This window comes from Collimonas sp. (genome assembly GCF_035566375.1).
GTDB lineage: Bacteria > Pseudomonadota > Gammaproteobacteria > Burkholderiales > Burkholderiaceae_D > Collimonas.
Genome location: NZ_DATMRK010000028.1, coordinates 173014 through 217889 on the forward strand (window position 1 = coordinate 173014; position 44876 = coordinate 217889).

General features: G+C 56.7%; 42 protein-coding genes (1 of these 42 running past the window's edge). 23 read left to right on the forward strand and 19 right to left on the reverse strand.

The window, feature by feature from the left end; genetic code table 11:
- Positions 1 to 2197 carry the 5' portion of an efflux RND transporter permease subunit gene (locus tag VNZ60_RS07930; RefSeq protein ID WP_325657873.1) on the reverse strand. 914 nt of this gene lie to the left of the window's left edge, so the window shows 2197 of its 3111 coding nt (coding positions 1-2197); its start codon is at positions 2195 to 2197; its stop codon lies beyond the left edge, outside the window.
- The gene (locus VNZ60_RS07935) at positions 2194 to 3390 is read right to left on the reverse strand and encodes an efflux RND transporter periplasmic adaptor subunit (protein ID WP_325657874.1); all 1197 of its coding nucleotides are present in this window, start codon (positions 3388 to 3390) and stop codon (positions 2194 to 2196) included. The genes VNZ60_RS07930 and VNZ60_RS07935 overlap by 4 nt, the downstream gene beginning before the upstream one ends.
- A 233-nt stretch (positions 3391 to 3623) precedes the next feature.
- Here VNZ60_RS07935 and hpnC point away from each other — a divergent pair, with 233 nt between their 5' ends.
- The 4 genes from hpnC (at position 3624) to VNZ60_RS07955 (ending at position 8106) form a co-directional block, all read left to right on the forward strand.
- Positions 3624 to 4433 (forward strand): squalene synthase HpnC, encoded by an 810-nt coding sequence (gene hpnC / locus VNZ60_RS07940; protein ID WP_325657875.1) that lies wholly within the window; start codon positions 3624 to 3626, stop codon positions 4431 to 4433.
- Positions 4434 to 4570: 137 nt separating this feature from the next.
- Positions 4571 to 5404, forward strand: a complete 834-nt coding sequence (gene hpnD, locus VNZ60_RS07945; RefSeq protein ID WP_325657876.1) for a presqualene diphosphate synthase HpnD — start codon at positions 4571 to 4573, stop codon at positions 5402 to 5404.
- Between the two features lie 47 nt (positions 5405 to 5451).
- On the forward strand, positions 5452 to 6822 hold the full coding sequence (gene hpnE, locus VNZ60_RS07950; protein ID WP_325657877.1) for a hydroxysqualene dehydroxylase HpnE: 1371 nt from the start codon (positions 5452 to 5454) through the stop codon (positions 6820 to 6822).
- A 153-nt stretch (positions 6823 to 6975) separates the two neighbouring features.
- The gene (locus VNZ60_RS07955; protein WP_325657878.1) at positions 6976 to 8106 is read left to right on the forward strand and encodes an alpha-hydroxy acid oxidase; all 1131 of its coding nucleotides are present in this window, start codon (positions 6976 to 6978) and stop codon (positions 8104 to 8106) included.
- A gap of 15 nt (positions 8107 to 8121) precedes the next feature.
- On the opposite strand, the gene VNZ60_RS07960 is transcribed toward VNZ60_RS07955, so the two are convergent.
- The 5 genes from VNZ60_RS07960 to VNZ60_RS07980 form a co-directional block, all read right to left on the reverse strand.
- Positions 8122 to 8823, reverse strand: a complete 702-nt coding sequence (locus tag VNZ60_RS07960; RefSeq protein WP_325657879.1) for an ankyrin repeat domain-containing protein — start codon at positions 8821 to 8823, stop codon at positions 8122 to 8124.
- Complete coding sequence (locus VNZ60_RS07965; protein WP_325657880.1) at positions 8816 to 9610, reverse strand: TatD family hydrolase; 795 nt, start codon at positions 9608 to 9610, stop codon at positions 8816 to 8818. The genes VNZ60_RS07960 and VNZ60_RS07965 overlap by 8 nt, the downstream gene beginning before the upstream one ends.
- A 115-nt stretch (positions 9611 to 9725) precedes the next feature.
- On the reverse strand, positions 9726 to 10460 hold the full coding sequence (rph, locus tag VNZ60_RS07970; protein ID WP_325657881.1) for a ribonuclease PH: 735 nt from the start codon (positions 10458 to 10460) through the stop codon (positions 9726 to 9728).
- 8 nt (positions 10461 to 10468) lie between these two features.
- The gene (locus VNZ60_RS07975; protein WP_325657882.1) at positions 10469 to 11383 is read right to left on the reverse strand and encodes a PP2C family protein-serine/threonine phosphatase; all 915 of its coding nucleotides are present in this window, start codon (positions 11381 to 11383) and stop codon (positions 10469 to 10471) included.
- A gap of 79 nt (positions 11384 to 11462) precedes the next feature.
- Positions 11463 to 12479, reverse strand: coding sequence for a serine/threonine protein kinase (locus VNZ60_RS07980; RefSeq protein WP_325657883.1), 1017 nt, complete (start codon positions 12477 to 12479; stop codon positions 11463 to 11465).
- 95 nt (positions 12480 to 12574) lie between these two features.
- Between VNZ60_RS07980 and VNZ60_RS07985 the strand changes: the two genes are divergently transcribed.
- Entirely contained in the window at positions 12575 to 13483 is a 909-nt protein-coding gene (locus tag VNZ60_RS07985; RefSeq protein WP_325657884.1) for a YicC/YloC family endoribonuclease, read from the forward strand.
- Positions 13484 to 13706: 223 nt separating this feature from the next.
- On the forward strand, positions 13707 to 15203 hold the full coding sequence (locus VNZ60_RS07990; RefSeq protein WP_325657885.1) for an OprD family outer membrane porin: 1497 nt from the start codon (positions 13707 to 13709) through the stop codon (positions 15201 to 15203).
- Between the two features lie 96 nt (positions 15204 to 15299).
- On the opposite strand, the gene VNZ60_RS07995 is transcribed toward VNZ60_RS07990, so the two are convergent.
- Together VNZ60_RS07995 and VNZ60_RS08000 are read right to left on the reverse strand one after the other, a co-directional pair.
- The gene (locus VNZ60_RS07995) at positions 15300 to 16610 is read right to left on the reverse strand and encodes a homoserine dehydrogenase (protein WP_325657886.1); all 1311 of its coding nucleotides are present in this window, start codon (positions 16608 to 16610) and stop codon (positions 15300 to 15302) included.
- Positions 16611 to 16712: 102 nt separating this feature from the next.
- On the reverse strand, positions 16713 to 17942 hold the full coding sequence (locus VNZ60_RS08000; protein ID WP_325657887.1) for a pyridoxal phosphate-dependent aminotransferase: 1230 nt from the start codon (positions 17940 to 17942) through the stop codon (positions 16713 to 16715).
- Between the two features lie 403 nt (positions 17943 to 18345).
- On the opposite strand from VNZ60_RS08000, the gene VNZ60_RS08005 reads away from it, so the two are divergent.
- The 11 genes from VNZ60_RS08005 to VNZ60_RS08055 all read left to right on the forward strand — a co-directional run bounded on the left by VNZ60_RS08005 (position 18346) and on the right by VNZ60_RS08055 (position 29511).
- On the forward strand, positions 18346 to 18744 hold the full coding sequence (locus VNZ60_RS08005) for an Mth938-like domain-containing protein (RefSeq protein WP_325657888.1): 399 nt from the start codon (positions 18346 to 18348) through the stop codon (positions 18742 to 18744).
- Complete coding sequence (locus VNZ60_RS08010; RefSeq protein WP_325657889.1) at positions 18737 to 20485, forward strand: glycosyltransferase family 39 protein; 1749 nt, start codon at positions 18737 to 18739, stop codon at positions 20483 to 20485. Before VNZ60_RS08005 ends, VNZ60_RS08010 begins: the two co-directional genes overlap by 8 nt.
- A gap of 12 nt (positions 20486 to 20497) precedes the next feature.
- Positions 20498 to 20869: an EamA family transporter gene (locus VNZ60_RS08015; protein ID WP_325657890.1), complete on the forward strand. Its 372-nt coding sequence runs from the start codon at positions 20498 to 20500 to the stop codon at positions 20867 to 20869.
- An 83-nt stretch (positions 20870 to 20952) separates the two neighbouring features.
- Positions 20953 to 22101, forward strand: a complete 1149-nt coding sequence (locus VNZ60_RS08020) for a DegT/DnrJ/EryC1/StrS family aminotransferase (RefSeq protein WP_325657891.1) — start codon at positions 20953 to 20955, stop codon at positions 22099 to 22101.
- A 14-nt stretch (positions 22102 to 22115) separates the two neighbouring features.
- On the forward strand, positions 22116 to 23072 hold the full coding sequence (locus VNZ60_RS08025) for a glycosyltransferase (RefSeq protein ID WP_325657892.1): 957 nt from the start codon (positions 22116 to 22118) through the stop codon (positions 23070 to 23072).
- A complete protein-coding gene (locus VNZ60_RS08030; RefSeq protein WP_325657893.1) occupies positions 23069 to 23977 on the forward strand; it encodes a formyltransferase in 909 nt (302 codons plus the stop codon). The genes VNZ60_RS08025 and VNZ60_RS08030 overlap by 4 nt, the downstream gene beginning before the upstream one ends.
- Positions 23978 to 24104: 127 nt before the next feature.
- Positions 24105 to 25160, forward strand: a complete 1056-nt coding sequence (locus VNZ60_RS08035) for a bifunctional UDP-4-keto-pentose/UDP-xylose synthase (protein WP_325657894.1) — start codon at positions 24105 to 24107, stop codon at positions 25158 to 25160.
- Between the two features lie 86 nt (positions 25161 to 25246).
- Complete coding sequence (locus tag VNZ60_RS08040; RefSeq protein ID WP_325657895.1) at positions 25247 to 26188, forward strand: polysaccharide deacetylase family protein; 942 nt, start codon at positions 25247 to 25249, stop codon at positions 26186 to 26188.
- Between the two features lie 66 nt (positions 26189 to 26254).
- Positions 26255 to 26725 carry a peroxiredoxin gene (locus VNZ60_RS08045; RefSeq protein WP_325657896.1) on the forward strand — a complete coding sequence of 157 codons (471 nt, stop codon included), beginning with the start codon at positions 26255 to 26257 and terminating at the stop codon, positions 26723 to 26725.
- Between the two features lie 221 nt (positions 26726 to 26946).
- Positions 26947 to 28635 carry a PhoH family protein gene (locus tag VNZ60_RS08050; protein WP_325657897.1) on the forward strand — a complete coding sequence of 563 codons (1689 nt, stop codon included), beginning with the start codon at positions 26947 to 26949 and terminating at the stop codon, positions 28633 to 28635.
- Between the two features lie 141 nt (positions 28636 to 28776).
- Entirely contained in the window at positions 28777 to 29511 is a 735-nt protein-coding gene (locus VNZ60_RS08055; protein WP_325657898.1) for a metallophosphoesterase family protein, read from the forward strand.
- Positions 29512 to 29586: 75 nt separating this feature from the next.
- On the opposite strand, the gene VNZ60_RS08060 is transcribed toward VNZ60_RS08055, so the two are convergent.
- The 3 genes from VNZ60_RS08060 to VNZ60_RS08070 form a co-directional block, all read right to left on the reverse strand.
- Positions 29587 to 30441, reverse strand: coding sequence for an ABC transporter permease (locus tag VNZ60_RS08060; protein WP_325657899.1), 855 nt, complete (start codon positions 30439 to 30441; stop codon positions 29587 to 29589).
- A 76-nt stretch (positions 30442 to 30517) separates the two neighbouring features.
- Complete coding sequence (locus VNZ60_RS08065; protein WP_325657900.1) at positions 30518 to 31354, reverse strand: ABC transporter ATP-binding protein; 837 nt, start codon at positions 31352 to 31354, stop codon at positions 30518 to 30520.
- A gap of 117 nt (positions 31355 to 31471) precedes the next feature.
- Positions 31472 to 32497, reverse strand: coding sequence for an ABC transporter substrate-binding protein (locus tag VNZ60_RS08070; RefSeq protein ID WP_325657901.1), 1026 nt, complete (start codon positions 32495 to 32497; stop codon positions 31472 to 31474).
- Between the two features lie 186 nt (positions 32498 to 32683).
- Here VNZ60_RS08070 and VNZ60_RS08075 point away from each other — a divergent pair, with 186 nt between their 5' ends.
- From VNZ60_RS08075 to VNZ60_RS08100, 6 genes are all read left to right on the forward strand, one after another.
- Positions 32684 to 33358: a response regulator transcription factor gene (locus tag VNZ60_RS08075; RefSeq protein ID WP_325657902.1), complete on the forward strand. Its 675-nt coding sequence runs from the start codon at positions 32684 to 32686 to the stop codon at positions 33356 to 33358.
- On the forward strand, positions 33355 to 34797 hold the full coding sequence (locus VNZ60_RS08080) for a sensor histidine kinase (RefSeq protein ID WP_325657903.1): 1443 nt from the start codon (positions 33355 to 33357) through the stop codon (positions 34795 to 34797). The genes VNZ60_RS08075 and VNZ60_RS08080 overlap by 4 nt, the downstream gene beginning before the upstream one ends.
- A 93-nt stretch (positions 34798 to 34890) precedes the next feature.
- Complete coding sequence (locus VNZ60_RS08085; protein WP_325657904.1) at positions 34891 to 35352, forward strand: MarR family winged helix-turn-helix transcriptional regulator; 462 nt, start codon at positions 34891 to 34893, stop codon at positions 35350 to 35352.
- Positions 35353 to 35463: 111 nt separating this feature from the next.
- Complete coding sequence (locus tag VNZ60_RS08090) at positions 35464 to 36981, forward strand: efflux transporter outer membrane subunit (RefSeq protein ID WP_325657905.1); 1518 nt, start codon at positions 35464 to 35466, stop codon at positions 36979 to 36981.
- A 40-nt stretch (positions 36982 to 37021) separates the two neighbouring features.
- Positions 37022 to 38239 carry an HlyD family secretion protein gene (locus VNZ60_RS08095; RefSeq protein WP_325657906.1) on the forward strand — a complete coding sequence of 406 codons (1218 nt, stop codon included), beginning with the start codon at positions 37022 to 37024 and terminating at the stop codon, positions 38237 to 38239.
- A 78-nt stretch (positions 38240 to 38317) separates the two neighbouring features.
- Positions 38318 to 39895, forward strand: coding sequence for a DHA2 family efflux MFS transporter permease subunit (locus tag VNZ60_RS08100; protein WP_325657907.1), 1578 nt, complete (start codon positions 38318 to 38320; stop codon positions 39893 to 39895).
- 140 nt (positions 39896 to 40035) lie between these two features.
- On the opposite strand, the gene VNZ60_RS08105 is transcribed toward VNZ60_RS08100, so the two are convergent.
- From VNZ60_RS08105 to rpsF, 7 genes are all read right to left on the reverse strand, one after another.
- Positions 40036 to 41046: an inorganic phosphate transporter gene (locus VNZ60_RS08105; protein ID WP_325657908.1), complete on the reverse strand. Its 1011-nt coding sequence runs from the start codon at positions 41044 to 41046 to the stop codon at positions 40036 to 40038.
- Between the two features lie 75 nt (positions 41047 to 41121).
- Positions 41122 to 41748: a DUF47 domain-containing protein gene (locus VNZ60_RS08110; RefSeq protein WP_014006461.1), complete on the reverse strand. Its 627-nt coding sequence runs from the start codon at positions 41746 to 41748 to the stop codon at positions 41122 to 41124.
- A gap of 175 nt (positions 41749 to 41923) precedes the next feature.
- Positions 41924 to 43324 (reverse strand): replicative DNA helicase, encoded by a 1401-nt coding sequence (locus VNZ60_RS08115; protein ID WP_325657909.1) that lies wholly within the window; start codon positions 43322 to 43324, stop codon positions 41924 to 41926.
- Positions 43325 to 43454: 130 nt separating this feature from the next.
- Positions 43455 to 43907 carry a 50S ribosomal protein L9 gene (rplI, locus tag VNZ60_RS08120; RefSeq protein ID WP_325657911.1) on the reverse strand — a complete coding sequence of 151 codons (453 nt, stop codon included), beginning with the start codon at positions 43905 to 43907 and terminating at the stop codon, positions 43455 to 43457.
- A gap of 26 nt (positions 43908 to 43933) precedes the next feature.
- Complete coding sequence (rpsR, locus tag VNZ60_RS08125) at positions 43934 to 44218, reverse strand: 30S ribosomal protein S18 (RefSeq protein WP_014006464.1); 285 nt, start codon at positions 44216 to 44218, stop codon at positions 43934 to 43936.
- A 35-nt stretch (positions 44219 to 44253) separates the two neighbouring features.
- On the reverse strand, positions 44254 to 44568 hold the full coding sequence (gene priB, locus VNZ60_RS08130) for a primosomal replication protein N (protein ID WP_325657916.1): 315 nt from the start codon (positions 44566 to 44568) through the stop codon (positions 44254 to 44256).
- 49 nt (positions 44569 to 44617) lie between these two features.
- The coding region (gene rpsF, locus VNZ60_RS08135) for a 30S ribosomal protein S6 (protein WP_325657918.1) at positions 44618 to 44876 on the reverse strand (259 nt) is incomplete at its 5' end.

Consider the following 44876-nt stretch of genomic DNA (forward strand, 5'->3'; position numbering starts at 1 on the left):
ACTTGTCCTGATCCAGATCTACCCGCAGTACCTTGACCGATTCGTTCCAGTTGTCATTGAGGCCGATAATATTCGGATTGCCGCTCATGACGCCCTTGACCTGATCGGCAATCGTCCTGACCTTGGCAGCATCGGTGCCGCTGACGCGGAACTGCACCGCATATGGTACCGGCGGGCCGCTAGGCAATAATTTGACACGACCTCTTACTTCCGGGAAGCCATGCTTGAACGCTTCGGTAATCCGCAAGCGCAAGGCGTCGCGCGACGCCAGGTCCTTGGTCAGCAACACCAGCTGCGCCACGTTGGTCTGCGGCAGGATCTGGTCCAGCGGCAGATAAAAACGCGGGCTGCCGCTGCCGACATAGGTGGTCATGCTTTCCAGTTCGGGCGCAGCGTGAATGTAGGCTTCGAATTTCTTGGCCTGGGCCTCGGTTGCAGCAAAAGAAGAACCCTCCGGCAACCATAGCTCGATCATCAACTCAGGCCGGCTGGAATCGGGGAAAAACTGCTCTTCGATAAATTTGAAACCGAATACACCCAAAGCAAACACCATCAGGGTCAAGGCGATGGTGGTCTTGCGCCACTCGACACACCAGTTGACGGCATTTCTGACCCGCGTATAGAAAGGCGTATTGAACAATTCATGACGACCGTCGGCGCCGGCTGCCGGTTTTACCTTCAGCAGCAGATAGCCGATGTACGGCGTGAACAAGACTGCCACCAGCCAGGAAATCAGCAAGGCCAGCGCATTCACCGAAAACATGGAAAAGGTATATTCGCCGGCCGCCGACTTTGCCAGGCCAATCGGCAAGAAGCCGGCGGCGGTAATCAGGGTTCCGGTCAGCATCGGCATCGCGGTAGAGGTATAGGCAAAGGTCGCCGCCTCCAGCCGCGACAAACCCTCCTCCATCTTGCGCACCATCATTTCCACCGCGATGATGGCGTCGTCCACCAGCAAACCCAGGGCGATGATCAGCGCGCCCAGCGATATCTTGTGCAAATCGATGCTAAAGATATACATGAACAAGAAAGTTACCGCCAGCACCAACGGAATCGTCAGCGCCACCACCAGGCCGGGCCGGACGTCGATGCGGAACGGCTTGGTATGAAAGCCCAGTGACAGAAAACTCACCGCCAGCACGATCAATACCGCTTCCATCAGGGTTTTCAAGAATTCGTTGACGGATTCGGCGACGATTTTCGGCTGGTTCGAGACCCGCTCCAGATCGATTCCGACCGGCAGTTTGGCCTTGATCTGGGCGGTCATATTTTCCATATCCTTGCCCAAAGCGATAATGTCGCCGCCCTTCGCCATCGAGACGCCAAGCCCGATCACTTCCTTGCGGTTAAAGCGCATCTTGGTTTGCGGCGGATCCTGGTATTCACGCTTGATGGTAGCGAAATCGCCCAACCTGAAAGTAGTGTTGTTAGCCCGCAACTGCAGGTTTTCCAGGTCTTTGGGCGAAGCCAGCGCCCCGCTCACGCGGATTTGCAGATTGTCGCTAGCAGTCGCCAGCACGCCGGTCGACTGCAGCGCATTCTGCGCACTCAACTGATTGACGATGTCTTGTACCGTAATCCCCAGTTGCGAGAATTTTTTCTGCGAAAATTCGATGAATATTTTTTCGTCCTGGACCCCGAACAAATCCACCTTGGCAACCGACGGCAAGGTCAGCAATTGCTGGCGCACAAAATCAGCGTAGTCCTTGACGTCGGCATAATTGAAGCCGTCGCCGGAGACAGCGAAAATCGAGCCGTAGGTTTCGCCGAACTCATCATTGAAGAACGGCCCCAGCACGCCTTGCGGCAGAGTCAGCTTGATGTCGCCGATCTTCTTGCGCACCTGGTACCAGGCGTCCACCGTTTCCTTGGGCGTGGCCGATTCCTGCAGTTGCAGGATGATCAGCGTTTCGCCCGGCTTGGAATAGCTGCGGATGGTGTCGACGTGCGGGGCTTCCTGCAGTTTCTTTTCCAGCTTGTCGGTTACCTGATCCGCCATTTGCAAGGCGGTGGCGCCCGGCCATTGCGCCGACACCACCATGGCGCGGAAGGTAAATGGCGGATCTTCATCCTGGCCCAGGCGGCCATAACTGAGAATGCCGCCGATCACCAGCACCACCATCAGGTAACGCGTCAGCGGTATATGCTCCAGCGCCCAGCGCGACAGATTGAAACCAGTCTTTTTTTCATCGCTCATCGGGCCGCTCCGCTCGCGGTGGCGGCAGCGGCATTAGACGCCAGCGGCGGACTGGCTGCGGATTTGGCGGCAGGCAGGCTGCCCTCCGGCGCATTCAGGATGCTGACCTTTTGCCCCGGCTTCAATTGGTTGACGCCAGCCGTAACTACCTGCTGGCCGCCACGCAAGGCGCCTTGAATCCATACTTCGTTGCCATGCTGCCCGGTAATCTGCACCGCCACCTGGCGCACCGCGCCGCCGTCGACCGCCCACACCGCGCTATGGTCCTGTACCCGCAACAGCGCGGTGAGCGGCACCTTGATTGCGTCGTCGCTGGTTTTGCTGGTGAAACTGGCGTACGCCGTCATGCCCAGCTTGACGTTAGGCGTATCGTCCGGGATGGCAATCTTGATGGCATAGGTGCGCGTCACCGGATCGGCAATCGGCGATACCTCGCGCACCGTGCCGTGGATCACTTGCTTGGGATCGGCCCATAAACGTACCTGCACGTCGCCGCTGCGGCGCAACGCATCGACTTGATTTTCTGGCGCGCCGACCACCACTTCCTTAGCGCCTTGACGCGCCACGCTAACCACCGGCGTGCCTGCCGCCACCACTTGCCCGGCCTCGGCGTTGATGGCGATGACGACGCCGTCCACATCCGACTCCAGCGTGGCGTAAGCGGTCTGGTTCAACTGCCCCTTGAATGCGGCCTCAGCCTGATCGTAAGTAGCTTGCGCGGCCTTGAACGCCGTATCTTTCGCTTCCAGCACCGCCTGGCTGACAAAATTCTTGTCGCGCAGCTCCTGATAGCGTTTCAGGTCAGCCTTGGCTGTATCCCGGTTGCTGGCAGCTGAGGTGACGGCGGCCACCGCCTGCGCTTGCGCCAGTTGCAAATCCTTCGGATCCAGCCGCATCAGCACCTGGCCACGTTTGACGACGGTACCTACATCGACCTGGCGCGCAATGATCTTGCCCCCTACCCGGAAACCAAGTTGCGATTCATAACGGGCTTGCACGGCGCCGGGAAACTCGGAGGTGACGTCGGCATTGGCCGGATTCAACACCACCACTCGCACCGGACGAATATCTTCGACTTTTTCGACAGGCTTGGAACAGGCAGCCAGCAACAATGTGCAAATAAGCAACAAACCGGAAGCACGCATGAGCGTTTTGGCAGGTGCAGCCGGACGCGGATTTATCTGGATCGACACGATTTTTCCTTTACTATTCTGGGCTGCCGCCGGAACGCACGCTACCGTTCAGCATGGCGTGACGGCAATGCATCACCGCCGCTTCGTACACGCCGTTTCGTAGAATTAATAACTTTTAAGTCAGTTATTATAATTGCGTTGGATTAAGTTTGCGCAAAGCTTTTTTATGCCTGACAACAAGAGGCAAATAATGATTTTTTTGATAAAAAAACTCTCTCTTTCTCACTCTTTTAATGTCAATTAATCATTACGAAAATTTCCCAGTCGCCTCACTGCTTCTGCCAGCCAGCTTGCGTCCCGCGGTCAGGGCGATCTACGCATTTGCCCGCAGCGCTGACGACATCGCCGACGAAGGCGACGCCAGCGCCGATCAACGCTTGCGCGCACTGCACGCATATGAAGCAGCATTAGACAGAATAGAACATAAGCAAGCCGCGGAAAGCAGCTTGTTTCAAACACTGGAACAGGTGATTGTTGAGCACCAGTTGCCGCTGACACCGTTTCGAGATTTGCTATCCGCCTTCAAACAGGACGTAGTCACCACCCGCTACAGCCAGTTTGCCGACCTGCTCGATTATTGCCGGCGCTCAGCCAATCCGGTCGGCATCCTGATGCTGCATCTGTATGGTGCAGCGACCGCGGAAAACCTGCGGGATTCGGACGCCATCTGCTCGGCACTGCAACTGATTAATTTTTGGCAGGACGTGGCGATCGACTGGGACAAGGCCAGGATTTATCTGCCGCTGGAAGATTTGCAGCGTTTCGGCGTATCGCAGGCGCAGCTTGCCAGCGGCACGGTGGATCATGCCTGGCGCCGCCTGATGCAGTTCGAGGTGCAACGTGCGCGCGGCATGATGATCGGCGCCCAGGCGCTGGCGCTGAGACTGCCGGGTCGGATCGGCTGGGAATTGCGGCTGGTGATACAGGGCGGCTTGCGCATCATGGAAATGCTGGATGCGGCGGATTACGATATGTTCCGCCAGCGCCCGAAACTAGGTAAAGGCGACTGGTTGCTGCTGCTCTGGCGCGCCTGGCGCATGTAGTGAGCCAGTATGTGAGCTGGCAAATAAGCCCATAAAAATCAATAAACCCAACAAACCCTTTCTGTATTTCCACATTTCTTACGTATACTTCGGGCAAATTGTTTTTTAAGCTGTTTTTTAAGCCGCTACCCATATCCATGTCCCCAGACGATTACTGCCAGCAAAAAGCCGCTCAGAGCGGCTCCAGTTTTTATTACAGCTTCCTGTTCCTGCCGGTAGAACGCCGCCGCGCCATCACTGCGCTGTACGCCTTCTGCCGCGAGGTGGACGATACGGTCGACGAATGCACCGATGAAAGCGTGGCGCGCAGCAAACTGATGTGGTGGCGCAAGGAAATCGCCGCCATGTTGGCCGGCAATCCATCCCATCCGGTGACCCTGGCCCTGCAGCCGCATCTGCAGCCGTACGGGCTAGACGGCAAGCATCTGCAAGCAATTGTCGACGGCATGGAAATGGATCTGAACCAGACCCGTTACCTGGACTATCCAGGCCTGAAGCAATATTGCTGGCACGTGGCTGGCGTAGTCGGCATCCTGTCGGCCAGCATCTTCGGCGTGACTCAGGCGCAGACCTTGCAGTTCGCCGAAAAGCTCGGTCTCGCATTCCAGCTGACCAACATCATCCGCGACGTCGGCGAGGATGGCCGCAAGGGCCGCATCTACCTGCCGGTCAATGAACTGCAGCAGTTCAACGTCACCGCCGCCGATATCCTGAACGCGCGTCATAGCGAGAATTTTGTCAATCTGATGCGCTTCCAGGTGGCGCGTGCCCAGCAAGCCTACGATGACGCCTTTGCCCTGCTGCCTAAACAAGACCGGCGCGCACAGCGTCCCGGCCTGATGATGGCTGCCATCTACCGGGCCTTGCTGAACGAGATCGAACGCGACGGTTTCCATGTATTGAATCAACGCATTTCGCTCACGCCCATCCGTAAATTGTGGCTGGCGTGGAAGACCTATGTGCGCGGTTAAAGTCATGCCATCGGTCATTCGATTACTTTTCTTTGCGCGCCGCTGAAATGGCCGCAGAAGCACAACATATCGCGGTGATCGGCGCCGGCTGGGCCGGCTGCAGCGCCGCCGTCGAACTGACGCAGGCCGGTCATCAGGTTACCTTGTTTGAAGCCAGCCGCCAGCTCGGCGGCCGGGCCCGGCGCGTCGACATCAACGAAACCATACTGGATAACGGCCAGCACATCCTGCTGGGCGCCTACAGCCAGACGCTGCAGATGATGCGCAAGGTCGGTATCGATCCGGCCAGCGCCATGCTGCGCCTGCCTTTGCAAATGTGTTATCCGGCAGATAGTGGCGGCATGACTTTTGTGACGCCGCGCTTGCCGGCGCCGTTGCATTTGCTGGTGGCGCTATGGCGCGCGCGCGGCCTCGAGCGCCAGGACAAACTGGCGCTGGCGCGCTTTTCGTCGGCGGCGCGCTGGATGGGCTGGCAACTGCATGACGATTGCAGCGTCAGCACCTTGCTGGAACGCTTCGACCAGACCGAGCGCTTGATCCAGCTGATGTGGCGTCCGCTCTGCATCGCCGCACTGAATACCCGGCCGGAGCACGCTTCAGCCCAGGTTTTCCTGGCCGTGCTGCGCGATAGCCTGGGCGCTCGCAGAAGGGCTTCGGACATGCTGTTGCCGCGCCTCGACCTGAGCAGCCTGTTTCCGCAACGGGCCGCCGCATTCATCGAAGAACGCGGCGGCAACGTCGAATCCGGCAGCAGCGTCAAGCAATTGCGCCGCCACGGCGAGTCATGGCGCTTGCAAACCAGCGACGCCAGCCTGGATTTCGACGCCGTCGTGATCGCCACGCCGCCCGAAGCCGCAGCGACGCTATTGGACGGCTGCACCGATGCTCCGCAGCTGGCGCCGTTGCTGACGCCTTTACTGAACTCATTGCGCGCTTTTGAATACGAGCCGATTACTACCTGCTTCCTGCAATATGCAAGCAGCACGCGCCTGCCGCAACCATTCTTCGCCCTGGTCGACGATCCGGAAAACGCTGGCGGCACAGCGGCCTGGGGCCAGTTCGTATTCGATCGCGGCCAGCTCGATCCGGCCCAGGCCGGCTTGCTGGCGGTTGTCATCAGTGCCTCATCCGAGGCCATACAAGCCGGCCATCAAGCCTTGGCGAATGCGGTCGCGGCCCAACTGGCTGCGGCCTTCAAACAACCCCAATTGGCGGCGCCATCCTGGACCCAGGTCATTTCAGAAAAACGCGCCACCTTCGCCTGCACTCCGGGCCTGGCGCGGCCGGCCAACGACACTGGCCTCGGCAAATTGCTGCTGGCCGGCGACTACACCGCCAGCGACTATCCGGCGACGCTGGAATCGGCGGTACGCAGCGGCAAGCAGGCAGCGCAGGAGTTGCTGGCACAAATCCGCTGAATCATTGATGCATTGATGCATTGTTGAGGGGCGGCGAGATCATCATTTGACCATTTTGCTTGAAAATGCTTCACGCCAGACATTAATAGATTTCCTCTATGCCGGCGTTGTTTTCATCTAATATAGTGCCATTCATGCAACCAAGAGAATCCTATGTCTGTCATCACCTGCGTTGAAGACTTGCGCCTGCTGGCCAAGAAACGTGTACCGAAAGCGTTTTACGACTACGCCGACAGCGGCTCGTATACCGAATCGACCTACCGCGCCAACAGCAGCGATCTGGCCGCCATGCATTTGCGCCAGCGGGTAGCCATTAATGTCGACCAGCGCTCCACTCGCAGCAGCATGATCGGCCACGATGTGACGATGCCGGTAGCGATTGCGCCGACCGGCCTGACCGGCATGCAATGGGCCAACGGCGAAATGCTGGGCGCCATCGCCGCCGAAAAATTCGGCATCCCGTTTACCCTGTCGACCATGAGCATCTGCTCGATCGAAGACGTCGCCAGCGTCACCAGCAAACCGTTCTGGTTTCAGTTGTATGTGATGCGCGACCGCGGCTTTATCAAATCGCTGATTGAACGCGCCAAGGCCGCCAAGTGTTCGGCGCTGGTGCTGACGCTGGATTTGCAAATCCTCGGCCAGCGTCACAAGGATCTGAAAAACGGCATGTCGGTGCCGCCGAAAATGACGCTGGCCAACCTGCTCGATCTAGCCACAAAACCCGGCTGGGCCATGCGCGCACTCGGCGGCCGCAAGTCATTCGGCAACCTCGCCGGCCACGTCTCCGGCGCCGATGGCGTCGTCACCTTGAGCAAATGGACCGCCAGCCAGTTCGATCCCACACTATGCTGGGACGACATCGCCTGGATCAAGGAACAATGGGGCGGCAAGCTGATCCTGAAAGGGATACTGGACGTTGAAGACGCCAAGATCGCCGCCACTACCGGCGCTGACGCCATCGTCGTCAGCAATCATGGCGGCCGCCAATTGGATGGCGCCGTATCGTCGATCTCGGCGCTGCCAGCAATTGTCGATGCGGTGGGCGATCAGATTGAAGTCTGGATGGACGGCGGTATCCGCAGTGGCCAGGACGTCCTGAAAGCGGTTGCCTTGGGCGCCAAAGGCACCATGATCGGCCGTGCTTTCCTGTACAGCCTGGGAGCAATGGGGGAAGCCGGCGTCACCAAGATGCTGCAAATCCTGCAGCAGGAACTCGATGTCAGCATGGCGCTGACCGGTACTAAAGATATCAAGGATGTGGGGCCGCACATCCTTACTTGAAGCCGACTGTGGGAATTACAGCTTGCCGGCCTGCTTGAGGCGATGCGTCAAGCCTTCGGCAATATCGTCGTGCTCGAATTTCTTGGCGAGATCGATGGCCGTCATGCCGAGATCGTTTTTCAAGGTGGCGTCGGCGCCGCTGTCGAGCAGCAGCTTGACGGTCAGGATTTTGCCGGCGCGCGCAGCCATCATGATCGGCGTCGTATGGTTGGGTGAACCGGCGTCGATGTAGGCCGAGGCGTCCAGCAGCATCTGTACGATTTGATCGTTGCCGATCGCGGCGGCGTAATGCAGCGCCGTCCAGCCAGTGTTGTTAGGCTCAGCTTCCTTGTCCAGCAAGGCTTTGACTGCCGCCACGTCGCCCTTGTAGGAGGCAATCATCAATGCCGTGTCGCCGTTGCGCGCACGCAGGTTGAGATCGATGCCGCGCGCGTTGAGCAAGACATTAAAGACTTTCTTTGAATCCTCGTGCTCAGCCAGCATCAGGCCGGTTTCGCCACGCTGCTTTTGCACCACCTGATTCGGATCAACGCCAGCTGCCAGCAGTGCCTTCATGCCACGCTCGTCGTCCAGCTGTACTGCTTTGGCAAAGGCGTCGGCATTGCTTGCGTGGCTCACCGATGGCAAACAGGCCAGCGCCAGCAGCAGCAACAAAAACGCTGAAAATCGCGAATGACTATTCATGCGATTAATCATGCGATTAAATGAGTTAAGCATGCGCCTGATCCTTTGCCAGTTTGAATAAATTGAAAAAATTATCGGTAGTCTGCTGCGCCACCTCGGCCGCCGGCACCCCCTTCAGATTCGCCAGGAATTCGCCCACATGCATGACCCATCCCGGTTCATTCATCTTGCCGCGATGCGGCACCGGCGCCAGATACGGCGAATCGGTTTCAATCAAGGTGCTGCTCAAGGGCACGGCCAAGGCCACAGCCTGCAACTCCTTGGCGCTCTTGAAAGTGACGATGCCGGAAAACGAAATATAAAAACCCATCGCCATCGCCGCCTGGGCGACTTCCAGCGATTCGGTAAAACAATGCATCACGCCGCCGGCGCCACCGGCATCGGTGCCGGCGCCCTCTTCCTGCATGATGCGGATGGTGTCTGCGGAGGCGGCGCGGGTATGGATGATCAAGGGCTTGCCGGTTGCGCGCGAAGCCCGGATGTGGCGCCGGAAACGTTCACGCTGCCATTCCAGGTCGCCCTGCAAGCGATAATAATCGAGGCCGGTTTCGCCGATGGCGATGATTTTCGGATGATCGGAAAGACGAATCAGATCATCGACGCTGGGCTCGGGCGTGTCTTCATAATCGGGGTGCACGCCGACCGAGGCGTAGATATGCGGATAGGTCTTGGCCAGTTCCAGCACTTGCGGGAAATCGGGCAAATCGACCGATACGCACAGCGCATGGGTAACCTGGTTTTGCGCCATCTTGGCGAGTATTTCCGGCATCCTGGCGGACAGCTCCGGAAAATTGATATGGCAGTGGGAATCGATATACATAGACCGGATTATATCGCTTGCGCGCCCGCCATCGATGACGTGAACGCAGGGCGGGCAGGTTTTTGTGCCCACCCCCTACCTCTGCACGAATTCAGCCAAACTTATTCAGCCGAACCTATTCAGCCAAACCCAAGGCTTGCTTTTGCAACTGGATCAGCTCGCTGATCCCGCCCTGCGCCAGATCCAGCAGGCTATTCAAGGTAGGACGGTCGAACGCTACGCCTTCCGCTGTGCCCTGCACCTCAATGAAATGGCCGGTATCGGCCATCACCACGTTCATATCGGTATCACAGCCGGAATCCTCGACATAGTCCAGGTCCAGCACCGGCGTGCCCTGATAGACGCCGACCGAGATCGCCGCCACAAAGTGTTTCAGAGGAATCGCGGCGATCGCCTTGCGTTCCAGCAGTTGTACAAATGCGTCGTAGGCTGCCACCATGGCGCCGGTAATCGCTGCGGTGCGGGTACCGCCGTCAGCCTGGATCACGTCGCAATCGAGATGCAAGGTGCGCTCGCCGAAAGCCTGCAAATCGAATGCAGCCCGCAGTGAACGGCCGATCAGCCGCTGGATTTCCTGGGTGCGCCCGGATTGCTTGCCGCGCGCCGCTTCGCGGTCCATGCGGGTATTGGTGGAACGCGGCAGCATGCCGTATTCGGCGGTCAGCCAGCCTTGTCCTTTGCCCTTCAGAAAACCTGGCACCTTTTCTTCCAGGCTGGCGGTACAAATAACTTTGGTGTCGCCGAATTCAACCAGCACCGAACCTTCGGCGTGCTTGGTGTAATTGCGGGTCAGGCGCACCGTGCGCAAAGCATCGGCGGCGCGTCCGCTAGGACGGGTGATAGGTAACATGTAACTCCTTAGATATTCTTTTCAATAGCGCCACGGATTTCCGCGATCGCCTGTTCGATATCGGCGTCGCTGAAGCCGTCTGGCGCATCTGTCGCGCCCAGTCGCGGCGCCTGGATGGTGGTGGTCAGGCTGCCAATCGGCAGCGTATGGGTAACGATCGAACTGGATGGATCGTCTAGGTTCGGGTCGCTGCCCCAGGCCATTGCCAAAGCGGTAATATTATCGCTGGTTTTACCGGCAATCCCTAGCGCGTTATTCACCAGTTCCGGCACCGCCCGCACGATGGTGCTGGTTTGCAGACGCTGCGCCAGGACATGATCGGGCAGCATCGACCACAAGCCGTCCGAACACAGGAGCATGACATCACCGGCCTGCAGGCTGACACGGCGCGACAGTTCGACGATGGGCATATTGGTCGCGCCAAGGCAATTGAATAGCTTGTTGCGATCCGGATGGGTTGCGCGCTCGGAAGGATCGGCTTTGCCCTGGGCAATCAGGCTCTCGATGCGCGAGTGATCGCGGGTGCGCGCCAGGATCTGGCCGTTACGCATCCAGTACAGGCGCGAATCGCCGCAGTGCGCCCAGAATGCGCTGTTGTGCTGGATCAGGCAGGCGACCACTGTGGTGCGCGGGGTTTCCGAGAGTTTATGCACTTCCCGGTAACGATGGATTTCCATGTGCGCAGCGTAAAAAGCGTCTTCCAGAAACCGCTCAGGCTTCTTGATATACGGCTGGGCATTTTTCTGGAACAAGGACCCGATGGTTTGCATCGCGATGTTGGCGGCGATCTCGCCATGCAGGTGACCGCCCATGCCATCGGTCAGCAACAGCAGCAAGGCGTCACGCGTGAAGCTATAACCCATCCGGTCTTGATTCACCTTGCGGCCGCCGATATGGCTTTCTTGATAAACAGAAAATCGCATGACTATGTGTAATTCTTACTAAAAATACAGCTAAAAACTGGGGGCAATGAAGCGGCGCACTAGCGCTTGCTATTGGGCACTATTGGGTGTTTTCCTGGATCGTCGTATCCGGGTTGCTCTCGGCTTTGCGACGGAACTGGATATGCGTGAAAAAGACGCTGCGTATCTTGCGCGTAACCATATCGCGCACGCTCACCTCTTCTTCCTGCACCGGCTCCATCAAAGCGCGCTGCACCGCGAACACGCTTTGCGGCCGCTGCAGCGGATCGATCATCAGGCACCAGCGCACCACCTGGATCAATTCCGGCGAATACAAGCCTTCCAGTTTGCGGAAATGACCTTCCATCTTGTCGTTGACCTTGCGCTGATCCACCGGCTGCGGCGGCGCCCCGACCATGCAAGCGAAAATCGAAGCGCCGATGCTATAGATGTCGGTCCAAGGCCCAAGATTGCCATTACGCTCATACAATTCGGCCGGGGCGAAACCCGGCGTGTACATTGGATACAGCTTAGGCGAATCGGAACGCAAGGTTTGGCGGGCGGCGCCGAAATCCAGCAAAATCGGCGTGCCGTCAGCCCGCAAATAGATATTTGCCGGCTTCAAGTCCAGATGCAGCAGTTTATGCGTATGCACTTCGCGCAGGCCATTCATCACATGACGGAACATCTTGCGGATGAATTTTTCCGATACCAGCGGCTTTTCCCCCTTATCGCGACGGCGCAGGATGTGCTCTTGCAGCGAGCGCCCCGATTCGTAGGCCATCACCATGTACACCGTTTCATTGGCGCGGAAGAAATTGATCACGCTGACCACGTTCGGGTGCGAGATGCGCGCCAACGCGCGGCCTTCCTCAAAAAAGCACTTTAGGCCGATCCGGAAGGTCGGCAGGTTTTCCGGCGAGATTGCCGGCGCCAGTTCGCCCCATTGACGTAATGCCAATGAACTCGGCAGATATTCCTTGATGGCGACTGCGTTGCCATCCTCGTCGTATGCCAGATAGACAATACTGAACCCGCCAGAAGCAATCTTCTTTACAATGCGGTATCCAGCAATTTTTAGCCCGTCAGGCAATGGTGCATTGTTTTGCGCGGCCATGCGATCCTACCTTAGTGAACAGTGTGAGGATTGTCTTGATAAATCGCTGACTTGTAAAGAAAAACCCTTGCAACCCAGAAACAAAGGACAGCATTTTGACTATCTGTAGCATGACAGGTTATGCGGTCAACAACCGCGAAACGGCAGCGGGCACGATTACCATCGAAATCAAGAGCGTCAATTCGCGCTTTCTCGATCTGCAATTCCGCATCAACGACGACTTGCGCTCGCTCGAACCGGCGCTGCGCGAAGCCATTATCGGCCGCATTGCGCGCGGCAAAGTTGAATGCCGCCTGAGTTTCGGACGCAAGACCGCCTCCGGCGCATCGCAAGCCTTGAACATGACGCTGCTGGCTTCGCTGGCCGATATGCAAAGCGCGGTGCGCCAGCAATTCATCGAGGCGCCGCCGCTCACCGTCAATGAATTGCTGCGTTGGCCGGGCGTGATCGAAGAAGCGGTGATCAGCCAGGACACGTTGCAGGCCGACATCCAGGCCACCATGAGCGCAACCCTGGAGGCGTTTGTCGATTCGCGTGCCCGCGAGGGCGCGGCGCTGCAAGCCACCTTGATCGCCCGCATCGACGCCATGGAAGTCATTGTGCAAAGGATTACACCACTGGTGCCGCAGGTGGTTGCGCAATTCCAGCAAAAAGCCACGGAGCGCATGCAGGAAGCGCTGGGCCTGGCGCAACAGGACGCCAGCAACTCCAACCTGTCGCGCGAAGAAGCGCTGGATCGGGTGCGTCAGGAAGTCACGCTGTACGGCATCCGCATCGACATTGCTGAAGAATTGTCGAGACTGGCGGCCCACCTGAGCGAAACCCGCCACATCCTGAAAAAAGGCGGCCAGGTCGGCAAGCGCCTCGATTTCATGATGCAGGAACTGAATCGTGAAGCGAATACGGTTGGCTCCAAGGCCGCTATCAAGGAACTGGCTGACGCCTCCATGGAATTGAAGCTGCTGATCGACCAGATGCGCGAGCAAGTGCAAAACCTCGAATAAGAGCTGCGCCGCCGGCTTTGACGCTGCAGAAACAGGGTTTCTGCAGCCTTCACTCCAAAAGTACATCACCCGCCTCCACCTGATCTCACAGGTGACGATAATTATCAATATTGCAATAACAAACAACTCTGTGTAATATCGCCGCCTGAATTGATGACAAATAAATAATATTCATCTTATCTGCGACCTGGTTCTGGTCCAGCTTGAGTGCGAGGAGACTATATTGAAAGTCCGAGATGCAGCGCGTTATCTGAGGCCGCTGAGGCCGCTTACGCCGCTATTAACCGTCGCGCTGATGAGCGCCCATGCAGCAAACGCTGACGCACCGGACGGCCACGCAACAGCAACTTCGGCAACAACTGCAGCAGCACATGCCCGCCCGACAGGCAAGCTTGAAGAACACGGCCAACACGGAGTGATTGATGGCGAAGCTATCGATCAAACTCATTCGGCGCCGGCACAGTCGGTGGCAACGGCACAGCAATCGGACAGCAAGGGCCTGTTTGCCGGTAGTCATCTGAAATTCTTGTTGCGCAGTTATAGCGATCATCTGGAAACCCAGGCTCTCAACACACGCAATGCGTGGGTACTAGGCTCCCAACTGAATTTTGAATCCGGCTTTAGCACCGGCGCCGTCGGTTTTGGCGCCGATGCCGGACTGTTCAGCGCACTGAAACTCAATGGCGGCAATGGCATCGGTAATATGGTGCACGTCGATCCCAATGGCGGCGGCGGCAACCAGGCGGCGTGGACCTACTTTGGACTGTATGACATCAAAGCGCGTGTCTCAAACACCGTGCTGAAAACCGGCGCGCAAATAATCCACAACCCGTTTCTGGAGCCGCACGACAATCGCGCCCTGCCACCAAGCTTTCTGGGCACAACCATAAGCGGCGCAGAGTTCGCCGGCCTCAATCTTGCTGCCGGCAGCGTTACCAAAACCCAGCCGCGCGAGCAAACCCGACTGCGATCATTGAGCAGCGCCTATGGAGACACGGAATTCAAGCGCTTCAGCTATCTGGGAGGCGACTACAACTACAGCCCGGACACCAGATTTTCTCTGTACGCCAGCCGCGCTGACGATGTGTGGACCCAGTACTATTCCGGCCTCTCGCATAGCATAGGCGACGCCAAATCCATACGCTGGAGCGGCCAGTTGAACTATTACGCCACCCGCAACCAAGGCCGCAGCCTACAAGGAACCATCAACACCAACGCCTATAGTGTGGCGCTCAGTGCGCAGCACCGGGCACATACGGTGATGCTGGCCTATCAGAAAATCCAAGGCAAACAATTCTTCGACTATGTTGGAGAAGGCGCAGGCGATTTCCTGAGCAACTCGATGAACGTCGATTACAACGCCCCCGGTGAACAATCGCTGCAGTTGCGGCACACGGTCGACCTTGGCAACTACGGTCTGCCAGGCTTAAGAATCATGAGCTGGCTGGTGCAAGGCTGGGGCGCCGACGCCTCGGCCACGGCCGCAAGCTATGCTGGCCCCGCCAGCAGCTTGTACGGGCTGTACTGGAAAAATGGCGAAGCCGTGCATGGCAAACATTGGGAAATAGGCATGATCCCGACTTATGTGATCCAGGCTGGCAGGCTGAAAGGCAGCAGCATCAACCTGACTCTGATGCATCACCACGCCACCTCGCACTACTCGGACCCCAGCAACAATATCTACCGCCTGGTGATAAATATGCCGTTTAATATTTTCTGAGGTAGTCGAAACAAAAAAGCGCAGCAGATTATTTATCTGCTGCGCTTTTTGCGTCAGAGCTCACGCTCAAAGTCGTCAAACAATCGCTACTATCGTTTAGCCCAATTCTTCCAACCGAATCTTGGTCACTGTGCCGACCACGGTAGCCAAGGCTTCGATCTTTGCAATCGCCGCTTCGACATTCTTTTCCTGCGTCTGGTGCGTCAGCATGATGATATCCGTCTGGGTCTCGCCGGCAGCCGGTTCTTTCTGCAGCATGGCGTCGATCGAAATCGACGAGTCGGCCAGAATCCGCGTGACATCCGCCAGCACGCCGGACTGATCAGCGACATGCATGCGCAGATAATAGCTGGTGGTGATTTCCGCCATCGGCAGAATCGGCGTATCCGCCATGGCGTTCGGCTGGAACGCCAGATGCGGTACCCGATGTTCAGGATCGGCTGTCGCCAGGCGCGTGATATCGACCAGGTCCGCAATCACCGCTGAAGCAGTCGGTTCGGCGCCGGCGCCTTTGCCGTAGTACAGCGTATCGCCGACAGCATCACCGCGCACCAGCACGGCGTTCATGGCGCCTTCAACATTGGCGATCAGGCGCGCGCTCGGAATCAAGGTCGGATGCACGCGCAGCTCGATGCCGCCCGCAGTACGCTTGGTGATGCCGAGCAGCTTGATGCGGTAGCCCAGCTGTTCGGCATAGCGGATATCGGTAGCCTGCAACTTGGTGATGCCCTCCACATGCGCCTTGGCGAACTGCACCGGAATGCCGAACGCGATCGAGGCCATGATGGTCAGCTTATGGGCGGCGTCCACTCCTTCGATATCGAAGGTAGGATCGGCTTCGGCGTATCCCAGCCGTTGCGCTTCTTTCAGCACGACGTCGAAGTCGAGCCCCTTGTCGCGCATTTCGGACAGGATGAAATTAGTGGTGCCATTGATGATGCCGGCGATCCATTGGATGCTGTTGGCAGTCAAACCTTCGCGCAAGGCTTTGATGATAGGAATGCCGCCAGCCACTGCCGCTTCAAACGCGACGATCACGCCCTTTTCTTGCGCCGCCTTGAAAATCTCGTTGCCATGCATTGCAATCAACGCCTTGTTGGCGGTGACCACATGCTTGCCATTGGCAATCGCCTGCAATACCAGATCCTTGGCGATACCGTAACCACCGATCAATTCGATGACGATATCGATATCGGGATTATTGACTACCAGCTTGGCGTCGTTGACTACGGTGACTTCGCCGCTGGTCAGTTGTTTGGCGCGCTCGACATCGAGATCGGCCACCATCGTAATTTCAATAGCTCTCCCCGCGCGCGCTGCAATCTCTTGCTGATTGCGCTTCAATACGTTGAACGTGCCGGAACCGACCGTACCTATGCCAAGCAAACCTACCTTGATGGATTTCATGATCTCTGCTGTCTGTAAAAAAATCTGCTGATGCCGGGCTGGCTGCGACACCAGACCGGCGGGTTTAAAAAATCTACCGAGTACTTAATACCGTGTACTTAATTAAGCCGTGCCATGGCGGCGCCGATAACCTTCGAGGAAACTGGCGATGCGCCCCATCGAATCGGCCAGGTCATCGGTATTCGGCAAGAACACCACGCGGAAATGGTCCGGCGTCGGGCAGTTGAAGCCGGTGCCCTGGACGATCAATACCCGCTGCTCCGCCAACAATTCATAGGCGAAATCCTGATCGTCCGTGATCGGGTACATCTTGGGATCAAGACGCGGAAACATGTACAGCGCGGCCTTCGGCTTGACGCAGGTGACACCTGGAATATCGGTCAGTAATTTGTAAGCCATATCGCGTTGACGCGTCAAACGGCCTTGCGGCGCGACCAGATCGTTGATGCTCTGGTAGCCGCCCAGCGCGGTCTGGATCGCATACTGGCCCGGCGCATTGGCGCACAGGCGCATCGACGCCAGCATGTTCAGACCTTCGATATAACCCTTGGCGTGTTTTTTCTCGCCCGACACCACCATCCAGCCGGCGCGGTAGCCGCAGGAGCGATAGTTTTTCGACAAACCATTGAAGGTGATGAACAGCACGTCGTCAGCCAGCGAGGCCAGCGAAGTATGGGTCTCGCCGTCGTACAAAACTTTGTCGTAGATTTCGTCGGCAAAAATGATCAGTTGATGCTCGCGCGCCAGATCGACGATCTGTTGCAGCAACTCCACCGGATACAAGGCGCCGGTCGGATTATTCGGATTGATGACGACAATCGCGCGGGTATTCGAGTTGATTTTCTTTTTGATATCTTCGATATCAGGAAACCAGCCGGCTTGCTCGTCGCAGATGTAATGCCGTGGCGTCCCGCCGGACAGGCTGACCGCTGCAGTCCAGAGCGGATAGTCTGGCGCTGGCACCAGCACTTCATCGCCGGTGTTGAGCAAGGCGTTCATGCTCATCACGATCAGTTCCGAAGCGCCATTGCCCAGATAGATATCGTCAATCGTGACGCCCTGGATCTTCTTTTGCTGGCAATAATGCATCACCGATTTGCGCGGCGCAAACATGCCTTTGGAATCGGTATAGCCGGAAGCGTTGCCCATATTGAGGATCATGTCCTGCACGATTTCATCGGGCGGCTCGAAACCGAACACGGCCAGGTTGCCGATGTTCAGCTTGATGATCTTATGACCTTCTTCTTCCATTTGCCGCGCCTTCTCCAGCACGGGGCCGCGAATGTCATAACAAACGTCATCCAGTTTTTTCGATTTTTGAATCGGTCGCACAGCACAATCCTTGTATTTTACGCAACATTATTCAGTTTTAAAAAGCTGTCTGGAAAATTGCGGAGTCGTCCCCCCTTCGTCACACTTTCGTCACACTTGAGTACGTGCGCCGCAGCAAATGCCTGCAACAGCCCCTTGTAAGGGCGCTCCAAGCTATTTCACGACTTTTCAGACAGCTTTTCGGCGGTGCACAAATAACCGCCAGAACCACCCATTCTGCCGAAAGCGTGAGGTTTTATCAATCGATACCGCAAGTTTGTCTACGGAAAACGCTACAATGCAGCACTTTATTTTCCATTTTTCGGAAATTTGCACAGCGGCTGCGGTCTATCCTGTGGTTTTGCTAATTATTCTTGGATAGGATTTTCTCCACAACGTGCAAACAACGTGTAAAGACAATGCAATGAAGCTACATACCACCCCGACTCAACAGTATCAGACAGTCACCGCCTACGACGACAAGGGCGTGGAAATCAATGCGGTGCGCTACGAACATAGCCTGCTGGTGCTGCCGGAAGCGGCGCCGGTGCCGTGGCCGGTCAGCGATTTCGACGCGCTCCATGCTGAACATTTTGCTCACATCGACAGCACCGGGCCCGATGTCGTGATTCTCGGCACCGGCCAGCGCCAGCGCTTTGTCCACCCGAAACTGACCACCGTGCTGACCTCGCGTCGCATCGGCGTCGAGTGCATGGACAATCAGGCCGCCTGCCGCACTTACAATATTCTGATGGCCGAGGGACGCAAAGTCGCGCTGGCCCTGATTTTCAATACCGACAAGGAAACCGCCCAAGATGCGTGAATTGCATAAATCAAAAACTTTCGTCTGGCTGCTGTTTCTCTTGTTCTGCATCATCTGGTGTTACATGCTCGGCGCCCGCACGCTGGTGCCGACCGATGAAGGTCGTTATGCCGAAATGGCGCGTGAAATGGTGGCCACCGGCGATTGGATCACCTTGCGCTTGAACGGCCTCAAATATTTCGAAAAACCACCGCTGCAAACCTGGATGAACGCCCTCACCTTCGAGTTGTTCGGGCTGGGCGAATGGCAGGCGCGCCTGTGGACTGGTTTGTGCGGCTTGCTGGGCGTGGTATTGGTTGCATTCACCGGAACCCGTATTTTCTCCCCGCGCATCGGCTTCTATGCAGCGCTGGTGCTTGGCTCCAGCTTCCTGTGGGCCGGGCTGGGCCACATCAATACGCTGGACATGGGCTTGTCTGGCATGATGACGATCGCATTGTGCGCCCTGCTGCTGGCGCAGCGCAGCGACATCAGCCATAGCGAACAACGCAACTGGATGCTGCTGTGCTGGGCCGGCATGGCGCTGGCGGTACTGTCGAAAGGTTTGATCGGCCTGGTCTTGCCGGGTGCGGTGCTGGTGCTGTACACCCTGTTTTCACGCGACTGGCCGATCTGGAAGCGCCTGCATCTGGTGTTGGGCCTGATCCTGTTCTTTGTCATCACCACACCGTGGTTCGTGCTGATTTCGCTGAAAAACCCTGAATTTCCGCAGTTCTTCTTTATCCACGAACAATTCCAGCGCTTCACCAGCAAAATCCATAACCGCTACGGCCCGCCGTATTACTTCATCCCGATCCTGATTCTGGGCATCGTGCCCTGGCTTGGCGTCTTGTTCCAAAGTTTGTGGAACGGCGCGCGCGAACGCAGCGCAGCGTCCGGCTTCCAGCCGAAAAAAATGCTGCTGATCTGGAGCATATTCATTTTCGTCTTCTTCAGCATTTCCGACTCCAAGCTGCCGTCGTACATCCTGCCGATCTTCCCGGCGCTGGCGCTGCTGATTGCCTGCCAGCTGGATAACGCCAGCAACAAGTCGGTGCAAGTCTCGGCGCTGTTGCTGCTGCTGCCGGCCATCGCCGGCCTGGCTTTGTCCTGGAAAATTCCGACGCTGGCCAAGGACGCTTATTCCGTGCCATTGTTGCAGGCGCACGTGCCTTGGGTTTTCGCCGCCTCCGTGGTCGGCTTCGTCGGCGCCATCGCGGCGTTGCTGCTGGTGCGCCGGCAACGGGAATGGGCCATCGTCGCCCTTGCCGCCAGCGGTTTCATCGGCGGCCAGTTGCTGATGTATGGGCACGATCCGCAAGGACGTTATTCAGCCGGGATCGACCTGGTGCCTGCCATCAACGCCGAAATGACGCCGCAAACCACGCTTTACGTGGTCGGCAAGTACGAGCAGGCTCTGCCGTTCTACCTGCGCCGCACCATGACCATGGTGCAGCATATGGATGAGCTGGAATTCGGCATCGGCCAGCAACCGCAGCTGTGGATTCCGACGATTGATGCATTTGTCGTCAAATGGACGGCCGATCATGCTGCGGGCATAAAAGACATCGCCATCATCCGGCCGGAAAATTACCGCGAACTGGAACAACGCGGGGTGCCGATGCGGGTCATCGGCCAGGATCCGCGCCGCGTGGTCGTGACCAACCAGGGAATTCCCGCCAGCGCGCCGGCAACGCCAGCCGCCCCGGTGACGGAACCGCCGCCAGCCGAATCGCCGGCGGTACCAACAGCACCATATTAACTAGCCATACACATGAACATCACCACCTTTGCCTTCATCCTTGCCGGCGTCTGCCTTAACGCCGTGGCCCAGCTTCTGCTCAAGGCTGGCACCAACGCGGTCGGCGCGATCCACCTAACACCGCAAAACTGGCTTGCCATCGGTCTCAAGCTGGCCACCCAGTTGCCGATCCTGGGCGGCCTGACCTGCTATGTCATCTCGGTAATGGTCTGGATCATCGGCCTGTCGCGGGTCGACGTCACGATTGCCTATCCGATGCTATCGATGGGCTATATCATCAGCGCAATTGGCGCCTGGTATTTTCTGGGCGAAGCGATCTCGGCTCAGCGCCTGCTGGCAATCGGCATCATCATTGTCGGCGTCGTCCTGCTAACCCGTAGCTGAGTCCTATATATATATACACAAATTAGCTGTCGATCATTCCATCACGACTTTCCGCCAAACTTACATCGGATTTCACTACCAATATGAGCCAACAACCGAGTCAACAACCATTCCTGCCGTTTGCCAAACCCACCATCGACGAAGCCACCATCGCAGCGGTTGCCGATGTCTTGCGCTCCGGCTGGATTGCCAGCGGCCCCAAGGTACTGGGGTTCGAAAAGCAGTTGTCGGAATATTTCGGCGGCCGTCCGGTACGCACCTTCAACTCCGGCACCTGCACCATGGAAATCGCCCTGCGCGTGGCCGGCGTCGGCGCTGGCGATGAAGTCATCACCACGCCGATTTCCTGGGTTGCCACCGCCAACGTGATTATTGAAACCGGCGCCACGCCAGTGTTCGCCGACATCGATCCGGTCACTCGCAATATCGATCTGGCCCAGGTCGAAGCCGCCATCACGCCACGCACCAAGGCCATCATTCCGGTCTACCTGTCGGGCCTGCCGGTCGACATGGATCGCCTCTACGCGCTGGCGAAAAAACATAATCTGCGGGTAGTGGAAGATGCTGCGCAAGCGCTGGGATCGACCTGGAACGGCCAGCGTATCGGCGCTTTCGGCGATTTTGTCTCATTCAGCTTCCAGGCCAACAAGAACGTCACGTCGTCAGAAGGCGGATGCCTGGTCCTGAACAATGCGGAAGAAGCACGGCTGGCGGAAAAATACCGCCTGCAAGGGGTGACCCGCAGCGGCTTCGACGGTCTTGACGTCGATGTCCTCGGCGGTAAATTCAACATGACCGACGTTGCTGCCGCCATCGGCCTCGGCCAGTTTGCACACATTGACGCCATCACTGCGCATCGGCGCGAGCTGGCACAGCACTATTTCGCTTGTTTCGGCAGCGATTTTGAAGAAAAATACGGCGCCCAGTTGCCGGTCGCCGACTTCGACAACAGCAACTGGCACATGTTCCAGCTGGTGCTGCCGGAGCGCAAGGACGGCAAACCGGCGCGCGCCACTTTCATGGAGCAAATGCAGGAACGTGGCATCGGTATCGGCTACCACTACCCGGCGATCCATCTACTCAGCATGTACCGTGCGCGCGGCTTCAAGGAAGGCATGTTCCCGGTAGCGGAAAAAGTCGGCCGCCTGATCGTCACGCTGCCGATGTTTAATGTCATGACAAAGAACGATGTCGAACGTGCGGTCTCCGCGGTAAAATCCGTGCTTCAATAAACATTCGACACTTGATGAAACCAGAACTTTCCGTCGTCATCCCGGTATACAACGAGGAATCGGGCCTCGCCAAACTGTTCGAACGCCTCTACCCGGCACTCGATGCACTTGGCATCAGCTATGAAATTCTGTACGTCAACGACGGCAGTCGCGACAAATCGGCGGCGATCCTGGCCGAACAATTCCGTTTGCGCCCGGACGTCACCCGGGTAGTCCTGTTCAATGGCAATTTCGGCCAGCACATGGCGATACTGGCCGGTTTTGAAGCCAGTCGCGGGGAAATTGTCGTCACCCTGGACGCCGACCTGCAAAATCCGCCGGAAGAAATCGGCAACCTGATCGCCAAGATGCGCGAGGGTTACGATTACGTCGGTTCGATCCGCCGCAAACGCCAGGACTCGGCCTGGCGCACAGTCGCTTCCAAGGCCATGAACCTGCTGCGCGAGAAGATCACCGGCATCAAGATGACTGACCAAGGCAATATGCTGCGGGCCTATGGCCGCAACGTGGTCGACCTGATCAACCAATGCCGGGAAGTCAACACCTTCGTGCCAGCGCTGGCTTACACCTTTGCCCGCAAGGACACCGAAATCGTGGTTGAGCACGAGGAACGCTCCGCCGGCGAATCGAAGTATTCCCTGTACAGCCTGATCCGCCTGAATTTCGATCTGGTCACAGGCTTTTCTATCGTGCCCCTGCAGTTGTTTTCGCTGATTGGGATTGTCCTGTCGTTCGCTTCGGCGGCGTTGTTTGCGGTCCTGGTGGTGCGTCGCTTCCTGTTCGGCGCGGAAGTCCAGGGTGTGTTCACCCTGTTCGCGTTTGCCTTCTTCCTGATGGGCATGATCCTGTTCGGCATCGGCCTGGTCGGCGAATACGTCGGCCGTATTTACCAGCAAGTGCGGGCGCGGCCGCGTTATGTAGTGCAAGCCATGCTTGAGCAATCGTCGGCAGAGGATAAAGAAACATCATGAAAGCCGTCGTTTTTGCCTATCACAACGTCGGCGTACGCTGCCTGAAGGTTTTGCTGGCGCGCGGCGTCGATGTCGCACTGGTGGTTACTCACGAAGACAATCCGCAGGAAACCATCTGGTTCGAATCGGTGTCCGCACTGTGCCGGCAACACGGCATCCCAAGCATCACACCCAGCGATCCCGCCACGCCTGAATTACTGGCCCAGGTCGCCGCCTTGCAGCCGGATTTCATCTTCAGTTTCTACTACCGCCACATGCTGCCGGTGGCCCTGCTGGCGCTGGCTAAACACGGCGCCTACAATATGCACGGCTCGCTGCTGCCCAAATATCGTGGCCGGGTGCCCATCAACTGGGCGGTATTGCATGGCGCCACCGAAACCGGCGCCACGCTGCATGAAATGGCCGCCAAGCCTGACGCCGGTGCTATCGTGGCGCAAACGTCAGTGCCGATCCTGCCCGACGATACCGCCTACGAAGTCTTCGGCAAGGTCGTGGTTGCCGCCGAACAGACGCTATGGAATGTACTGCCCGCCATGCTGGCAGGGAACATCCCCCGCTTGCCGAATGACCTCTCGCAAGGCAGTTATTTCGGCGGCCGCAAACCGGAGGACGGCAAAATCGACTGGAATCAGCCGGCGCATGAGGTGTACAACTTATATCGTGCGGTTGCGCCGCCCTATCCTGGCGCATGGACTATTGTCAAAGAACGCACTTTTGTTATCGGAAAAGCATATCTATCGGCCAACTTGATCGAAAACCTGCCGGCAAATTTGCCTCGGGGCTTGGCGGTAGTGGATAATCGCATTGTTGGCGTTTGCGGCGATGGCCGCGCGCTGTTGATTAACGAGTTGCTGGCGGACGGTCAAACCATCACGCCAGAAGCATTACAAAACATCCTTTTATAATTTTATAAAACCAACCGGCTGCATCATTTCGCGGGCAAGGCAGGAGTTGTTCTCTACCCTTCCGGCAAGAATTGCAGTGTTTGAAGTTCCGCCTTGCGGAATGCCAATCCAACAACAATAGATCAATATGAAAAAAGTCCTCATCCTCGGCGTTAATGGTTTCATCGGCCACCACCTGTCCAAACGCATCCTGGAAACCACTGACTGGCACGTCTACGGCATGGACATGATGACCGACCGCATCCGTGATCTGCTGGACAATGACGCTTACAAATCGCGCATGCACTTCTTCGAAGGCGACATCACCATCAACAAGGAATGGGTCGAGTACCACGTCAAGAAATGCGATGTGATCCTGCCGTTGGTGGCAATCGCCACGCCGTCGACTTACGTCAAGCAACCGCTGCGCGTATTTGAACTGGACTTCGAAGCCAACCTGCCTATCGTGCGTTCGGCAGCCAAGTACGGCAAGCATCTGGTATTCCCGTCGACTTCCGAAGTGTATGGCATGTGCCACGACGACGAATTCGATCCGGAGCAATCCGAACTGATCTGCGGCCCGATCAACAAGCCGCGCTGGATCTACTCCTGCGCCAAGCAATTGATGGATCGCGTGATCTGGGGTTACGGCATGGAAGAAGGCCTGAACTTCACGTTGTTCCGTCCGTTCAACTGGATCGGCGCCGGCCTCGATTCGATTCATACGCCGAAAGAAGGCAGCTCGCGCGTGGTCACCCAGTTCTTCGGCCATATCGTGCGCGGCGAGAACATTTCCCTGGTTGATGGCGGCCAGCAAAAACGTGCGTTCACTTACATCGACGACGGCATCGATGCCTTGATCAAGATCATCGCCAACAAGGACGGCGTTGCCAGCGGCAAGATCTACAACATCGGCAATCCGGTCAACAACTACTCGATCCGCGATCTGGCCGACATGATGTTGAAACTGGCGGCCGAATATCCTGAGTACGCCGACTCGGCAAAGAAGGTCAAGCTGGTCGAGACCACTTCCGCCGCCTACTACGGTAAAGGGTATCAAGACGTGCAAAATCGCGTGCCGAAGATCACCAACACATGCGACGAACTGAACTGGCAGCCGACCACTACCATGGCGGACACCTTGCGCAATATTTTCGATGCGTATCGCGGCCAGGTTGCTGAAGCTCGCGCCTTGATGGACTAAGCTCCAAGCTAGTATCCGCGGAGACACGAGTTGCTTCGTGGTTTTCGCGGACTCTGTTTTTCCTTACACCAGCCAGACCAGACAACTTGCCCCTCCTCACCTTAAAAATCGACGCCGACACCTATCGCGGCACCCGTGAAGGGGTACCGAACCTGGTGCGCCTGCTGAGCAAATATCAGGCTCGCGCCACCTTTCTGTTTTCGCTCGGGCATGACCATACCGGCTGGGCGTTGAAGCAAGTGTTTCGGCCAGGCTTTTTCCAGAAAGTGTCACGCACCTCGGTGGTTGAACATTACGGCTTCAAGACCCTGATGTACGGTGTGCTGCTGCCGGCTCCGGATATCGGTAAGACTTGCGCGAAATACATGCAGGCAGTACGCGACGCCGGTTTCGAATGCGGCGTCCACACCTGGGATCACCGCGTCTGGCAAGACCACGTCCGGCAGCGCGACGCCGGCTGGACCAGCCAGCAGATGCAGCGTTCGTTCGACCGCTTCACCCAGATATTCGGCCAGCCGCCGAAAACCCACGGCGCCGCCGGCTGGCAAATGAATCCCTACGCATTCGAACAGCTGGAAAAATTCGGCATCGCTTACGCCTCCGACGGCCGCGCCATGTTGCGCGACAACGGCGCCCTGGCCGATACCGGCGCCGGACCGCATCGCCTGCAGGTGAATGGCAAGACACTGGCATGCATACAATTGCCAACTACTCTGCCGACGCTGGATGAACTGCTGGGTAGAAGTTTCGACGGCGTTGAACTGACGCCGGCTAATATCGCGGCCCATATCCTGGCCTTGACCGCGACGCCGCGCGATCATGTATTTACTCTGCACGCAGAGCTTGAAGGCCAAAAACTTGCCCCCATATTTGAGCAGTTGCTGCAGGGCTGGCAGGCGCAAGGCTACGATCTGGTCGCGATGGAAGATTATTATCAGCACGTCAAAGACCAGACATTACCGACCGCGCCTCTCACATGGGCGGAGTTGCCGGGACGCTCCGGTGAAATGATCATGCAGGCAAGCTGATCAGCGGATTTACCAAGCCCCTGATTGGCAACCGATTCATCATAATTTAATGAACAGGACAAGACAGTGGCTGACCATCCTTCCATCATCAACATGACGGTGCCCGATTTCTCTGCAGCCATGACCGGCGAACAGACATTCAAGTTATCGGACTATCATGGAAAAAATGTAGTGTTGTATTTTTACCCCAAGGACAACACGCCTGGCTGCACCACGGAAGCCATGCAGTTCCGTGACCTGCACCAGGAATTTCAGCAGAAAAACACTTTAATATTCGGCATCAGCCGCGACAGCATTCGCTCTCATGAAGGTTTCAAAGCCAAACTGGGGCTGCCCTTTGAACTGATCACAGATCCCGACGAAACGCTATGCGCCATGTTCAACGTCATGAAAATGAAAAACATGTACGGCAAGCAAGTGCGCGGCATCGAGCGCAGCACCTTTGTGATTGACGCCGCCGGCACATTGGTGAAAGAATGGCGTGGAGTGAAGGTGCCATCGCATGTTGAGGAAGTATTGGAGTTTGTAAGTCATTGAATTCACAAAAAATTATTTCTGGAAGCCGTTTGCGGACAAGGCCTGAGGGCCTTCCCAAACGGCTTTTTTACTTTTTATTTTGTGTTTTGTTAGCCAGGCCTCTTCATTCTTAATATTTTTTTAAATATATTTAAGTCGTACCCGCCGTAGCTTCACCCGTTTGGTCCGGTTCGTGTTATCACCAAAGCGAACACTTTTTTCATCTTTAAAGCGAGGTTCTGATGCCCCTACCAAAATTACCGACCAAACCCGCTGCTTTACTGTCCGTTCAAGATTATCCAAAAGCGGAAGCCGGCAAAGCCGTCAAACCACGTATCGCCGTTGTTGAACCGATTACCCGTAACAAAGAAACTGCACCGCAAGCACGCAGCAAAACGATAGAAAACCGTAAAACCGACAAGGCCCCCGCGGAAAATTCGCGTGCCGTTGCCGACAAACCCGCAAAACCGGCTGAGGGCCATATCCGCCCGAAGTCGAGCACCAGCCGCGCCGCCGACAAGTCCGGCTTGAGCAAATTGTTCGTGCTGGATACCAACGTCCTGATGCACGATCCAACATCTCTGTTCCGTTTTGAAGAACACGACATCTATCTGCCGATGGTGACGCTGGAGGAACTGGATAACCACAAGAAAGGCATGTCGGAAGTCGCACGCAACGCACGCCAGGTATCCCGTTCGCTGGATGCGCTGGTGGGCGATGTGGTCGACGACCAGATCGACCATGGCATCCCGTTGTCGAAGCTCGGCAACAAGGACGCCAAGGGCCGCCTGTTCTTCCAGACCAAGCTGCAAAATGCCGATCTGCCGGAAGGCCTGCCGGTCGGCAAAGCCGACAACCAGATTCTCGGCGTGGTGCGCGGACTTGAAGCCGAGACCCCGGGCCGTGCGGTAGTGCTGGTGTCGAAAGACATCAACATGCGTATCAAGGCACGGGCCATGGGCCTGCCGGCGGAAGATTATTTCAACGACCATGTGCTGGAAGATACCGATCTGCTGTATTCGGGCATCCAGCAATTGCCGGACGATTTCTGGATCAAGCATGGCAAGGGCATCGAGTCCTGGCAAGAGAACAAACATGGCACTGGTTACACTCTCTATCGCCTGAGCGGACCGCTGGTGCCGTCCTTGCTGGTCAATCAGTTCGTTTTCATTGAACCGAAAAACGGCGAGCCTGCGTTCTACGGCGAAGTCACCCAGATCAACGGCAAGACGGCAGTACTGCAAACCTTGCGCGATTACGGCCACGCCAAGAACAGCGTGTGGGGTATTACCGCGCGCAATCGCGAGCAGAATTTTGCGCTGAATCTGCTGATGAATCCGGACTGCGATTTCGTCACCCTGCTAGGTCAGGCCGGCACCGGCAAAACCTTGCTGGCGCTGGCGGCCGGCTTGGCCCAGGTACTGGAAACCAAGACCTACAACGAAATCATCGTGACCCGCGTCACGGTGCCGGTCGGTGAGGATATCGGTTTCCTGCCGGGTACCGAAGAAGAGAAGATGGGGCCGTGGATGGGCGCCTTCGACGACAATCTGGAAGTGCTTAACAAATCCGATTCGGATGCCGGCGAATGGGGTCGCGCCGCCACTCAGGATCTGATTCGTTCGCGCATTAAGATCAAGTCGCTCAACTTCATGCGCGGCCGTACTTTCGTCAACAAGTTCCTGATCATCGACGAAGCGCAAAACCTGACGCCGAAGCAAATCAAAACGCTGGTCACCCGCGCCGGCCCCGGCACCAAGATCATCTGCCTCGGCAATATAGCCCAGATCGATACGCCTTATCTGACCGAAGGCTCAAGCGGCCTGACGTATGTTGTCGATCGTTTCAAGGGCTGGTCGCACAGCGGCCATGTAACGCTGGCGCGCGGCGAACGTTCGCGTCTGGCGGATCATGCCAGCGACGTGCTGTAAGATCGCGTAAAAGGAAGCGAGACGGCGCAGCGATGCGCTATCCGGATGGCTGAACGGGTGTTATTCAATTTTGATTGAATAACACCCGTTTTTATTTGATGATGTGATATCCCACTCATCCTCCTTGAGGAAAAGCAGACTATGAAACTCGCCATTCTTTCCGACATTCATGGAAATATCTGGGCGCTGGAAGCGGTTCTGGCGGACATTAAAAAACAAGGCGTGGATTTGATCGTCAACGCCGGCGACATCTTGTCCGGCCCCCTGGAACCGGCTGCGACCGCAGATTTGTTGATGCCGCTGCAACTGCCAACCATTCGCGGCAACCACGAGCGCCAGCTGCTCGCCTGCGAACATAAAACCGGAGACCCGAGCGACCAGTTTGCGTTTGAACACACCACCCAGGCGCAGCGCGACTGGGTCAAAGGATTGCCTGGCACCCTGGCTATCTCCGACGAGGTTTTCATGTGCCACGGCACGCCTGCCAGCGATTTAATTTATTTTCTGGAACAAGTCGATCAACATGGCTGTCATCTGGCGGCGCCTGCTGAGATTGAAATCCACGCAGCGGGAATCACGCATAGCCTGATTATCTGCGGCCATACGCACAAGCCACGGACGCACGCGATCTCAGCCGGACGTCTGGTGGTCAATCCGGGCAGTGTCGGCCTGCAAGCCTACGACGATGACCACCCCTACTTCCACACCATCGAAAACGCCAGCCCGCATGCCCGTTATGCCATTTGCGAAAAAGCCACTCATGGCTGGAATGTTACCCATCTCGACATCAGCTACGATCATCACAAGGCGACCGCCACGGCGCTAAAGAACGGCAGGAGCGACTGGGCGAGATGGCTGTCGACCGGAAGAATTTAAACCAAGCCGAGAATAAAAAAACGGCGCATTTTTCAATGCGCCGCAACCTTAAGACCCTACTGATACAGTTAAAACCTAGAATGCCACAGGACGCCATTTAAGCAAGCGTTTTTCCAAGGTGGTCAGCAAATAATCCGCCGCCAGAGCCACCACCGCCAGCACGATCATCGCCGCAAACACGCCGCTGGCGTTGAACGCGCCTTGAGCGGTCGAGATCAGCAAGCCGATACCTTGCTTGGAACCAAGGAACTCTCCCACCACCGCACCCACCAAAGCGAAACCAAAACTCACGTGCAGACTCGCCAGGATCCAGCTCAGCGCAGAAGGAATCACTACCGACATGGTGACCTGGCGCGGCGACGCACCGAGGATCTGGGCGTTGGCAATCATGTAACGGTCCGCCTCACGCACCCCTTGGAAAGCGTTACCGAACACCACGAAGAACACCATCACCACCGCCAGCGCCACTTTGGACGCCATGCCCAGGCCCAGCGCGATGACGAAGATCGAACCCAGCACTACACGTGGAATCGAATTGGCAACCTGGATATAAATACTGAAGACATCGGACAGCAATTTATTACGGCCCAGCAAAATACCGCAGATAACGCCAGCCACCGAGCCGATCAGGAAGCCCAGCACGGTTTCTTCCAAGGTCACCAGCACCTGGGTCCATAACGGCCCTTGCGAAGTGCCCTCCATGATCCAGTCATAGATCTGCACCACGATCAGCGACGGTTGCGAAAAGAAGAAAGGGTCTATCCATTGCAGCCTGGCTGCCAGTTCCCAGCCGCCCAGAGTGAAAATCAGGATGGCGACGCGCAAGGAAATCACCAACCAGTAACGTTGCTTGATTTTGCGTTGTGCTTCTTGCTCGACAGTGGCCAGGCCGGCAGCGCTGAGTTTGTCGATTGTGTGTACTTGAGTCATATATTGCCTTTTTCCTCTCGCCTATATGAAGTTGATATCGATATAAGCGACGGTGTGTAAATAGATAAAGCCAAAATTAGCTGATGTGTACTTCTTCGCGCAGATCGGCCCAGATCTGGCGTGAGATATCGACGAAGCGCTGTTCATAACGCACTTCTGACATCACCCGCGGCCGCGGCAGGTCGATCTCGTACACACTCTTCAAAGTTGCCGGACGCGCGGTCAGCACGTAGACCTTGTCGGCCAGTGCAATCGCCTCTTCCAGATCATGGGTAACGAATACCACCGAACCGGCTTGCGACGACCACAATTGCAGCAGCTCGTCTTGCATCAGGACGCGGGTCTGCATATCGAGCGCGCTGAACGGTTCGTCCATCAGCAAAATTTCGGGGCTATTGATGAACGTCTGCGCCAGAGCAACCCGCTTGCGCATGCCGCCGGACAATTGATGCGGATAATGATTGCCGAACTTGTCGAGACCGACCCGGCGTATCCATTCTTCGGCCAAGGCATATGCCTGGTCCTTAGGTTTGCCGCGAAACAGCGGTCCGGCCGCGACGTTGTGCAGCACGCTGCGCCAAGGGAATACCGCATCGTTCTGGAACACAAAACCGATGCGCGGATCGATGCCGTTGACCGGCTCGCCCATGATGCGTACCTCGCCCACCGTCGGCTTGAGCAGGCCGGTGATCATGCTCAGCGTGGTCGATTTACCGCAGCCGGTCGGCCCCACTATCGCAACGAACTCGCCCCGCGCCACGCTCATGGTGAAATCGCGCAAAGCCACGGTGGCTTTGCCGTCGGGAGAAATGAAGCGGCACGAAACATTGCGCAGTTCGATGGCGGGCGTATCCCGCAAAACCTGGGGCGCCGGCACGGATGCCGCAGGCGAGGCGTAAGTTGCTTGAGTCATTTGATTTCCTTTGCCGTACAGAGCGGAATCGTGCAGAAGTGTTTGCTAGAGACGAGTCTTCCCACCGGAAAGCGCGACGCGCTTCCGTTCTGCACATTTGATAATTAAGCGTCAGTCTTACTTGGCTTGACTGACAAACTCGTTGGTATAGGTTTTAGCAAGATCGATATGCTTGCCCTTGACGTTCGGATTGAAGCCGGACAAAACCTGCAGCACGGTTTCCGGGCCGCCGGCGGGCATTTTTCCGTCAGGTGAAAACATCGGCAGGGAGTTTTGCAAGGCCTGTACATACATAGCCTTGTCATTGCCGTAATAATCCTTCGGCATCTTGTCGGCGATTTCAGCCGCGCTATGGGTGTTGATGAATTTGAGCGTCTTGACGAAGGCACGCGCCAGCTTGGTCGCTTCAGCTTTATGCGTGTTCAGCCATGGACGCTGGACATACAGGCTGGAAGCCGGATACAGGCCGCCCAGCGCCTTGACTGTGCCTTCGACAGTACGCATGTCGACCAGCACCGAGGCCTCGCCGGTTTTCAGCAACTGCGACACGGTCGGCTCGGTTGTCATGCCAGCGTCGATGCGTCCTTGTTTGATGGCGACGATGAAGGTGTTATCGGCGCCCACCGGCAACACTGAGTATTGATTGGAAGTGATGCCGTTCTTGGCCGCCAGATACTGCGTCAGGAAATTGGTCGATGAGCCCAGACCGGTTACGCCCAGTGTTTTACCCTTGACGTCCGCCATGCTCTTGATGGTGGCCGCAGCCTTGGTCGACACTACCTCTACTTCGCCCGGCACCTGGCCGAAAACCGTAATTGCAGTGACTTCCTTACCCTTGCTTTGCAAATCGATGGAATGGTCGTAAAAGCCGACTACGGCTTGCACTGCGCCGGCCAGCAATTCATTTTCTGCATCCACGCCAGCCGGTTGCGATTGCAGTTCAACATCAAGTCCCTCTTCCTTGAAGTAACCGAGTTGCTCGGTCAGCTTGGCCGGCAGATAGATCATCTTGGTGATGCCGCCGACCATGATGGTGATTTTTCCTGAATCGGCCGCCATAGCCTGGCTAGCGCCGAAAACACCGGCGACACCGGCGCTAAGCAGCGCAGCAGAAAGCAGGGAACCACGGATGAGGGTATGCATTGTGTTGTCTCCATTTGTTTTTTGGGATAATGACCGGATACGCGGGTTGGGATGCCAATGTTCCAGTCTTGAGCGTATTCTAGGATGCATAAACTTTCAACCAGCTTTCCAAATTCGTGTTATTTAGCTTGCAGTGCAACATAACCATGCAGCGTCCCAAACCTATATCGCATCCATGAAGCATCCATGAAATTACTCCTGATTGAAGATAATCCTCCGCTTGCACTATGGCTTAGCAAGATACTGAAAGAGGATAAGTTCACCCTCGACGTCGCCACCGACGGCGAAGCCGCCGATCGCCTGCTGCAAAGCGAAAACTACGATGTGGTCTTGCTTGACCTGCAGCTGCCGAAGATGAACGGCAAGAGCGTCCTGCGGCGGCTGCGCGAGCGCCACAACAATGTGCCGGTGATGATTCTCACTGCCAGCGGTTCGATTGATGAAAAAGTCGATTGCCTGGGCGCCGGCGCCGACGACTATCTGGTCAAGCCTTTCGAAGTGCGCGAACTGGTAGCCCGCATCAAGGCCCTGATCCGCCGCCAGACGCCGGACAAGGCGGCAGAAATGCATTGCGCCGATCTGCGCTATGACAGCAACACCCGGCAATTCTCGATTGCCGGCCAGTTGCTGGCGCTGCCCGGACGCGAACATGACGTGCTCGAAATCCTGATGCTGAAACAAGGAAAAACCGTCTCCAAGAGCGCCTTGATGGACAGCGTGTTCGGACTCGATGACGAACCCAGCGCCGACGCGATTGAAATCTATATCCACCGCCTGCGCAAGAAGCTTGAGCACTGCCAGGCCGCCATCATGACCTTGCGCGGGCTCGGTTATTTACTCAAGCAGAAAGACCAAAATTGATCATCAGCCTGCGCCTGCGCTTGTTGTTGTGGTTGCTGATTCCGCTGACAGCATTTGTCGCCATCAGCGCCATGCTGTCGTATCGCAGCGCGCGCCAGACTGCGGACCTGATTCAAGATCATGCGCTACTGGCGTCGGCCCAGGTGATCGCCGGCGAGATCCAGTGGCTGGACGGCCTGCCGCATGCCAGCGTGCCGCCGGCGGCGCTGGAGTTGCTGGTCTCGCCGGAACAGGACCAGGTGTATTACCAGGTGATTACCGATCAGGACAGCTTGCTGGCCGGGCGCCCCGATTTTCCTCTGGCGCTGCGCTTCCCGCTGAGCGCACCGGCGTTCAGCACCATCGATTACCATGGCCAGATGCTGCGTGTGGTGAGCCAGGTTCGCACGCTGTATAACGCCGGCCAATTGCACAAGATCGCCATCCTGGTTGGCCAGACCAGGCACGCTCGCGACCAGATGCTGGCCGATCTGTGGCGCCCTTCCCTGCACCGCCAGATCGCCATGCTGCTGTTAGCCGTGGCCTTGGTAGTGATAGGCCTGAGCATGGAGCTGCGACCGCTGATGCATCTGAAAGATCAACTGGCTGCGCGCGATACGACCTCCTTGTCGCCGATCAAGGCCGGCCAGCTGCAACTGGAACTGCGGCCTATCGTTGAAGCAATCAACCAAACCATTCAACGCCTGAACACGCAGGTGTCGGCGCAAAAACGCTTTATCGCCGATGCCGCCCATCAGTTGCGCACACCCTTGACCTTGCTCGATTCGCAAATCCAGTTCGCCCGCCGCCTGAGCGATGAAAACAGGCGCGCCGAAGCCCTGCAGGTGCTGCAAGCGATGCAGGAAAGCAGCCGCAACATGACCGAGCTGACCAACAAGTTGCTGCTGTTATCGCAGGCGGAAGCCGCCAACACCACTGCTTTCATCAGGCAGCCGGTGGACCTGCTGGCGGTATCGGCGGGGGTGCTGGAAGAGATTGTCGATCTGGCGCAGCGCAAGAATATCGATCTCGGACTTGAGACAAAACTGCAGCATGCATGGGTGATGGGAAACGAGGCTCTGTTTACTGCCATGATGATGAATCTGGTCGACAACGCCATCCGCTATACCCCCGTGAGCGGCAAAGTGACCGTAACCATCACCGCCAATAACGAACAGGTCGAGATCGGCGTCAGCGACAACGGTCCTGGCATCCCGGCCGAAGTGCGCGACCGCGTGTTCGAACGCTTTTTCCGCAACGCGGCTCCAGGGCAGGATGGCACCGGCCTGGGTCTTGCCATCGTCAAAGAAATCGTCATTGCAGCGCAAGGCAGCGTGACATTGAACGCTAGCGCGCAGCAGCACGGCTTGAATGTGTTGCTGCAATTACCTGCCTGTACGGCTCCTGTAATGCTTGGCCACGACGAAAACAAGCCGACAAAATCTGAACAACAATTCTAGAGCGTAGTAAGCAAGAAATTTCCTTTTGCAGTATATTCTTGCCTAAGCAATGAATATTGATGCAACAAGTTGTGCAAATGAGCTGAGAAAACCGTGAGCAACCCACCCCCATTATTCACTCTGGACACCTACCAGATTGAAGAAAGCATAGGCTATTTACTGGCGCGCTCGCGCGCCATGCTGGTCAAGAGTTCCGACGAATCATTGATGCAATACGGGATTACCCATGCGCAAGGCGCCATCATCCTGATGTTGTCGACCGGGAAATATTCCACGGCTGCCGATCTGGCGCGCGAGACCTATACCGATGCTGCATCTACCAAACGCATGATCGACCGGCTGGTGGCACGCAAGCTGATCGAGCGTGAGCCATGCGCGCAAGACCGGCGCTTGATGAAATTGCATTTGACTGCAGATGGCGTGGAGTTGTCGAAGCTAGTGCCGCAGGCGTATTGCGGCGTACTGAACAAACATTTTTCCGAGTTCAGCGCGGAAGAAATCGGCTTCTTGAAATCGATGCTCAGACGCTTGCTGGCAAGCAATTCGCCGTCGTAGGAAACACATTGACTATGCAATATTTATTTATTCAATATTACTTTTAAACAAGCTGCTCATTCTCTCTGTAGCCGTTAAATAAAACCGTCAAACCGTCAAATCAATACCGACATGAATCCTCATTTATCTTCAGCCCGACGCCACCTGCCGAAACTCGGCACTCAGCGCCTTGTCATCAGCGCCGCCGTACTGTTACTGGCGGCTTGCGCCAACTTCAGCGGAATCCACAGCAGCGCCAGCAGCAACAAACCGGACGACTACGCCTCCGCGACTTCCCTGCCTGGACAAGGCGGCCAATGGCCTGCCTCTTCCTGGGTCGGCAACATCGGTGGCGAGCCGCTGCAACAACTAGTGGACGAAGCGCTGGCAGGCAATCCCAATTTGCAAGCCGCGGCAGCGCGCATAGGTGCAGCACGCGCCATGGTGGAAGCGGCTGGAGCAAGCAGCAAACCGCAAGTCGGCGCCAGCCTGTCGGCCACCCGTCAGCGCTTCACCGAGAACAGCATTTACCCGCCACCGTTCGGCGGCATGTATGTAACGGACTATGAAACCGCGCTGAACTTTACTTATGACCTGGATTTCTGGGGCAAGCACGGCGCCGAGTTGCGCTCGGCCATATCGCAAAGCAAAGCGGCGGAAGCTGAGCACTACGCGGCGCGCCTGGCTTTGACCGCTGGCATCTCGAAAGCCTGGTTGCAACTGGGACGTCAATATGCGCAGCTGGATCTGACCAATCAGCAACTGGCGCTGCGCGATAAGCTGGACAAGCTGACCCAGCAACGCTTCGCCGCCGGCCTCGACACCCAAAGCGACAACCAGCAAAGCCGGCAACAAGTGGCTGGCTTGCGTGCCGAACAGGCGCAATGGCAGGAAGCGATTGCACTGACCCGCAATCAGATCGCGGCACTGATGGGCAAAGGCCCTGATCGTGGTTTGAAGATCGCCGTACCGACACTGCCGGCGGACAGCGCCGTTGCGCTGCCTGACCAGCTGCCGCTCGGCCTGCTGGGACGCCGCCCCGATGTGGTTGCCGCACGCTGGCAAGTCGAAGCTGCGCAAAGCGATATCAAGGTCGCCAAGACGGAGTTCTATCCGAACGTTAATTTGTCGGCGATGGTCGGCTTTTCCAGCCTTGGCTTCTCGAAATTCCTGACCAGCAGCAGCCGGGTGGTCGGCGCCGGGCCAGCCATCCATCTACCTATCTTTGAAGGCGGCGCCTTGCGCGCTCAACTCAAAGGCCGGGTCGCTGCCTACGACGGCGCAGTGGCAACCTACAACCAGGCGCTCAACGACGCCTTTCATGAAGTGGCAGATAGCGTGCAATCGCTGCACGCGGCTGAAACCCAAGACAAGAATCAACAGACTGCGGTCGACGCTGCCGAGCGCGGCATGAAACTGGCTGAGCAACGACAGCAGGTCGGCACCGGCAACATGCTGCAAGTGGTAAGCACCCAGATCTCCTGGCTGGCGCAGCGCAAACTTGAGCTTGATGTGCGCGCCCGCCGAGCCGATCTGCGGGTCAACCTGATCAAGTCGCTGGGTGGCGGTTTCGACGCCACGGCCGAGGGGCTCAATCCCGCCGAGGCAAGCGCAAATCCTGCCGGCACGCAAGCAAGCGCCACTAACTGATTCTTTAAATAAACCGTTCACTTATTGCGAAACCCGCATCATGACCACACCAAATCAAACTCCACAAGATCCATCCGCCGCTGCCGCTGCTGCGGCGCCAGTCGCCGCCAATGGCAACGGCAAACGCCGTAGCTTGCTGATCGGCGTCACTATCGCCCTTATCATTGTCTTGATCGCCTACGGCATCTGGTGGTTCATCTATGCCCGCCACTACGAAGGCACCGACGACGCGTATGTCGGCGGCAACGTAGTGCAACTGACGCCACAGGTCGGCGGCACGGTATTGGCGATCAATACCGACGATACCGAACTGGTGCAAGTCGGCAAACCGTTAGTGGAACTGGATAAGGCCGATGCCAAGGTGGCATTGGAGCAGGCGGAAGCCCAGCTGGCCCAAACCGTGCGTCAGGTGCGTACACTGTTCGTCAACAATAACACTCTGACTTCCAATGTCAGCGCCCGCACTTCGGAACTGGAACGGGCGCGCGCCGACCTGGTCCGCCGTCAGCAACTGATCAGCACCGGCGCCGTATCCAAGGAAGAACTGGATCACGCTAAAGTAGCCGTGCAAGGTGCGGAAGCTGCGTTGCAAGCTACTCGCGAACAATTGGCGTCGAACAAGGTATTGACCGACCGCACCACGGTTGAACAGCATCCAAATGTGCAGAACGCCGCGGCCCAGGTACGCAATGCTTATATCAATCTGGCGCGTACGACCCTGCTCGCGCCAACCACCGGCTACGTCGCCAAGCGTTCGGTGCAGGTTGGCCAGCGCGTCGCCGCCGGTACTCCACTGCTGTCGATCGTGCCGCTGAATGCGTTGTGGGTTGACGCCAACTTCAAGGAAGTGCAGATCAACAATATGCGGATCGGCCAGCCGGTTACGCTGAAATCCGATCTGTACGGTTCCAAGATCGAATATCACGGCAAGGTGGTTGGCCTGGCAGCCGGCACCGGCTCTGCTTTCGCGCTGCTGCCGGCGCAAAACGCCAGCGGCAACTGGATCAAGATCGTGCAACGGATTCCCGTGCGGATTTCGCTCGATCCTAAGGATCTGGAAAGCCATCCGCTGCGCATCGGCGTATCGATGGACGTCAGTGTCGACGTCGCTCAAACCGAAGGCACTTCGCTGACCGCAGGTACTGCGCGTACCACGCCGGCCTACACCACCGACGTCTTCGACAAGAGCGGCCAGGAAGCCGATCAGCGTATCGCCAGCATCATCGCCGCCAATAACAATGCAGCTGCGGCACATTAAGCTGCTGCCTGCCCTGCCGGACGCCGCTATCGTGACAGTGACGGCGTCCGCTACGCGAACCCTTACCGGAATGCCTTCATGAGTTCCCCAAAACCAGCGATGCCGGCGCGGCCGCCATCGCAACCACTGCCGCCGCTGACCGGCGGCAAGCTAGTCATGGGCACGGTAGCGTTGTCGCTAGCCGTGTTCATGAACGTGCTCGATTCTTCGATTGCCAACGTTTCGATCCCTGCCATTTCCGGCGATCTGGGCGTATCGCCGCAACAAGGCACCTGGGTCATCACTTCGTTTGCCGTCGCTAACGCCATCTCGGTGCCGCTGACCGGCTGGCTGACCCAGCGCTTCGGCCAGGTTCGCCTGTTTGTCACATCGATTATCCTGTTCGTTTTGTCTTCGATACTGTGCGGCCTGGCTCCCAGCATGGAAATACTGATTGCAGCGCGGGTGCTGCAAGGCGCGGTCGCAGGGCCGATGATTCCTTTGTCGCAATCGTTACTACTCTCAAGCTACACTCCCGCCAAGAGCGGCATGGCCCTGGCGTTCTGGGGCATGACCACACTGGTGGCGCCGGTCATGGGGCCGCTTCTGGGCGGCTGGATCTCGGACAATTACACCTGGCCGTGGATTTTCTACATCAATATCCCGGTTGGCGTGTTCGCTGCCTGGGCTACCTGGTCGATCTATCACAAGCGCGAGTCAGCGGTATATAAGCTGCCAATCGATAAAGTCGGTCTTGGCTTGCTGGTGATCTGGGTCGGCTCATTGCAGATCATGCTGGACAAGGGCAAGGAACTCGACTGGTTCAATTCCTCGACCATTGTGATATTGGGTGCGGTGGCGCTGGTTGCCTTTATCTACTTCGTCATCTGGGAACTCGGCGACGATCACCCGGTAGTCGACCTGACCCTGTTCAAAGGCCGTAATTTCAGTGGCGGCGTGATCGCGATCTCGGTCGGCTACGGCCTGATGTTCGGTGGCCTGGTGATCCTGCCTTTGTGGCTGCAAACCACGCTTGGCTACACCGCAACGCTGGCGGGAGAAGTGATGGCGCCGGTCGGGATCTTTGCCATCATCCTGTCGCCATTCATCGGCAAGATCCTGCCCAAGATCGATGCCCGCTGGGTTGCCAGCACCGCGTTCCTGGTGTTTGCAGTGGTGTTTTACATGCGTTCGCAATTCACTGAAAACGTCGACACCTTCACATTGATGATCCCTACCGTGATCCAGGGTGCGGCGATGGCCATGTTCTTCATTCCGCTGACCTCGATCATCCTGTCGGGCCAGCCGCCGGAAAAAATCCCGTCGGCGGCCGGTTTGTCCAACTTCGTGCGGATCATGTTCGGCGGCATGGGCACTTCGATCACCAGTACATTGTGGGACCGGCGCACCTCCTTGCATCATTCCCAGCTGACCGAATTCAGCGGCCCGCACAGCCCGGCATTTACCGATGCGGTAAACAATCTCACCGCCCAAGGCATGCCGGAACCGGCCGCCTGGGCCACGATCGAACGCCTGATTACGGTGAAAGCTGCCACTCAGGGCGCTACCGACATATTCTGGATGTCGGCGGTATTGTTCATGATGCTGATTGCGCTGGTATGGCTGACCAAGCCGCAACGTTCCAGCTTACCGGTTGACGCCGGCGGTGCGCACTGAGATTGAATATGAGTTGCACATGAGTTGAACACGGGCGATCAGGCGCGGATAGCAAAACAGGCCACGCAATAAAAACGGGCAATGCATATTGAATATGCATCGCCCGTTTGTTTTCCTGCGGATCGCTTTACAAGTTCGATTTACAAAATATGCTTACCGATCCACCAGGCAATCGCCGCCATGAAAGCCGACGCCGGAATCGTCAACACCCAGGCCCAGACGATATTCCCCGCCACTCCCCAGCGCACTGCAGAGACCCGCCGCGCCGCGCCAACACCAACGATGGCGCCGGTGATGGTATGCGTAGTCGAGACTGGAACGCCCAGCATGGTAGCCAGGAACAAGGTGATGGCGCCGCCGGTTTCAGCGCAAAAGCCGCCTACCGGTTTCAATTTGGTGATTTTCTGGCCCATGGTCTTGACGATGCGCCAGCCGCCGAACAGCGTACCGAGACTGATCGCGCTATAGCAGGAAATAATCACCCACCACGGCGGTAGCGCATCGCTCTGTTGCGAGAAGCCGGTAGCAATCAAGAGCATCCAGATGATGCCGATGGTTTTCTGCGCATCGTTGCCACCATGGCCCAGGCTATACATCGACGCCGACAGCAGTTGCAAACGGCGGAACCATTTGTCGACCTTGCGCGGCGTCGAACGCACGAAAATCCACGACACCAGCACCATCATGATGGAGCCGAAGACGAAACCCAGCAATGGCGACAAGACGATAAACGCGATGGTCTTGATCAGGCCCGCCGAGATCAGCGAGCCAGTGCCGGCCTTGGCCACGGCAGCGCCAACCAGGCCGCCGATCAAGGCATGCGAGGATGAGGATGGAATGCCGTAGTACCAGGTCAAGATGTTCCAGCAGATAGCGCCGACCAGTGCACCGAAGACGACGTAATGATCGACCACATTAGGATCGATGGTGCCCTTGCCGACCGTGGCGGCAACGTGCAACTGAAATACCGCAATCGCAATGAAGTTGAACAGCGCCGCCATGGCAACCGCTTGTTGCGGCTTCAAGACGCCGGTGGAAACCACTGTAGCGATCGCATTGGCGGCGTCATGAAAGCCGTTCATGAAGTCGAATACCAGCGCCAGTGCAATGAGGAAGACAAGAACGTAAATACTGATTTGAAGAGTGTGCATGAGTAGCCAGAGTCGTTTTTTTTAGGATTGCATCGATGCGATAGCAGCCATCAGCCGCCACCGCCCTACTCTGCATCAGGCATTCTCGACGATGATGCCTTCGATGATATTGGCGACGTCTTCGCAACGGTCGGTGACCGTTTCCAGCAATTCGTAAATGGCTTTCAGCTTGATCAGGGTGCGTACATCCGGTTCGTCGCGGAACAGTTTCGACATGGCGGCGCGCATCACATGGTCGGCATCCGATTCCAGGCGGTCGATCTCGACGCAGATGGCCAGGATTTCACGCGAGTTATCCATGTTGTGCAGCAAGCCTACCGCTGCCTTGACCTTCTCCGCGCAACCCAGGCACAGCTCAGCCAGGCGCTTGGCTTCTGGCGTAATCGCCTTGATGTCGTACAGGGAAATGGTCTGTGCCGCATCTTCCAGCAAATCCAGAATGTCATCCATGCGCGTGATCAGCTGATGGATGTCATCGCGATCGATCGGCGTAATGAAAGTCTTGTGCAGCATGTCGATCGCATGATGGGTGACCTGATCGGCCTGCTTCTCTATGCCTTCGATCGCATGCACGCGAATTTCCAGATCGTCGAAATTAGTCATCAACGCCACCATTTCCTTGGCGCCCTTGACGCATAGCTCTGCGTGCTGGTTAAAGAGCTCAAAGAATTTGCCCTCGGTGGGCATCAATCGTCCAAACATGTTTATTCTCTCTTCTGAGGGTTAAGCTGAATCTAATTACCTAATACTTTGACTTAAAGCATCTTGATTTAAAGCAAACAAATGTCACGGAACTGAAATATATCAGGCTCGGGAGAACGTTGCTAAATTGCTTTTGCAGGTTTTGCGTGATTGCAACAAAAAATGGAAACGACGGTCAATCGCCGCCGTACGGCGCATCCAAATTACCAACGTAATTGTCGAATTTAGTGTATTGGCCAAGGAAACTCAGCCGCACGCTGCCGATCGGACCGTTACGCTGCTTACCGATGATGATCTCGGCGGTGCCCTTTTCTTGCGAATCTGGGTTGTACACCTCGTCGCGATAAATAAACAGGATGACGTCGGCATCCTGTTCGATAGCGCCGGATTCGCGCAAATCGGACATCACGGGGCGTTTGTTGGGGCGTTGTTCCAGCGAGCGATTCAACTGCGACAGCGCGATCACCGGGCATTGCAACTCTTTCGCCAAGCCCTTCAGGTTACGCGAGATTTCAGAAATTTCGGTCGCGCGGTTTTCACCGGCGTTGTTGGCCGACATCAGCTGCAAGTAATCGATAATGATCAAGCCCAGCGTACCGCATTGACGCGACAGACGGCGCGCCCGCGCCCGCAACTCAATCGAACTCAGCGCCGGGGTTTCGTCGATGAACAGCTGGGCGTCGTTCATCTTCTGGATTGCATGGGTCAGGCGCGGCCAGTCTTCATCGTTCAGACGGCCGGTACGCAAGCGGTGCTGGTCGAGCTTGCCGACCGAACCCAGCATACGCATGGCGAGCTGGGTACCGCCCATTTCCATCGAAAAAATCGCCACCGGCAAACCGCTGTCGAGCGCGACGTTTTCACCGATATTCACCGAGAATGCCGTCTTACCCATGGACGGCCGGCCGGCCACGATGACCAGGTCGCCCTTTTGCAAACCGGAAGTCATCTTGTCGAGATCGATGAAACCGGTCGAGACGCCGGTGATGTCACTCTGGTTGTCGCGGTTGTAAAGTTCGTCGATACGCTCCACCACTTGCGTCAGCAAAGGCTGGATTTCCTGGAAACCCTGGGCGCCGCGCGCACCTTCCTCGGCAATCGCGAAAATCTTGGATTCGGCCTCGTCCAGCATCTGCTTGACTTCCTTGCCCTGCGGACTGAAAGCCTGGCCGGAAATTTCATCGGCGACGGTAATCAGCTTGCGCAATACGCCGCGGTCACGCACGATCTCGGCATAGCGACGGATATTGGCGGCGGACGGCGTGTTTTGCGCGAGTGCGTTGAGGTAGCTCAGGCCACCCACTTCTTCAGCCTTGCCGGTGCCGCTCAGCGACTCAAAGACGGTGATCACGTCAGCCGGTTTGCTGCCGTTGATCAACTTCACCATGTGCTGGAAAATGATGCGATGGTCGTAACGATAGAAATCGTCGGCGTTCACAAAGTCGGCGATCTTGTCCCACGCCGCATTATCCAGCAGCAGTCCGCCTAAAACGGATTGCTCTGCTTCGATTGAATGGGGTGGTACGCGGAGGGAGTCTAACTGTGGATCGGACGGTGCTTTGGAAGGTGCTTTCATGGCGCGAATTATACCTGCTTCTGATATCCGTCTTGCCCCTGCCGCCCAAAAAAAGGACATAAAAAAAGCCGGGGGAAACCCGGCCTTTTAATACAACAACAACTATTTGCTAGCAGCGTATAAGGTGTGCTTAGACGTGCTCGCCGATCACTGCGATAACGATGTCAACCACAACATCGGTATGCAAGGCGACAGCAACAGCGTGCTCACCGGTAGTCTTCAGCGGGCCGATAGGCAAGCGAACTTGTGATTTTTCAACTGCGAAACCTTGCTTGGTCAACGCTTCAGCGATATCGAAGTTAGTCACGGAACCGAACAAACGGCCGTCAACACCCGATTTTTGCGAAATCTGCACGGTCAGGCCGTTCAGTTTTTCGCCCTGGACTTGAGCAGCAGCCAGCTTGGCGGCAGCAGCTTTTTCCAGATCTGCACGTTTCGCTTCGAATTCAGCGATTGCAGTAGTTGTAGCACGACGTGCCATACGTTGTGGAATCAGGAAGTTACGTGCGTAACCGTCCTTGACGCGAACAACTTCACCCAGATTGCCGAGATTAACGACTTTTTCCAACAGAATGACTTGCATATTTTTCTCCTATTCCAAGTCGTCAATTAAGCGTTGTGCAGATCGGTGTATGGCAGCAGCGCCAGGAAACGCGCGCGTTTGATCGCGGTGTCCACTTGACGTTGATAGATTGCCTTGGTGCCGGTCAGACGTGCTGGCATGATCTTGCCGTTTTCTTGAACAAAATCCTTCAGCGTGTCGATATCTTTGTAATCAACGCTAGCTACGTGAGCAGCGGTGAAACGGCAGAATTTCTTGCGCTTGAACAGCGGGTTTTGTTGCTGACGCTTGTTTTTCAGTTTGCTTTTATCGAACTTTTTACCGAATGCCATTTTTGGCTCCTGTATCTAAATTTTTGACTAAATAATTAATCTGCAATTTCCATTGCAGCGAAATCCGTGATGTGAAATACCAGGCTTCTACCGTTGCGACTCTTGCGCGCCATGAATCCTGTGAACCAGAAGCTGCCACCCAATGCAGCCTGACTGAATCTTCCTGAAATCTCGCCAACGGCTAGCGCGGCAATTTCAAATTCAATCAAACGCTTGATACCCGCTTCAATCGGCTCCGACCGGTGCTGCAATATTGCAGATACGATCGGAATGCCTGCCGGTGTATAACGTATGACTTCACGTTCGGCAATTACGGCAACCAGCTGAAACACGTTATTGGTTTGGCTCACTCCTGATGGACTCGATAGCTATGCAAAATGCTGGCAGGCGCTTGGTAAATCAGGCTGCCGGCGCTTCGGTGCGATGGCTCTTGGCAGCATCTTCCTTCTGCACAGCCTTCATCATTGGCGAAGGGCCAGTTTCGGCCTTCTTCAGCTTGACGGTCAGATGACGCAACACTGCATCATTGAACTTGAAGCCGGTTTCGATTTCAGCCAGAGTTTCGCTGTCGCACTCGATGTTGAGGCAGACGTAATGTGCTTTAGCCAGTTTCTGGATCAGGTATGCCAGTTGGCGGCGGCCCCAGTCTTCCACGCGA

Bases quoted from the DNA above. Each gene is read 5' to 3' on its own strand.
- hpnC (WP_325657875.1), top strand. From the start codon at position 3,624: ATGTCAATTAATCATTACGAAAATTTCCCAGTCGCCTCACTGCTTCTG.
- hpnD (WP_325657876.1), top strand. From the start codon at position 4,571: ATGTCCCCAGACGATTACTGCCAGCAAAAAGCCGCTCAGAGCGGCTCC.
- hpnE (WP_325657877.1), top strand. From the start codon at position 5,452: ATGGCCGCAGAAGCACAACATATCGCGGTGATCGGCGCCGGCTGGGCC.
- VNZ60_RS07955 (WP_325657878.1), top strand. From the start codon at position 6,976: ATGTCTGTCATCACCTGCGTTGAAGACTTGCGCCTGCTGGCCAAGAAA.
- VNZ60_RS07960 (WP_325657879.1), bottom strand. From the start codon at position 8,823: ATGCTTAACTCATTTAATCGCATGATTAATCGCATGAATAGTCATTCG.
- VNZ60_RS07965 (WP_325657880.1), bottom strand. From the start codon at position 9,610: ATGTATATCGATTCCCACTGCCATATCAATTTTCCGGAGCTGTCCGCC.
- rph (WP_325657881.1), bottom strand. From the start codon at position 10,460: ATGTTACCTATCACCCGTCCTAGCGGACGCGCCGCCGATGCTTTGCGC.
- VNZ60_RS07975 (WP_325657882.1), bottom strand. From the start codon at position 11,383: ATGCGATTTTCTGTTTATCAAGAAAGCCATATCGGCGGCCGCAAGGTG.
- VNZ60_RS07980 (WP_325657883.1), bottom strand. From the start codon at position 12,479: ATGGCCGCGCAAAACAATGCACCATTGCCTGACGGGCTAAAAATTGCT.
- VNZ60_RS07995 (WP_325657886.1), bottom strand. From the start codon at position 16,610: ATGAAATCCATCAAGGTAGGTTTGCTTGGCATAGGTACGGTCGGTTCC.
- VNZ60_RS08005 (WP_325657888.1), top strand. From the start codon at position 18,346: ATGAAGCTACATACCACCCCGACTCAACAGTATCAGACAGTCACCGCC.
- VNZ60_RS08010 (WP_325657889.1), top strand. From the start codon at position 18,737: ATGCGTGAATTGCATAAATCAAAAACTTTCGTCTGGCTGCTGTTTCTC.
- VNZ60_RS08015 (WP_325657890.1), top strand. From the start codon at position 20,498: ATGAACATCACCACCTTTGCCTTCATCCTTGCCGGCGTCTGCCTTAAC.
- VNZ60_RS08020 (WP_325657891.1), top strand. From the start codon at position 20,953: ATGAGCCAACAACCGAGTCAACAACCATTCCTGCCGTTTGCCAAACCC.
- VNZ60_RS08025 (WP_325657892.1), top strand. From the start codon at position 22,116: ATGAAACCAGAACTTTCCGTCGTCATCCCGGTATACAACGAGGAATCG.
- VNZ60_RS08030 (WP_325657893.1), top strand. From the start codon at position 23,069: ATGAAAGCCGTCGTTTTTGCCTATCACAACGTCGGCGTACGCTGCCTG.
- VNZ60_RS08035 (WP_325657894.1), top strand. From the start codon at position 24,105: ATGAAAAAAGTCCTCATCCTCGGCGTTAATGGTTTCATCGGCCACCAC.
- VNZ60_RS08050 (WP_325657897.1), top strand. From the start codon at position 26,947: ATGCCCCTACCAAAATTACCGACCAAACCCGCTGCTTTACTGTCCGTT.
- VNZ60_RS08055 (WP_325657898.1), top strand. From the start codon at position 28,777: ATGAAACTCGCCATTCTTTCCGACATTCATGGAAATATCTGGGCGCTG.
- VNZ60_RS08060 (WP_325657899.1), bottom strand. From the start codon at position 30,441: ATGACTCAAGTACACACAATCGACAAACTCAGCGCTGCCGGCCTGGCC.
- VNZ60_RS08065 (WP_325657900.1), bottom strand. From the start codon at position 31,354: ATGACTCAAGCAACTTACGCCTCGCCTGCGGCATCCGTGCCGGCGCCC.
- VNZ60_RS08070 (WP_325657901.1), bottom strand. From the start codon at position 32,497: ATGCATACCCTCATCCGTGGTTCCCTGCTTTCTGCTGCGCTGCTTAGC.
- VNZ60_RS08075 (WP_325657902.1), top strand. From the start codon at position 32,684: ATGAAATTACTCCTGATTGAAGATAATCCTCCGCTTGCACTATGGCTT.
- VNZ60_RS08090 (WP_325657905.1), top strand. From the start codon at position 35,464: ATGAATCCTCATTTATCTTCAGCCCGACGCCACCTGCCGAAACTCGGC.
- VNZ60_RS08095 (WP_325657906.1), top strand. From the start codon at position 37,022: ATGACCACACCAAATCAAACTCCACAAGATCCATCCGCCGCTGCCGCT.
- VNZ60_RS08100 (WP_325657907.1), top strand. From the start codon at position 38,318: ATGAGTTCCCCAAAACCAGCGATGCCGGCGCGGCCGCCATCGCAACCA.
- VNZ60_RS08105 (WP_325657908.1), bottom strand. From the start codon at position 41,046: ATGCACACTCTTCAAATCAGTATTTACGTTCTTGTCTTCCTCATTGCA.
- VNZ60_RS08110 (WP_014006461.1), bottom strand. From the start codon at position 41,748: ATGTTTGGACGATTGATGCCCACCGAGGGCAAATTCTTTGAGCTCTTT.
- VNZ60_RS08115 (WP_325657909.1), bottom strand. From the start codon at position 43,324: ATGAAAGCACCTTCCAAAGCACCGTCCGATCCACAGTTAGACTCCCTC.
- rplI (WP_325657911.1), bottom strand. From the start codon at position 43,907: ATGCAAGTCATTCTGTTGGAAAAAGTCGTTAATCTCGGCAATCTGGGT.
- rpsR (WP_014006464.1), bottom strand. From the start codon at position 44,218: ATGGCATTCGGTAAAAAGTTCGATAAAAGCAAACTGAAAAACAAGCGT.